Annotated in this window: 47 protein-coding genes (1 of these 47 only partly in view); 28 read left to right on the forward strand and 19 right to left on the reverse strand. The window is 69.2% G+C overall.

What is annotated here, in order from left to right; all coding sequences use genetic code 11:
- The 4 genes from asnB to ACWCO2_RS16470 form a co-directional block, all read left to right on the forward strand.
- Positions 1-1,557, forward strand: the 3' portion of a protein-coding gene (gene asnB / locus ACWCO2_RS16455; RefSeq protein WP_450128573.1) for an asparagine synthase (glutamine-hydrolyzing). Its footprint begins 372 nt before the window's first position; the window shows 1,557 of its 1,929 coding nt (coding positions 373-1,929); its start codon lies off the left edge, out of view; its stop codon occupies positions 1,555-1,557.
- 136 nt (positions 1,558-1,693) lie between these two features.
- Positions 1,694-2,269, forward strand: coding sequence for an SDR family oxidoreductase (locus ACWCO2_RS16460; protein WP_450128574.1), 576 nt, complete (start codon positions 1,694-1,696; stop codon positions 2,267-2,269).
- On the forward strand, positions 2,269-2,439 hold the full coding sequence (locus ACWCO2_RS16465; RefSeq protein WP_450128575.1) for a hypothetical protein: 171 nt from the start codon (positions 2,269-2,271) through the stop codon (positions 2,437-2,439). The genes ACWCO2_RS16460 and ACWCO2_RS16465 overlap by 1 nt, the downstream gene beginning before the upstream one ends.
- Before the next feature lie 117 nt (positions 2,440-2,556).
- Entirely contained in the window at positions 2,557-2,853 is a 297-nt protein-coding gene (locus ACWCO2_RS16470) for a helix-turn-helix domain-containing protein (RefSeq protein WP_450128576.1), read from the forward strand.
- Between the two features lie 54 nt (positions 2,854-2,907).
- Here the strand turns inward: ACWCO2_RS16470 and ACWCO2_RS16475 are convergent, their stop codons facing one another.
- From ACWCO2_RS16475 to ACWCO2_RS16485, 3 genes are all read right to left on the reverse strand, one after another.
- Positions 2,908-3,753 carry a M23 family metallopeptidase gene (locus ACWCO2_RS16475; protein ID WP_450128577.1) on the reverse strand — a complete coding sequence of 282 codons (846 nt, stop codon included), beginning with the start codon at positions 3,751-3,753 and terminating at the stop codon, positions 2,908-2,910.
- Positions 3,754-3,812: 59 nt separating this feature from the next.
- The gene (locus tag ACWCO2_RS16480) at positions 3,813-5,393 is read right to left on the reverse strand and encodes a glycoside hydrolase family 13 protein (RefSeq protein ID WP_450128578.1); all 1,581 of its coding nucleotides are present in this window, start codon (positions 5,391-5,393) and stop codon (positions 3,813-3,815) included.
- A 65-nt stretch (positions 5,394-5,458) separates the two neighbouring features.
- The gene (locus ACWCO2_RS16485) at positions 5,459-6,481 is read right to left on the reverse strand and encodes a LacI family DNA-binding transcriptional regulator (protein ID WP_450128579.1); all 1,023 of its coding nucleotides are present in this window, start codon (positions 6,479-6,481) and stop codon (positions 5,459-5,461) included.
- Between the two features lie 193 nt (positions 6,482-6,674).
- Between ACWCO2_RS16485 and ACWCO2_RS16490 the strand changes: the two genes are divergently transcribed.
- The 5 genes from ACWCO2_RS16490 (at position 6,675) to ACWCO2_RS16510 (ending at position 11,771) form a co-directional block, all read left to right on the forward strand.
- Positions 6,675-7,907: an extracellular solute-binding protein gene (locus ACWCO2_RS16490; RefSeq protein ID WP_450128580.1), complete on the forward strand. Its 1,233-nt coding sequence runs from the start codon at positions 6,675-6,677 to the stop codon at positions 7,905-7,907.
- Between the two features lie 7 nt (positions 7,908-7,914).
- Positions 7,915-8,838 carry a carbohydrate ABC transporter permease gene (locus tag ACWCO2_RS16495; RefSeq protein WP_450128581.1) on the forward strand — a complete coding sequence of 308 codons (924 nt, stop codon included), beginning with the start codon at positions 7,915-7,917 and terminating at the stop codon, positions 8,836-8,838.
- A 1-nt stretch (position 8,839) separates the two neighbouring features.
- Positions 8,840-9,736 carry a sugar ABC transporter permease gene (locus ACWCO2_RS16500; protein WP_450128582.1) on the forward strand — a complete coding sequence of 299 codons (897 nt, stop codon included), beginning with the start codon at positions 8,840-8,842 and terminating at the stop codon, positions 9,734-9,736.
- Positions 9,737-10,081: 345 nt separating this feature from the next.
- A complete protein-coding gene (mmuM, locus tag ACWCO2_RS16505; protein WP_450128583.1) occupies positions 10,082-10,978 on the forward strand; it encodes a homocysteine S-methyltransferase in 897 nt (298 codons plus the stop codon).
- Positions 10,979-11,036: 58 nt separating this feature from the next.
- Complete coding sequence (locus tag ACWCO2_RS16510; RefSeq protein WP_450128584.1) at positions 11,037-11,771, forward strand: SAM-dependent methyltransferase; 735 nt, start codon at positions 11,037-11,039, stop codon at positions 11,769-11,771.
- Here the strand turns inward: ACWCO2_RS16510 and ACWCO2_RS16515 are convergent.
- The 3 genes from ACWCO2_RS16515 to ACWCO2_RS16525 all read right to left on the reverse strand — a co-directional run bounded on the left by ACWCO2_RS16515 (position 11,768) and on the right by ACWCO2_RS16525 (position 15,599).
- Positions 11,768-12,961, reverse strand: coding sequence for a YncE family protein (locus ACWCO2_RS16515; protein ID WP_450128585.1), 1,194 nt, complete (start codon positions 12,959-12,961; stop codon positions 11,768-11,770). The genes ACWCO2_RS16510 and ACWCO2_RS16515 overlap by 4 nt on opposite strands.
- 162 nt (positions 12,962-13,123) lie before the next feature.
- Complete coding sequence (locus ACWCO2_RS16520) at positions 13,124-14,554, reverse strand: alpha-amylase (RefSeq protein WP_450128586.1); 1,431 nt, start codon at positions 14,552-14,554, stop codon at positions 13,124-13,126.
- Positions 14,555-14,669: 115 nt separating this feature from the next.
- Complete coding sequence (locus tag ACWCO2_RS16525; protein ID WP_450128621.1) at positions 14,670-15,599, reverse strand: carbohydrate kinase family protein; 930 nt, start codon at positions 15,597-15,599, stop codon at positions 14,670-14,672.
- A gap of 141 nt (positions 15,600-15,740) precedes the next feature.
- Between ACWCO2_RS16525 and ACWCO2_RS16530 the strand changes: the two genes are divergently transcribed.
- Both ACWCO2_RS16530 and ACWCO2_RS16535 read left to right on the forward strand, forming a co-directional pair.
- The gene (locus tag ACWCO2_RS16530; RefSeq protein ID WP_450128587.1) at positions 15,741-15,956 is read left to right on the forward strand and encodes an RNA-binding S4 domain-containing protein; all 216 of its coding nucleotides are present in this window, start codon (positions 15,741-15,743) and stop codon (positions 15,954-15,956) included.
- A 230-nt stretch (positions 15,957-16,186) separates the two neighbouring features.
- Positions 16,187-16,816 carry a TetR/AcrR family transcriptional regulator gene (locus ACWCO2_RS16535; protein ID WP_450128588.1) on the forward strand — a complete coding sequence of 210 codons (630 nt, stop codon included), beginning with the start codon at positions 16,187-16,189 and terminating at the stop codon, positions 16,814-16,816.
- A 178-nt stretch (positions 16,817-16,994) separates the two neighbouring features.
- Here the strand turns inward: ACWCO2_RS16535 and ACWCO2_RS16540 are convergent, their stop codons facing one another.
- Positions 16,995-17,360 carry a HesB/IscA family protein gene (locus ACWCO2_RS16540; RefSeq protein WP_270949466.1) on the reverse strand — a complete coding sequence of 122 codons (366 nt, stop codon included), beginning with the start codon at positions 17,358-17,360 and terminating at the stop codon, positions 16,995-16,997.
- Positions 17,361-17,609: 249 nt separating this feature from the next.
- On the opposite strand from ACWCO2_RS16540, the gene ACWCO2_RS16545 reads away from it, so the two are divergent.
- Genes ACWCO2_RS16545 through cobS form a run of 4 tightly spaced genes read left to right on the forward strand, consistent with a single transcriptional unit; the run spans position 17,610 to position 20,635 of the window.
- A complete protein-coding gene (locus ACWCO2_RS16545; RefSeq protein WP_450128589.1) occupies positions 17,610-18,248 on the forward strand; it encodes a DUF3043 domain-containing protein in 639 nt (212 codons plus the stop codon).
- 12 nt (positions 18,249-18,260) lie between these two features.
- Complete coding sequence (gene cobU, locus ACWCO2_RS16550) at positions 18,261-18,800, forward strand: bifunctional adenosylcobinamide kinase/adenosylcobinamide-phosphate guanylyltransferase (protein ID WP_450128590.1); 540 nt, start codon at positions 18,261-18,263, stop codon at positions 18,798-18,800.
- Positions 18,801-18,818: 18 nt separating this feature from the next.
- Positions 18,819-19,904 (forward strand): nicotinate-nucleotide--dimethylbenzimidazole phosphoribosyltransferase, encoded by a 1,086-nt coding sequence (gene cobT, locus ACWCO2_RS16555; protein WP_450128591.1) that lies wholly within the window; start codon positions 18,819-18,821, stop codon positions 19,902-19,904.
- Positions 19,905-19,906: 2 nt separating this feature from the next.
- The gene (cobS, locus tag ACWCO2_RS16560; protein ID WP_450128622.1) at positions 19,907-20,635 is read left to right on the forward strand and encodes an adenosylcobinamide-GDP ribazoletransferase; all 729 of its coding nucleotides are present in this window, start codon (positions 19,907-19,909) and stop codon (positions 20,633-20,635) included.
- 154 nt (positions 20,636-20,789) lie between these two features.
- Here the strand turns inward: cobS and ACWCO2_RS16565 are convergent, their stop codons facing one another.
- The gene (locus ACWCO2_RS16565) at positions 20,790-21,893 is read right to left on the reverse strand and encodes a branched-chain amino acid aminotransferase (protein WP_450128592.1); all 1,104 of its coding nucleotides are present in this window, start codon (positions 21,891-21,893) and stop codon (positions 20,790-20,792) included.
- Between the two features lie 158 nt (positions 21,894-22,051).
- On the opposite strand from ACWCO2_RS16565, the gene ACWCO2_RS16570 reads away from it, so the two are divergent.
- Entirely contained in the window at positions 22,052-22,351 is a 300-nt protein-coding gene (locus ACWCO2_RS16570; RefSeq protein ID WP_450128593.1) for a hypothetical protein, read from the forward strand.
- Positions 22,352-22,354: 3 nt separating this feature from the next.
- Here the strand turns inward: ACWCO2_RS16570 and ACWCO2_RS16575 are convergent, their stop codons facing one another.
- Both ACWCO2_RS16575 and ACWCO2_RS16580 read right to left on the reverse strand, forming a co-directional pair.
- Positions 22,355-23,026, reverse strand: a complete 672-nt coding sequence (locus tag ACWCO2_RS16575) for a DUF402 domain-containing protein (protein WP_450128594.1) — start codon at positions 23,024-23,026, stop codon at positions 22,355-22,357.
- Positions 23,027-23,034: 8 nt separating this feature from the next.
- Positions 23,035-24,282 carry an amino acid permease gene (locus ACWCO2_RS16580; protein ID WP_450128595.1) on the reverse strand — a complete coding sequence of 416 codons (1,248 nt, stop codon included), beginning with the start codon at positions 24,280-24,282 and terminating at the stop codon, positions 23,035-23,037.
- Positions 24,283-24,577: 295 nt separating this feature from the next.
- Between ACWCO2_RS16580 and ACWCO2_RS16585 the strand changes: the two genes are divergently transcribed.
- Positions 24,578-26,068 (forward strand): leucyl aminopeptidase, encoded by a 1,491-nt coding sequence (locus ACWCO2_RS16585; RefSeq protein ID WP_450128596.1) that lies wholly within the window; start codon positions 24,578-24,580, stop codon positions 26,066-26,068.
- Between the two features lie 144 nt (positions 26,069-26,212).
- Complete coding sequence (locus ACWCO2_RS16590; protein ID WP_450128597.1) at positions 26,213-26,713, forward strand: OsmC family protein; 501 nt, start codon at positions 26,213-26,215, stop codon at positions 26,711-26,713.
- Positions 26,714-26,742: 29 nt separating this feature from the next.
- Here ACWCO2_RS16590 and ACWCO2_RS16595 read toward each other — a convergent pair whose 3' ends face one another.
- Positions 26,743-27,090: an oxidoreductase gene (locus tag ACWCO2_RS16595; RefSeq protein ID WP_450128598.1), complete on the reverse strand. Its 348-nt coding sequence runs from the start codon at positions 27,088-27,090 to the stop codon at positions 26,743-26,745.
- A gap of 240 nt (positions 27,091-27,330) precedes the next feature.
- On the opposite strand from ACWCO2_RS16595, the gene lpdA reads away from it, so the two are divergent.
- The 6 genes from lpdA (at position 27,331) to ACWCO2_RS16625 (ending at position 34,099) form a co-directional block, all read left to right on the forward strand.
- Entirely contained in the window at positions 27,331-28,701 is a 1,371-nt protein-coding gene (gene lpdA / locus ACWCO2_RS16600) for a dihydrolipoyl dehydrogenase (RefSeq protein WP_450128599.1), read from the forward strand.
- A gap of 54 nt (positions 28,702-28,755) precedes the next feature.
- Complete coding sequence (sucB, locus tag ACWCO2_RS16605; protein ID WP_450128600.1) at positions 28,756-30,426, forward strand: 2-oxoglutarate dehydrogenase, E2 component, dihydrolipoamide succinyltransferase; 1,671 nt, start codon at positions 28,756-28,758, stop codon at positions 30,424-30,426.
- Positions 30,427-30,756: 330 nt separating this feature from the next.
- Positions 30,757-31,641: a TIGR01777 family oxidoreductase gene (locus ACWCO2_RS16610; RefSeq protein WP_450128601.1), complete on the forward strand. Its 885-nt coding sequence runs from the start codon at positions 30,757-30,759 to the stop codon at positions 31,639-31,641.
- Positions 31,642-31,710: 69 nt separating this feature from the next.
- Complete coding sequence (gene lipB / locus ACWCO2_RS16615) at positions 31,711-32,457, forward strand: lipoyl(octanoyl) transferase LipB (RefSeq protein WP_450128602.1); 747 nt, start codon at positions 31,711-31,713, stop codon at positions 32,455-32,457.
- A gap of 59 nt (positions 32,458-32,516) precedes the next feature.
- Positions 32,517-33,617 carry a serine hydrolase gene (locus tag ACWCO2_RS16620; protein WP_450128603.1) on the forward strand — a complete coding sequence of 367 codons (1,101 nt, stop codon included), beginning with the start codon at positions 32,517-32,519 and terminating at the stop codon, positions 33,615-33,617.
- 14 nt (positions 33,618-33,631) lie between these two features.
- Entirely contained in the window at positions 33,632-34,099 is a 468-nt protein-coding gene (locus ACWCO2_RS16625; protein WP_450128604.1) for an ArsR/SmtB family transcription factor, read from the forward strand.
- A gap of 146 nt (positions 34,100-34,245) precedes the next feature.
- On the opposite strand, the gene ACWCO2_RS16630 is transcribed toward ACWCO2_RS16625, so the two are convergent.
- The 3 genes from ACWCO2_RS16630 to ACWCO2_RS16640 all read right to left on the reverse strand — a co-directional run bounded on the left by ACWCO2_RS16630 (position 34,246) and on the right by ACWCO2_RS16640 (position 36,308).
- On the reverse strand, positions 34,246-35,193 hold the full coding sequence (locus ACWCO2_RS16630) for an LLM class F420-dependent oxidoreductase (protein WP_450128605.1): 948 nt from the start codon (positions 35,191-35,193) through the stop codon (positions 34,246-34,248).
- Between the two features lie 37 nt (positions 35,194-35,230).
- Positions 35,231-35,353 (reverse strand): hypothetical protein, encoded by a 123-nt coding sequence (locus ACWCO2_RS16635; RefSeq protein ID WP_450128606.1) that lies wholly within the window; start codon positions 35,351-35,353, stop codon positions 35,231-35,233.
- Positions 35,354-35,486: 133 nt separating this feature from the next.
- A complete protein-coding gene (locus ACWCO2_RS16640) occupies positions 35,487-36,308 on the reverse strand; it encodes a hypothetical protein (protein ID WP_450128607.1) in 822 nt (273 codons plus the stop codon).
- A 95-nt stretch (positions 36,309-36,403) separates the two neighbouring features.
- Here ACWCO2_RS16640 and ACWCO2_RS16645 point away from each other — a divergent pair, with 95 nt between their 5' ends.
- From ACWCO2_RS16645 to ACWCO2_RS16655, 3 genes are all read left to right on the forward strand, one after another.
- Positions 36,404-37,327, forward strand: coding sequence for an oxidoreductase (locus ACWCO2_RS16645; protein ID WP_450128608.1), 924 nt, complete (start codon positions 36,404-36,406; stop codon positions 37,325-37,327).
- 84 nt (positions 37,328-37,411) lie between these two features.
- Positions 37,412-38,413 carry a lipoyl synthase gene (lipA, locus tag ACWCO2_RS16650; protein WP_450128609.1) on the forward strand — a complete coding sequence of 334 codons (1,002 nt, stop codon included), beginning with the start codon at positions 37,412-37,414 and terminating at the stop codon, positions 38,411-38,413.
- Positions 38,414-38,625: 212 nt separating this feature from the next.
- On the forward strand, positions 38,626-39,354 hold the full coding sequence (locus tag ACWCO2_RS16655; protein ID WP_450128610.1) for a DUF4191 domain-containing protein: 729 nt from the start codon (positions 38,626-38,628) through the stop codon (positions 39,352-39,354).
- Positions 39,355-39,631: 277 nt separating this feature from the next.
- On the opposite strand, the gene ACWCO2_RS16660 is transcribed toward ACWCO2_RS16655, so the two are convergent.
- A complete protein-coding gene (locus ACWCO2_RS16660) occupies positions 39,632-40,099 on the reverse strand; it encodes an RDD family protein (RefSeq protein ID WP_450128611.1) in 468 nt (155 codons plus the stop codon).
- 220 nt (positions 40,100-40,319) lie between these two features.
- Between ACWCO2_RS16660 and glnA the strand changes: the two genes are divergently transcribed.
- Positions 40,320-41,744, forward strand: coding sequence for a type I glutamate--ammonia ligase (gene glnA / locus ACWCO2_RS16665; protein WP_450128612.1), 1,425 nt, complete (start codon positions 40,320-40,322; stop codon positions 41,742-41,744).
- A gap of 160 nt (positions 41,745-41,904) precedes the next feature.
- On the opposite strand, the gene ACWCO2_RS16670 is transcribed toward glnA, so the two are convergent.
- From ACWCO2_RS16670 to ACWCO2_RS16685, 4 genes are all read right to left on the reverse strand, one after another.
- Positions 41,905-42,765: an SMP-30/gluconolactonase/LRE family protein gene (locus tag ACWCO2_RS16670; RefSeq protein ID WP_450128613.1), complete on the reverse strand. Its 861-nt coding sequence runs from the start codon at positions 42,763-42,765 to the stop codon at positions 41,905-41,907.
- A gap of 212 nt (positions 42,766-42,977) precedes the next feature.
- Positions 42,978-43,499: an N-acetyltransferase family protein gene (locus ACWCO2_RS16675; RefSeq protein ID WP_450128614.1), complete on the reverse strand. Its 522-nt coding sequence runs from the start codon at positions 43,497-43,499 to the stop codon at positions 42,978-42,980.
- Positions 43,500-43,509: 10 nt separating this feature from the next.
- Positions 43,510-46,548, reverse strand: coding sequence for a bifunctional [glutamine synthetase] adenylyltransferase/[glutamine synthetase]-adenylyl-L-tyrosine phosphorylase (locus ACWCO2_RS16680; protein WP_450128615.1), 3,039 nt, complete (start codon positions 46,546-46,548; stop codon positions 43,510-43,512).
- Positions 46,549-46,600: 52 nt separating this feature from the next.
- Positions 46,601-47,353: a type 1 glutamine amidotransferase gene (locus tag ACWCO2_RS16685; protein WP_450128616.1), complete on the reverse strand. Its 753-nt coding sequence runs from the start codon at positions 47,351-47,353 to the stop codon at positions 46,601-46,603.
- Positions 47,354-47,515 lie beyond the last annotated feature (162 nt).

Genomic DNA, 47,515 nt, shown 5'->3' on the forward strand with positions numbered 1-47,515 from the left:
CTGCGCGGCATGTTCGCGTTCCTGATCTGGGACAACGAGCGCAAGGTGGTCTTCGGCGCGCGCGACCCGTTCGGCATCAAGCCGCTGTTCTACGCCGTCGGCCCGGGCGGCACGGCCTTCGCCAGCGAGAAGAAGAGCCTGCTGAGCCTGGCCAACACGCTGCGCATCGCCGAAGAGCTGGACCACAAGGCGATGCAGCACTACCTGCAGCTGCAGTACGTGCCGGAGCCGGAGACGCTGCACCGCCAGATCCGCCGCATCGAGTCGGGCACCTCGTTCACCGTGTCCCCCGGCGGCCAGCTGGTCACCGAGCGGTACTTCCAGCCGAACTTCAACTCCCGGCCGGTCAACACCGACGCCGACGCGCGGCGGCTGCACAACGAGATCGTCGACGTGATGCGCGACTCGGTGGCCAAGCACATGCGCGCCGACGTCACGGTCGGTGCGTTCCTGTCCGGCGGCATCGACTCCACCGCGATCGCGGCGCTGGCCAAGGAGCACAACCCGAACCTGATCACCTTCACCACCGGTTTCGAGCGGCAGGGCTACTCGGAGGTGGACGTGGCCGCCGAGTCGGCCGCGGCGATCGGGGTCAAGCACGTGGTGCGCACCGTCTCCGCCGAGGAGATGATGGAGGCGCTGCCGCTGATCGTCTGGTACCTGGACGACCCGGTGGCCGACCCGGCGCTGGTGCCGCTGTGGTTCATCGCCCGCGAGGCGCGTCAGCACGTCAAGGTGGTGCTCTCCGGCGAGGGCGCCGACGAGCTGTTCGGCGGCTACACCATCTACCGCGAGCCGCTGTCGCTGGCGCCGTTCGAGAAGGTGCCGGGCGCGCTGCGCAAGGCGATGGGCAAGGTCTCCAGCGCGATCCCGGAGGGCGTGCGGGGCAAGGACCTGCTGCGCCGCGGCGCGCTGAGCCTGGAGGACCGCTACTACGGCAACGCGCGGATCTTCCGGGACGACCAGCTGCGCAACGTGATGCGCAGCTTCGACCCGGGTGTGTCGCACCGCGACGTCACCGCCGGCCCGTACCGCCAGTCGGCGGGCTGGGACCCGGTGACCCGCATGCAGCACGTGGACCTGTTCACCTGGCTGCGCGGCGACATCCTGGTCAAGGCCGACAAGGTCACCATGGCCAACTCGCTGGAGCTGCGGGTGCCGTTCCTGGACACCGAGGTGTTCCGGGTGGCCAGCTCGGTCCCGCTGGAGCAGAAGATCACCAGCGAGACCACGAAGTACGCGCTGCGGCAGGCGATGTACCAGGTCGTCCCGGCGCACGTGATCAACCGGCGCAAGCTGGGCTTCCCGGTGCCGATCAAGCACTGGCTGCGCGACGAGATGCACGACTGGGCGCGCAACATCATCCAGCAGTCGCAGACCGACCACCTGCTCGACCGCACGGCGGTCCTGCAGCTGCTGGAGGCGCACCGCTCCGGTGTGCTGGACCACAGCCGCCGCCTGTGGGCTCTGCTGGTGTTCATGCTCTGGCACGCCATCTTCATCGAAGGCCGCCTGTCCCCCGAGGTCCCGGAACCCCACTACCCGGTCCGCCTCTGACACCTGTCGAACCGAACGGCCCGTTCCCCTCACCAACCGAGGCGAACGGGCCGTTCGCTTTGCAGCGGGTGATCACGAGCCCCTGTCACGTCACGCGGCACCGTCCCGTCATCCAGGTGACTAACAGGAGGACGTGATGCGGATTCTCGTCACCGGGGCGACCGGGACGTTGGGACAGCAGGTGGTTCCCGCTCTGCTGGAGGCGGGGCACGACGTCGTGCGGATGAGCAGGCGCGCGGCCCGGGACGACGGTTGGCGCCAGGCGGACCTGGCCACCGGGGAGGGCTTGGACCGCGCGGTGCGGGGCGCGGACGCGATCGCGCACCTGGCGTCGAGCCCGTACAAGGGGAAGTACACCCAGCAGACCGATGTGGACGGCACGCGGCGGCTGTGCGGGGCAGCGCAGCAGGCCGGGGTCGAGCACCTGCTGTTCGTGTCCATCGCGGGCATCGATGACATCCCGTGGAAGTACTTCGAGCAGAAGCTCGCCGCAGAAGAGCTGGTCCGCGGCGGTGTGCCGTGGTCGATCGTGCGCGCCGCGCAGTTCTACCCGGCGATCGACGCGGTGCTCTCGGCGGCGGCTCGGCTCCCGGTTATGCCGGTGCCCGCGAGGGTCCTCGGCCAGCCGGTCGACATCGGTGTGGTGGCCCGAGCCGTCGCGGAGAACCTGACCCGACGGAGGAGATCACCAACATCTGCGGTCCCGAGGTGATGACCTTCCGAGAACTCGCCAACGCCTGGCTGTCCGCCCGGGGCCGCAGCCGACCCCAGCTCCCCCTCCACGTCCCGGGCGCCCTGGGCAAGGCCTTCCGCGCCGGGGCCCTCACCCTCCCGGATTCCCCCACTCCCGGCCCGACCTGGCAGGAGTGGCTGAGCACGTGATCGCCCATTGGTGAAATCGGGCATCTCTATACCATCGATGGTATGTCCACTCCTGCCAGGTCGGGCCGGTTTGAGCGAAAGGCACACAGTGGACGAGGGCATTGGGGAGTGACGGACGTGGCCGAGTCGGATTGGGAGTCGCTGCGCGATCGCCGGATGGCGGAACCAGGCGCCAGTGAAACGTACGAAGCTACCCGGATCGCCTACGAGCTGGGCCGAACCACCCGCGAGCTGCGCGAACAGCGGGCGTGGACGCAGTCCCAGCTGGCCGAAGCCGCAGGGATGTCGCAGCCCGCTGTGGCGCGATTCGAGGCCGGGGGCACCATCCCGACCATCCCGCTCCTCGAGCAGCTGGCGCGAGCTCTCGGCGTGGAATTGGTCGTGCGGTTCGATTCCCGGAGCTCGGCGGCCTGAAGGTACTGAGCGCGGGAGCCGGTTGGAGCCGGTTTTCGCACTCACGACCGTTTGTCAGCCGCAGTGTTCGAAGGGGCTTTCGTAGGAGTTGGAGCCGACTGAGCCGCCCCACTTCACGCAGGTTGCGCCGGCGGCTTGGCGGACCGGGCCCGCGTAGTAGGTGAAGTTGCCGGAGTCGGTCGCCCGGGTTTTGCCCTGGACCTCCAGGAAGGCCGCCGTCGGGGACGCCGTGCCCAGCGAGGTCGACTTGAGCGTCACCACGCAGTTGTTCTTGTTCGAGGCGTTGTAGAGCAGGTAGACCGTGCCCGAACCCGACAACGCCTTCGAGTTGATCACGCTGTAGCCCGCGCCGCACACCTCGGTCGGCGTGTACGGGTTGCCGCCGCAGTTGTTCTTGCTGGTGAACGACGTCTTGCCGTAGTAGGGCACCGCGACGCCGTTGAGCACCGCCTTGACCGCGGTTCCGCTCTGGATCTGTTCGTAGTGCAGATGAGGGCCAGTCACACCGCCGGTGGCGCCCGCGGTGCCGATCTTCGCGCCGAGAGACACCTTCTGCCCCACCGAAACAGCCTGCGTGGACAGGTGGGCGTAGCGGGTGCGCCAGCCGCTGCCGTGGTCCAGCTCGATCCAGCGGCCGTAGCTGGTGCTTCCCTCGTCGGCGACTCGGGTGACCGTGCCCGCCGCCGAGGCGAGCACCGGCATGCCGGTGATGCCGGACTTCTGGAAGTCCACCGAGTTCGCCGGGTTGTGGCCGCTGAACGTCGCGGCCGTCACGGTGACGCCGCATTCGAAGGGGACCTGGAAGTTCGGCGCGGCGGACGCGGGCGCCTGCCCGAGCCCGACCACGCCCAACGCCGCGAGCGCGAGTGCCGCCACACCCGTGCCTAATCGTCGGAACATGAACCACCTCCAGTGGGAAGGGGATCCATGCGACCACGCCAGAAACGGGAAGAACAGACCTATTGGGCGGATTCTTCGTGAATCCTTCCCAGCCACACCGTGGTCGCGCCCGGCAGCACGCCGTCCCAGGTCGTGCCCGCATCGCTTCGGCAGAGGACGCGGCCGGGCAGGTCCAGGGAAACCGGTGTTGTGCCGAAGTTGGTGGCGCACGAGAAATCCGAGCCGCGACGGAAGATCAGCACGTCTTCGGGGGCATCCACCCACTCCAACTCACCGTCGCCGAGCGCTGGATTCTCTCGCCGCAGCGCCAAAGCATCGCGGTACGTGCGTAGCACCGAACCTTCGCTGCGCGCCTGTACTTCAGCAGTCAACGCCGCCCACTCCTCCGGCACGGGCAACCAGCTTTCCCCCGTGCTGAAGCCGAAGGGCGTCTGGTCGCCGGACCACGGGATCGGCACCCGGCATCCGTCGCGGCCCGGATCCGTGCCACCGGAGCGCTTCCAGATCGGGTCCTGGCGCACTTCGTCGGGCAGCTCCCGCACCTCGGGCAGCCCGAGCTCCTCGCCCTGGTAGACGTAAACCGAGCCGGGCAGCGCGAAGCTGAGCAGCGCTGCCGCGCGGGCTCGCCGAGAGCCGAGTTCTCCGCCGCCATAACGAGTCACCGGGCGTTGGACGTCGTGGTTGCCCAGCACCCAGGTCGTGGTCGCGCCGACTTCCGCCGTGGTGGCCAGGGAATCCGCCACCACCTTCCGGAAATCCCCCGCCGACCAGGGCGCTTCCAGCAGCGCGAAGTTGAACGCCTGGTGCAGCTCGTCGGGGCGCACGTAGCGGGCCAGCCGCTCGCTGGTCGACGCCCACGCCTCGGCCACCCCGATGCGCGTGCCCTGGTAGGAGTCGAAGAGCTGCCGCCAGTCGCGGTAGATCTCGTGCACCTCGTCTTGGTCGAAGTACGGCAGTTCACCGCGCCCCAGCAGGGAGATCTGCCCGTCGCGGCCGGTGTCGGGCAGGTCCGGGTGCTTGATCATGCCGTGCGCCACGTCGATCCGGAACCCGTCCACACCGCGGTCCAGCCAGAACTTCAGCGCCTTGCGGAAGTCCGCGCGCACCTGCGGGTTCCGCCAGTTCAGGTCGGGTTGCCGCGGGTCGAACAGGTGCAGGTACCACTGGCCGTCGTCGATCCTGGTCCAGGCCGGGCCGCCGAAGATCGACTCCCAGTCGTTCGGCGGCAGTTCGCCGTGCTCGCCCCGGCCGTCGCGGAACAGGTAGCGGTCGCGGGCCGGGCCGCCGGGCTCGGCGGCTAGTGCCTCGGCGAACCACGGGTGCTCGTCGGAGGTGTGGTTGGGCACGACGTCGACCAGGACCCGCAGGCCGAGCCCGTGCGCGCGGGTGAGCAGCGCGTCGAAATCGGTGAGCGTGCCGAACATCGGGTCCACACCGCAGTAATCGGCGACGTCGTAGCCGCCATCGGCCATCGGCGAGGGGAAGAACGGGGTCAGCCAGACAGCGTCGACACCGAGATCCACCAAGTGCGGCAGTCGTTCCCGGATCCCGGTCAAGTCGCCGATGCCGTCGCCGTTGCTGTCGGCGAAGCTGCGCACGTAGACCTGGTAAACGACGGCGTCACGCCACCAACTCGACATTCGCTGCTCCTCCTGCGTGGGTGTTCGGGTGGGCAGTTTTGGGCAAAACTGACGCCCGGCGCCGGTCAGAGCGACCGGGTGGACTCGCGGACGATCAGGTGGGGCCGGAACATGCGGCTGAAGTTGGTCGAAGCGCCCACCGGCTCGTCCGGGTCGAGCTGGCGGGTCAGCTCGTCGACCGCCGCGGCGGCCATGTCGTGGATCGGCTGGGCCAGCGTGGTCAGGGCGGGCTGGCAGTAGGCGGCCAGCGGGATGTCGTCGAAGCCGACCACCGAAACGTCCTCCGGCGTGGCCAATCCACGACGCTTCGCCTCCCGCATCGCACCGAGCGCCATGACGTCCGACGAGCACAGCACGGCCGTCGGCCGCGGGCCGTCGAGCAGTTCGCCCATCGCCTGCGCGCCGCCTTCAGCGCCGAACGGCGCGTGCGCGACCAGGTCCGCGCGCGGCTCCACGCCGGCTTCTTCCAGCGCCGCCGCCCATCCGGCCCGCTTCATCCGGGACGGCAACGCGCGGGCCGGTCCGCTGACGAAACCGATGTGGCGGTGACCGAGTTCCAGCAGGTGCCGCGCGGCGGTGTAGCCGGCCAGGTGCTCGTCGACGGTGATGTCCGGGACATCGAGACTCGGCGCGCTGCCGTTGACGAACACCATCCGGATGCCCTCGGCGCTCAACTTCTCGTAGTAGCCCCGGGTTCGGCGCTCGTCGTTGTCCGGGTTGGCGATCTCCGGCGACACGAAGATCATGCCCTCGACCCCGCGCGCGACCAGCATCCGGACGTAATCCTTCTCGGTCATCGCTGCCCGCGTGTTGCACAGCAGCGACGAGTAACCCGCCAGCGAGGCACGGCTTTCCAGCGCTTCGGCGAACGCCGGGAACACCGGGTTGGACAGCTCCGGAACCAGCAGGCCGATGACACCGGTGCGGCGCAGCGCGCCGGTGCCGCGGGCGGTGTGCGGCATCTGGTTGAGCACTTCGAGGACGCGCTGGCGGGTCTCCTCCTTGATGCCCGCCTTGCGGTTGAGCACCCGGCTCACGGTGGAGACGCTCACCCCCGCCGCCTGGGCGATATCGGCCAGACCCGCCACTGCTCGACTCCCGTCGCGCCGGAACCACCTGCTGCCGCAATCCTGCACACGATCGAAATTTTTTGCAAACATCTCGCAGCAACGATCGCGACCAGATTCCGCCAGTTCGCTGAACATCTTGACTTGCATCACATCACGGGTATGCAATTTGACGCCGAGTGTTCGCAAATTTTTGCAAACAGGAGGTGTGGGCATGAGATCGAAGGCCACGATCGGCGTCGCTCTGGGCCTGGTCGGTGCGATCGCAGCCGGGTGCGGCGGCAGCAGCGGCAACCCCGACGAGGTCGTCTTCTGGGACACCAGCGGCTCATCGGAGAGCGGCGTGTTCCGCGAGATCGCGGCCGACTGCGCCCGCACCGGCGGCTACCAGGTGCGCGTCGAGACGGTCTCCTTCGACCAGACCTTGAACAACTACAAGACCGCAGCGCAGGGCGGGCAGGGTCCGGACGTGCTGCGCGCCGACGTCGGCTGGGTCGCCCAGCTCGCGAAGGCCGGGCTGATCCGGGACCTGTCGGAGACTCCGCTGGCCGGCGACACCGCCGATTTCTTACCCGCGCCGCTGGAATCCACCAAGTTCGAGGGCAAGACCTACGCCGTTCCGCAGGTCACCGACACCCTCGCGCTCTTCTACAACAAGGCGCAGCTGGCGCAGGCCGGCGTCGAACCGCCGAAGACCTGGGACGAGCTCCACCAAGTCGCGCCCAAGCTCGGTGGAGACCGGGCGCTGTTCATCAACAACGACGAGTACTACGCGCTGCCGTTCCTCTACACCTACGGCGGCGACCTGGTGGACGCGGAATCCCAGACCATCACGGTGAATTCCCCCGAATCCGCACGCGGCGTGCAGGTCGCCAAGGACCTGATCGACGCCGGCGCCGCGCGCACCGCGCTCGACCAGCCGAACTCCTACACCACCATGAAGGCCGCCTTCACCTCCGGTGACGTGGCGATGGTGATCGACGGGCCGTGGGCGGTCTCGGAGTTCACCCAGTCCGAGCAGTTCGCCAACCCCGACAACCTCGGCATCGCTCCCGTGCCCGGTTCGGCCACGCCGTCGCCGGTGGGCGGCCACGACTACGTGATCCGGCAGGGCAGCGACGCCACCGAGAACTCGGTCGAGTTCATCCAGTGCATGAGCAGCGCCGAGAACCAGGCGAAGATCGCCGCGAAGCTCGGGCTGCTGCCGACCCGCCAGTCCGCCTACGACGACCCCGCGGTGGCGCAGAACCCGGTGGTCTCGGCGTTCCGACCGCTGGCGGCCAGCGCGCACGACCGGCCGTGGATCCCGGAGAACAGCGAGCTGCTCGAGCCGCTGCAGACCGCCTACGGCGACATCCTGTCCGGGCGCAAGGAGACCGGCGCCGCGCTCGACGAACTCGCGGGGACCTACAAGGCCTCCGTCGTCCCCGGCTACGCGCAGCGCTGAGGTCGCCATGCGGTTGCCGAAAATGCTTGCGCGGCACTGGTTCGCCTACGCGATGGTCCTGCCCGTCGTGGCGGTGCTCGCGCTGGTCGTGGTGCTCCCGCTGATCCAGGGGTTGTTCTTCGGGTTCACCGACATCAACGACACCAACATCGCCAACCCGGTGCTGGACCGGGACGCCAGCTACGAGTTCACCGGGCTCGCCAACTTCCTCAACGTGCTGTCCGGGGATCCGGCCTACGGCTCGTTCTGGACGACGCTGGTGCGGACGGTCATCTGGACCGCGACGTGCGTGTTCTGCCACTACTCGATCGGCTTGGCGCTGGCGATGCTGCTCAACCGGCAGCTGCGGTTCCGCGGGCTGTACCGGGTGCTGCTGATCCTGCCGTGGGCGGTTCCGGTGTTCATCAGCGCGTTCGCCTGGCGGTACCTGTTCAACTCCGAGTACGGGCTGATCAACTGGGCCCTGGAGTCGGTGGGGCTGCCGCCGCAGGTGTGGCTGGGGCAGTCCGACCTGGCGCTGGTGTCGGTGATCATCGTCAACGTCTGGCTGGGCGTCCCGTTCATGATGGTGGCGCTGCTGGGCGGCCTGCAATCCATCCCGTCGGACCTGCACGAGGCGGCCGAGATCGACGGGGCCACGCCGTGGCAGCGGTTCGTGCACGTGACGCTGCCGGGGCTGCGGCCGGTGTCGAGCTCGGTGGTGCTGCTCGGGGTGATCTGGACGTTCAACATGTTCCCGGTGATCTACCTGATCACCGAGAACAACCCGCACACCCGGATCCTGGTCACCTACGCCTTCGAGCGGTTCTTCTCCGGCGCGACCCGGGATTACGCGCTCGCCTCGACCTACGGCGTGCTGATCCTGTCGCTCCTGCTGGTGTTCGCCGCCATCTACCGCCGCGCGATGCGCCGGCAGGGGGAGGTGCTCTGAGATGTCCATCGACGCGGCCTCGCTGCGCGCCACGACCACGGCAACCCGGACTGCGATGCGGCGCAAGCGATCCACCGCGGCCAGCATCGGGCTGCACGCGGCTCTGGTGGTGGCGTCGCTGATCGCGGTGTTCCCGGTGCTCTGGGTGCTGGTGGTGTCGTTCAAACCGGACGCCAAGGCCATCGAGCCGACCCCAACGCTGTTCGTAGATTCCACAGTGGACAACTACTGGAACGTGCTCTCCGGCGCCAAGGGGTCGTTCCTGAGCTGGTTCGGCAACTCGGTGCTGATCGCGGCGCTGACCACGGTGCTCGGGGTGCTGCTGGCGGCCACCACCGCCTACGCGGCCAGCCGCTTCCGCTTCCCCGGTCGCGGCTGGCTGCTGCTGTCGTTCCTGGTCGTGCAGATGTTCCCGTTCGCGGTGCTGATCGTGCCGCTGTACAACATCCTGCTGACGCTGGGGCTGCAGGGCAGTGCGCTCGGCCTGGTGCTGGTGTACTGCAGCACCGCGATCCCGTTCTGCACCTACATGCTCAAGGGCTACTTCGACGGGATCCCCAGCGAGATCGACGAGGCGGGCCGGGTGGACGGGCTCTCTCCGTTCGGCGTGTTCTGGCGGCTCGTGCTGCCGTTGGCCAAGCCGGGGCTGGCGGTGACGGCGTTCTACTCGTTCATCGTCGCGTGGAGCGAAGTCGCCTTCGCCTCGGCGTTCCTGTCCGCCGAGGACCGCTCGAAGACCCTGGCGGTCGGCCTGCAGGTCTTCGTCCAGCAGAACCAGGCGGAGTGGGGCCACCTCGCCGCGGCATCGGTCCTGGTGGCGATCCCCGCCGTGGTCGTCTTCTACCTGGTCCAACGCTTCCTCGTCGGAGGCCTCACCGCAGGCAGCGTCAAGTCCTGACCCCGGAGTTCCGCGATTTCAATGGAAATTGGACGTCCGATTTCCATTGAGATTGCGAACCACCGGAGTGTCGGACCCCAACACACCGACACACGTCGGCCGATCCCCCGAACCGTTCCCCCGCTCCGCCGCAGCCGGTCCGGCACGTCGGTATCCAGTGGAACCACAGTTTCAATTGAAACTGTGATCCGCCGTGGGTGGGTTTTACAGTTTCAATTGAAACTGTGGTTCGACGGCGGAACGCCGGGGACCTTCCGGTGGGACCTGGCCGGCGGTGGGATCGGGCGGGCGAAAGGTGAATTGTGTGGTCGTGCGGGTGTTGGGGGTCGCACTACGCTGGGCGGTATGAACGCGTTCACGCTGGGTGGGGCGACCACGATCCTGGACGGCGGTCTGGCCACCGAGCTGGAGGCGCTCGGGCACAACCTCTCCGATTCTCTGTGGTCGGCCCGGCTGCTGGCCGATTCACCGGAGGAGATCGTCGCCGCGCACGCCGCATTCTTCCGCGCTGGGGCCGAGATCGCGACGACTGCCAGCTACCAGGCGAGCTTCGAGGGCTTCGCCGCGCACGGCATCGAGCGCGACGAGGCTGCGAAGCTGATGCGCCGCAGCGTGGAGCTGGCCCGGCTGGCCGGTGACGTCGAGCCGGGGCGGCACCGCTGGGTCGCGGCGTCGATCGGCCCGTACGGCGCGATGCTCGCCGACGGCTCGGAGTACCGCGGCCGCTACGGCCGCACCAAGCGCGAGCTGCGCGACTTCCACCGCCCTCGGATGGAGGTGCTGGCCGAGTCCGTCCCGGACGTCTTCGCCCTGGAGACGGTCCCGGACGTCGACGAAGCCGAAGCGCTCGTCGACGCCCTCGACGGGCTCGACGTCCCGGCCTGGCTGTCGTTCACCACCAGCGGCGACCGCACGCGCGCCGGACAGCCTCTCGCGGAAGCCTTCGCGGTGGCCGAGAGCGCGGGGATCATCGCGGTCGGCGTCAACTGCTCGGCTCCCGAGGATGTGCTGACTGCGATCGAAATCGCTTGCCAGACAACGACGAAGCCGATCGTGGTCTACCCGAACAGCGGCGAAAGCTGGGACGCGCAGCAACGCTCTTGGACAGGCCGATCCCAGCTGTCCCCCGATCTGGCCCGCACCTGGCGCGATGCCGGTGCCCGCGTGATCGGCGGTTGCTGCCGGGTCAGCCCCGACGACATCTCCGCGATCGCCGAAGCCCTGATCGACCCGGCGCACTGAAAATCGGTTGCCGTCGAACGGCCGGACGCTCCAAGCTGGGATCGGCGAAGGAGCGCATATGGAAACGGAATTCGACGCTGAAGGCCTGTTCGACGACGACTACCTGTACTTCTACCGAGACCTGATCGATCCGCGCAGCGATGCCGAAGCGGGCCTGATCTGGGACCTGCTCGACCTCGAACCGGGGTCGGAGCTGCTGGACCTGGCCTGCGGGCACGGCCGACTGGCCAACCCGCTGGCAGAACGGGGCTGCCAGGTGACCGGCCTGGACAGCGCCGAGCCGTTCCTGGAGCACGCCCGCGCCGACGCCGCTGCCCGGGGTGTCGAGGTCGACTACCGGCTGGGCGACATGCGCGAGCTGCCCTGGACCGACCGGTTCGACGCGGTCATCAACTGGTTCACCGCCTTCGGCTACTTCTCCGACGAGGGCAACCGCGAGGTCTTGGCCCAGGTCCACCGAGCGCTGCGACCAGGTGGGAGGTTCGCGATGGAGCTCAACAACGTCGCGAACCTCCTCCCCCGCTACCAACGCGATGTCGTCCGCAACATCGGCGAGGACATGGCGATCGACCAGCACCACCTGGACCCGCTCACCCTCCGGTCCCACGTGCAGCGAACGCTGCTCCGAGGCGGCGAGAAGCGGACCGTCCGCTACTCGGTCCGCCTGTTCACCGTCCCGGAGCTGCGAACCTGGCTCGCTGGAACGGGTTTCGACGACATCGAGTTCCGCGGCGAGGACGGCGAACCGCTGACCAACGACCACCGCCGGATGATCGTCACCGCCCGCGCCTAGCCGGCCAGGACGTCGGTGGGGACGGCGTAGCCGCGGACTCGTTGCGGGTGGTCGCCGACCGGGATGCGGGCCACCTCGGTGGATCCGTTGAAGTCGACCACGGTGATGTCGTCGCTGTCGCTGTTGGACAGCACGCAGTACTGGCCGTTCGGGGTGGCCGCCGCCCAGTAGGGCTTCTTACCGGTGGGGATCAGGGCGTCGGTGGTCAGGCTCGGCACCGAGACGATGGCGGCGTAGTCCGACACCGTGCCCGCGTCGCAGAGCTTCGTGCCGTCGCCGTTGATCGCCAGCCCGTGGTGCGCGGAGTCGAGCGGATATTCGTCGCGCCGGAGCTTCTTCGCGTCCTCGGACAGCGGCAGGTGCACGGTCCGGGTGATGCGCTTCTCCACCAGGTCGTACTCGACGAACCCGTGGTGGAAGGACAGCTGCGCGTACATGGTCCGCCCGTCGGGCATCACCAGGAACGGGCGGATCCCGACCCCGAAGTCGATCACGTCGGTGACCTGGTTGGTCGCGGTGTCCACAATGGTCAGCCACCGGTTGCCCTTGAGCGGGTCCAGCGCGGGTTCGTCGGGCATGATCACCCGGCCGATGGTGGCGTTGTAGAGCGTCCGGCCATCGGTGGAGTACCGGTTCTCGTGCGGGAAGTCGCCGGTCGGGAAGTTGCCGACGACGGCACCGGTGGCCGGGTCGAGCAGCTCCACCAGGTTCGCGGTGGTGGCCGAGACCGCCAGCTGGGAGCCGTCCGGCGACAGCGCCATGTGGTCGGAGCGGTAGCCGCTGACGTCGGTGCGCCACACCTGCTGACCCGAGTCGATCTCGTAGGCCGCGACGTCGCCGAGGCTGGGCCGCGAGACGTACATGGTGCGGCCGTCCGGGGACGCCGCGATGTCGTCGACCAGCTGGTCGTGGCCTTCGCCCGCGGTGTTGCGGATGACGGCCATCGCGACGTGCTCGTCGGGCGTCATCTCAGCGAGCCGTTGCTGGAGGTCGGGGACGACGTCGATGCGCTGGTACTTGCCGAAGTGCTCGGCGTCGACCAGGTCGACGGTGCCGTCCCAGTTGTTGCCGACGAACATGACGTCCCGCTGCGAATCGGCGGCCGCCGACGGAACGGGAGCGAGCGCGACCAGCGCCGCAACGCCGATCGCGCTCAGTCTGGAAATCCTGCTACCAAGCGGAGTCCGCATCCGAACCGCCCTTCTACCGCCAAGTGGGACAACACACCCAACGAACATGAGACCGATTCAGATATGGCTCGACACGGATTCGTCCAGCCAGAGCTGTGATCACTTCGTGGCGCGATAGCCCCACGAAGTGATCACAGCCTTGCTGACCTGGCCGAACAGTGCTCAGAGCTTCGCGTCGACGTGCAGCGCGATGCCGGATTTCGGCGCGACCGCGGCGTCGAACCGGCCGCCCTCCCCGACCTCGACGGTCGCGCCGGTGCACGACCCGTCCACCAGGTCCCCGCTCATCACGTCGCAGTAGGTCCCGGCGGGCAGCGAGCTCTGGAAGGTCTGCGACAGCTCGCCGCCCTCCCGGTTGAGCGCCACGAATCCCTTGTCACCGCGCCCGAAAGCGACCTGCCCGCCGCCGTTGTCCCACCAATTCGTCAGGTCGGTGCCCTGCACCGCACCGTGGAACCCGGCCATCCCGGCGATGATCGGCCGCCGGTGCTCGCACACCCACGCCGAGTCGTCGCAACCGGCCACCTTCGTGGTCCCGTCCGCCTCGGCGGGCGGCCCCGCCTCAGCATCGTCGAAGGCGAAGCTGGAGATCAGCTGCGGAGTCCCGTACGGGTAGGCGAGCTCGAACGCGACCGACAGGTCGTAGGTGACGCCGTCCTTGTAGGTCAGGATCGGTGAGCTGCGCTGCGTATCGTGGTTGTCGATGAACACCACGGCCTGATCGCTGGGCAGCGACATCCGCTCCGGCAGGTTCGACAGCTGCGCCAGCGCCCCGTCCCGGAAGGCGTTGGCGACGGCGCCGTAGTAGCCGAACTCGGTGACGTCACCGTTGCCGGTGTACTCCCCCGCCGTCGTCGTGCTGTCCCCGATCACCTCCTGGAAGACGTACGGCCGCGCGCCCGTGCCGGGAACGTTCTGCAGCGCGCCGAAGACCGCGCCGACGTCCTCCGGCGACATGTGCTTGACCCCGTCCACCCGGAAGCCCGAAACCCCCAGGCTCACCAGGTCGTTGAGGTAGGCGATCTGGGTGTTGCGCACGTACTCGGACTCGGTGGCCAGGTCCGCCAGACCGACCAGCTCGCAGTTGCGCACCTCCCACTTGTCCTCGTAGTTGCTGATGTCGCGGCGACAACCGTGGAAGTCGGCATCGGAGTACACGCCGGGGTAGTCGTACTTGTCGTACGTCGAGCCACCGCTGCCCGGCCCGCTGCCGTCCGAACTGCCAGCGCTCATGTGGTTGACCACCGCGTCGACGTAGATCTCCACGGCCGCGTCGTTGCAGGTCCGCACCATCGAGGAGAACTGCTCGCGGTCACCGCGACGGCTCTTCAGCTGGTAGCTCACCGGCTGATAGTCCTGGTACCAGGGGTAGCCCTTGTCGCCGAGCACCACGTGCTCCTGCGGCGGCGACACCTGGACGGCGCCGAAACCCTTGGGGCCCAAGAAGTCCGTGCACTCCCGCGCGATGGATTCCCACGGCCACTGGAACATCTGGACGATCGGTCCGCGCACCGGAGCGGACTCCGCGGTCGCGGCGGGCACCATCGACGCTCCGCCGACCGCCGCGGCGAGCGCGACCAACGCCAATCGCATGACAACCTCCTCAGCGTGGAGCGGTCGTCATCGATCACATTTTCTTGCACGAGTTAAGTCAACACGCCAGCAGAACATGGCATGAACTGCCCAGATCCCTGCAAGAGTTTGCAAGCTATGCCAGCAGTGGCGCCACTTCCACCGCCGCGGCAGCCCCGTAGGCGTCGGTGAAGCGCCGCAGCGATCGCCCGTGGTCCAGGGTCCACTCCTGCGTCCCGGTCACCTCCAGGACGTGCACCGCGATCAACGATCCCAACTGCGCGGAACGCTCCCACGACAGTCCAGTTTGGACACCAGCGAGAAAGCCCGCCCGGAACCCGTCGCCCACCCCGGTCGGATCGACCCGGCCGCGGTCCGGAACCGCCGGCACCAGCGACCGTTCGCCGTCGCGGCCCACGACCTCCGCACCCGACGCGCCGAGCGTGGTGATCCGGACGCCGACCCGGTCTCGCACGTCGGACTCGGTCCACCCGGTCTTCTGCAGCAGCAGACCCCACTCGTACTTGTTGGTGAACAGGTACTCCGCCCCGTCGACCACCCGCCGCACCTGCTCGCCGTCGAGCCGGGCCAGCTGCTGCGACGGGTCGCTGGCGAACGGGTAGCCGCGTTGACGGCACTCGTCGGCGTGCCGCAGCATCGCCAGCGGATCGTTCGGGCTGATCAGCACCAGGTCGACGGCGGTGCGCGCGAGCACCGGCGCCAGCTCGACGTTACGGGCCTCGGCCATCGCCCCGGCGTAGAAGGAGGCGATCTGGTTGAACTCCTCGTCGGTGGTGCACACGAACCGCGCGGTGTGCGCGACCTCCGAGACGCGCACGCCCGAGCAGTCCACGCCGTTGCGCTCCAACCAGGAGCGGTAGTCGGCGAAGTCGTCACCAACCGCGCCGATCAGCACCGGCCGCTGCCCCAGCAAGCCCAGCGCGAAGGCGATGTTGGCCGCGGCCCCGCCCCGCCGCACCACGAGGTCGTCGACCAGGAAGCTCAGCGAGACCTGCGCCAGGTTGTCGGCGACGAGCTGGTCGGTGAACCGGCCGGGGAAGTGCATCAGGTGATCGGTGGCGATGCTGCCGGTGACGGCGACGGGCACGACAACCTCCCAGGTGTCGCAGCAGGTGAGCGCACGCGCACCGAGGGTACCGCCGCCGGGGGCGCCCGGCTGCCGCGCGCGACGGCGGACAATGGGCGCATGCGCGATGTGGAGATCCGGGACGACATGATCCGGCTCGGACAGCTGCTGAAGCTGGCGGGCCTGGTCGAGGACGGCGCGGAGGCGAAGGAGGTCCTCGAAGAGGGCCTGGTCAAGGTCAACGGCGCGGTGGAAACCCGCCGCGGCAAGCAGATCACCGAAGGCGACGAGGTCATCCTCGGCCCCGAAATCATCCGGGTCGTCACCGCTGGCTGAAGCCTCTGAGCGGCGATGGTTGCGCTCACGACCATCGCCGCTCACGAACCAGGGTGCTTCGTGGACGATCCGCCCGTCGACGATCGTGCAGGCCACCGGCGGTTCCGGCAGGTCCTCCGGGGCGCAGGTCAGCGGGTCGCCGTCGAACACCGCGAGGTCTGCCCACCTTGATCGCGCCGGTGCGTCACATCCGCCCGGGCCGGTTCCGCAGGTCCTGGACGATCTCCAGGGTGTCGTCGACCGTCCCCGGCAGGCACCACGGCGCCACCACGGTCCGAAGTTCAGGACGGTGCCGAGCCGTCCCAGCTGGACGTGCCCGCCCGGGCCACCCACGTCCCGCGCAGTCGCGCCACCAGAGCGGCGCGGCCAAGCTCGGCATCCAGGCGCCGTCGCTGTACTCGCACGTCGACGGCAAGGACGACATCCTCGAGCTGATCACCGAGATCATCACCGCCGACATCCCGGCCCTGGAACTGCACGCCGCGGACTGGCGTGGCGGCCTGCTGGAGTGGGCCCGCACGTACCACGAGGCGTTCGCCAAGCACCCCAACGCGGTGGGGATCATCGCCCGCCGCGCGGTGACCATCGCCGAATCTCGCCAGGCCTACGAGGACGTCGTCACGATGCTCGTAGAGGCGGGTTTCGCACCGGCGGCGGCGCTGCGCGTGGCGCTCGGCATCGACTACGTGGTCCTGGGCTCGATTTTCGCCCCGTTTTCCCCGACCTTCGACCAACCCCTGGGCGAGGACTACCCAGCCCTGCGCAACGCGATCGACGCCACCGAACCGTCCGAGGTCGACCGCACCGCCTTCCTCGAGTCGGTCCAGGCCTACCTCACCGGCCTTCCGGACCCCACCTGACCGCCCTCCGACCACACCGGGCCCAGCGGCACCCAAACCACAGTTTCAATTGAAACTGTGATCCGTCGTGGGCGGGATTTACAGTTTCAATTGAAACTGTAAATCCCACGGGACCCGGAACGGCGAAGAGGCCGGCACCCCGCGGGGTACCGGCCTCGTGCCAGATCGGCTCGCTCGGTCAGTGGAACGAGTCGCCGCAGGCGCACGACCCGCCCGCGTTCGGGTTGTCGATCGTGAAGCCCTGCTTCTCGATGGAGTCGACGAAGTCGATCGTCGCGCCCTGCAGGTACGGGGCGCTCATCCGGTCGACGACGACGCCCAGGCCCTCGAAGTCCCGGCGCGCGTCACCGTCGAGGGTGCGCTCGTCGAAGAAGAGCTGGTAGCGCAACCCCGCGCAGCCACCGGGCTGGACGGCTATGCGCAGGTGCATGTCGTCGCGGCCCTCCTGGTCCAGCAGGGCCTTGGCCTTCTGGGCCGCCGCGTCGGTCAGCGTGACACCGTGGGCGGGCGCCTCGCTCTCGGTCGTGCTGTTCGGGGCGGTCATGGACTCTCCCTTGAGGTCTCGCTCTGTCCGATTCCGGCGTGTGGTGCAACCGCCAGCCGGACCGGCCTATTCCCGCGGGCTGCCCCGGGGACGTGTTCACCGTCCATGGTGGCACAGCCGCACGCCGAGCTGGTATGACGTGGCTTCGGACTGGCAGGTGGCGGTCTTCACTCCGGAGGGCCCCCGAAAAGTGGACCTTTCGCACGGTCTGCTGCAACAACGCTGAGTGGCGTCGAATACCCTGTTGGAGTGAGGTTCCTTCGTCGCAACAGCGCTGAGCAGGCCGCCAACCCGGAGTCCGAGAACGAGACTGCCCAGTCCGCGGCGGAGCATGCCCCCAACCACACGCCCAAGAAGGGCCGCCCCACGCCGAAGCGCCGGGAAGCCGAGGGCAAGCGGCGCGGCCCGGTCCCGCCGCCGCCGAAGACGCAGCGCGAGGCCATCAAGCGCGCCCGCGGCAACAAGGAGGAACGCCGCCAGGCGACCCGTGAACGCCGCGAGCGGATGATGCAGGGCGACGACCGCTACCTGATGCCCCGCGACAAGGGCCCGGTGCGCGCCTACGTCCGCGACCTGGTGGACACCCGCCGCCACCTGATGGGCCTGTTCATGCCGCTGGTGCTGATCGTGTTCGTCAGCACCCTGTCGCAGAACCTGCTGATCCAGCAGTACGCGACCCTGTTCTGCATGGCCCTGCTGGTGATGATGGTCGTCGAGGGCACCCTGCTCGGCCGCTACATCAACAAGCGGGTCCGCGCGAAGTTCCCGGACTCGCAGGACAAGTCCTTCTCCCTGGGCTGGTACGCCTTCACCCGCGCGATGCAGATCCGCAAGCTCCGCGTCCCGCGCCCCCGCTACACTCCCAAGGACATCGCCAAGCTCGGCTGACCGGAGACCGCAGTGCGCGCGTTGGTGCTTGGTGGGGCTCGTTCTGGGAAGTCCGCTCATGCCGAGGGTTTGGTCCGCGCCGATGAGGTGGTCACCTACGTGGCCACCGCTCGGCGGGTTGCCGGTGACCGCGAGTGGGACGAGCGGATCGCCGCCCACGTCGCTCGGCGGCCCGCTGGCTGGCGGACCGTCGAAGCTCCGGACACCGGCTCGTTGTGCCGGGTTCTGACCGGTGTTCCCGCTGGTGCGTCCGTGCTCGTGGACGACCTGGCCACCTGGTTGACCGGTGTGCTCGACGACGCCGGGGCTTGGGAGCGGGATCCCGCTGCGCTGGAGGTCGTGGCCGCGCGGTGCGATGAGTTCGTCGACGCCGTCACCGGTTGTGCTGGGCGACTGGTGCTCGTTTCCGCCGAGGTCGGGCTGGGCATCGTTCCGGCCACCCGGTCTGGGAGGCTGTTCCGCGACGAGCTCGGCGCGCTCAACGCCCGGCTGGCCGAGGTGTGCGACGAGGTCGTCCTGCTCGTCGCCGGTCTTCCGCTCCGGCTGCGCTGAATCGACACGGAGGTTCGCTTGTCCACCGACCAGAATGAGATCAGCTTCCCGACGGTGCCGGCCCCCGACGAGCAGGCACAGCGGCAGGCAGTCGCCCGGCACGAGCAGCTGACCAAGCCGATCGGCTCGCTGGGTCGGCTGGAGGAGCTCGGTGTCTGGGTCGCCGCTCGGCAGGGGCTCTGCCCGCCCCGGCCGTTCACCCGGCCGCGAGTGGTCGTCTTCGCCGGTGATCACGGCATCGCCGGGCACGGCGTGTCCGCCTACCCCAGCGAGGTGACCGGCCAGATGGTCGCGAACTTCCTGGCCGGCGGCGCCGCGGTGAACGTGCTCGCCAACAGCGCCGGGGCGACCGTGCGGGTCGTGGACATGGCCGTCAACACCGACACCCCGCCGGTGGTCAGCGCGCGCAAGGTGCGCCGCGGATCCGGTGCGATCGACCGCGAGGACGCCCTGACCGACGCCGAGGTGCGCTCCGCGCTCGAAGCCGGACGCGCCATCGCCGACGAGGAGATCGACTCCGGGGCCGACCTGCTCATCGCCGGGGACATGGGGATCGGCAACACCACGCCGGCCGCGGTGCTGATCTCGGTGCTCACCGGGACCGAGCCGGTGGCGGTCGTCGGCCGCGGCACCGGCATCGACGACAACGCCTGGATGCGCAAGACCGCGGCGATCCGCGACGCGCTGCGCAGGGCCCGCAAGGTGCTCAACGACCCGGTCGCACTGCTGCGCACGTCGGCCGGTGCCGACATCGCCGCGCTGACCGGATTCCTCGCCCAGGCCGCGGTCCGCCGCACTCCCGTGCTGCTGGACGGGGTCGTGGTGGGCGCGGCGGCACTGGTCGCCGAGGAACTCGCGCCGGGCGCGCGCCAGTGGTGGCTGGCCGGGCACCGCTCCGCCGAACCGGGTGGGCCGCTGGTGCTCGACCACCTCGACCTGACCCCGGTGATCGACATGCAGATGCGGCTCGGCGAGGGCTCCGGGGCAGTGACCGCGCTGCCGATCCTGATCGCCGCGACACGGGTGCTCGGCGAGATGGCGACCTTCGCCGAAGCCGGTGTCGGCGGCCCGACCGAAGCCGAGGCCACCGGCCCGAAGCCGTGACCCTGGACGGCCTCCGCCTGGCGGTCTCGTGGCTGAGCGTGCTGCCGCTCCCGGCGCGCCGCGTCGACGACGCCACCTGCCGTCAGGCGATCGCGTTCGCACCGCTGGTCGGTGCGCTGGTGGGAGGTTTCGGCGCCCTCGCGCTCTGGGGCCTGACCGAGCTCGGCGCTCCCCCGCTCCTGTCCGGACTGCTGGCCGTGGCGGTGTTGGTGCTGGTCACCAGAGGCATGCACGTGGACGGCCTGGCCGACACGGTGGACGGTCTCGGCTGCTACGGACCGCCGGAGCGCGCGCTGAACGTGATGCGCGACGGCGGTGCCGGACCGTTCGCGGTGGTGGCGCTGATCCTGGTCCTGGGCATCCAGGCGGTCAGCCTGGCCGAACTGGCGTACAACCCGCTGGTGCTCGTCCTGGCGTGCGCGGTCGGCCGAGCGGGTTTCGTCCTGTGCTGCCGCCGCGGGGTCCCCTCAGCCCGTCCGGAGGGCATGGGTGCCCTGGTCGCGGGCAGCCAACCGACCTGGCTGGTCGCAACCTGGTGGCTGCTCCTCGTCGCCGTCGCCGCCGTCGCCTTCAACTGGCACGCAGCGATCGCAGTCGTGGCGGCAGCGGCCCTGCTCGTCGCCTTCAACCACCACGTCCAACGCCGCTTCGGCGGAATCACCGGAGACGTCCTCGGCGCATCCTCCGAACTGGCCACCACGATCGTCCTCATCGGCGCCACCCTCGCCTAGCCCGCCGAGCAGCCGTCCGGGGTCGGAAGTTCTCCCCAGGCCGGGCCAGTTGTCCCCATTCGTCGGCGTGTCGGGCGCCGGACACACCGAGGGGGCACAGTTTCAATTGAAACTGTGCCCCCTCGTGGCCCAACAGGACCGAGTCCGGAACGGATCAGCCCAGCTTGGTCATCCAGCCGTGAGTGTCCTCGACGGTGCCGTGCTGGATGCCGGTGAGACGCTCGCGGAGACGCATCGTGAACTCGCCCGGCTGGCCATCGGCGATGGTGAACTCGCCATCGCGGTGCTTGACGTGGCCGACCGGGGTGATCACCGCTGCAGTGCCGCACGCGAAGACCTCGGTGAGCTCACCGGTCGCGGCCTTCTTCTCCCACTCCTCGACCGTCACCTTGCGCTCCTCGACCTGCATGCCGAGCTCGCGGCCCAGTTCCAGCAGCGACGAGCGGGTCACGCCGGGCAGCAGGCTGCCGCTGAGCTCGGGGGTCACCAGGCGGGCGTCGGAGCCGGAGCCGAGCACGAAGAACAGGTTCATGCCGCCCATCTCCTCAACCACGTGCCGCTCGCACGCGTCGAGCCACACAACCTGGTCGCAGCCCTGCTTCACGGCTTCGGCCTGCGCGGCGAAGGACGCGGCGTAGTTGCCCGCGAACTTGGCCGCACCGGTGCCGCCGGGAGCCGCGCGCACGTACTCGTGGCTCAGCCACACGGTGACCGGCTTGATGCCGCCGGAGAAGTACGAGCCGGACGGCGAGGCGATCAGGACGTAGAGGTAGGCGTTGGCCGGGTTGTTGACGCCCAGGCCGACCTCGGTGGAGATCATGAACGGCCGCAGGTAGAGCGAGCTCTCCTCGGCGCTGGGCACCCACGCCCCGTCCACCGCGATCAGCTCGCGCAGCGACTCGACGAACAGCTCCTCGGGCAGCTGGGCCATCGCGATCCGCTTCGCGGAGTCCTGGAACCGCCGAGCGTTGGCGTCCGGCCGGAACGCGGCGATCGAGCCGTCGGGCTGGCGGTAGGCCTTGAGGCCTTCGAAGATCGCCTGCGCGTAGTGCAGCACGGAGGTCGCCGGGTCGAGTTCGAGCGAGTGGTAGGGCTCGACTCGGGCGTCGTGCCAACCGCGGTCATCAGTCCAGCGGATGGTCACCATGTGGTCGGTGAAGTGCCGTCCGAAACCCGGATTCGCCATTACCTCTGCGCGGCGCTCGTCGCTGACCGGTTGCGGGTTGTTGGTCCGGGAGAAAGACAGCGCTTCAGTCATGCGCGTACCGTATCGCGCCGCCTCGAACAGTGAAAACCCGATCGCCTAAAGTTGGTCGTCCAAGTAATCGAGGCTTGATCACGCACCGCTGAGCGGATGCCACCGAGCGTCATCCGGAGGCTTCTGAAAACCGGCGTTCCGGGCTCTATGATGTGTTCATGAACCAGCAGGCCTCCGCTCCGGTCCCCACCACCGCGTCGCAGGACGCGCTAGCCGCCACCCTGGCGGCTTTGATGCCACTGGGCGGCGGCGTGCTCGTGGCGCTCTGCTACGCCTGGATGAGCGCTTTCGGGGTCGTCCTGGGTCTGGGTCTCGCCGCCGGTTGGGCGTTCTGGTGGCGCAAAAAGCACCAGAGCTTCTTCCCGAAGGACCTGCGCGGCGGTTCGGTCATCGGGATCGGCGCCCTGGTCGCCCTGGTCACCGTGCTGCTGTTCGTCGCGGCTGCCTCCCCGTCCTGACGGTCAGTCCTCGAGCAGTCCATCCGGCAAGGACGGTGGCGACCACTTCGGATCGGGCTGGGCGTCGCAATAGGTGCCGTCGAACGGGAACAGCTGCGCCTCGGCGAGCTCGATCATGCGCTCCCCCTCGGTCCGCAGCTGCTTGAGGTGCCAGCGGTCGAACCGGCCGGCCGCCATCGCGGCCGCGAGTTCGCCCTCGTCCTTCCAGGACCACTTCCCGCCCGGGAACACCTCGACGTCCAGCACTCCGTCCACCCGCCGCACGCCGAACTCGTCGCGCCCCAAGGGCACCTCGAGGTTGACGTACCAGTTCCGGAAGGTCCCGTCGGGTTCGAAGAACCACCACACCGACACCCAGCGGTGGTCGTAGACCAGGCGCAGGGTGTTGGTGCCGTGCCAGGTGGACGGAGCCGGAACCCGCGGCCCGTTGAAGCGTTCGAACAGCGGCATCTCGCGCGGCGAACGGCCGTCCGGCGAGGTCGTGGTCCGGATCGGGGTGCCGTCCACGACCCAGCACAGCAGCTGGTCGCCGTCGTCCTCGACCACCCGTGCCGGGTGGACGGTGCCGAGGGAGCCGTCCAGGCGCCAGAAGCTGTAGAGCGCTTCCTCGCCGGGCAGCCAGATCGGCGGTTCGATTGGTTTCAGGGAAAGGTTGCCTGCACTCGCGTTGAGCATGACCCGCCTCATCTCCAGCGACGGGACACGCCTCCCGTCACCAACGGACCGATAAAACCGACAACAAGCGTCGCAAGCATCGCAGAAATCGGCATGCTCATCGCCAGGACGACGGACAACCCCATGCCAAGGCAGGCCGCGCGCATCGGCCAGCCACCCACGTCGACCAGCAGCAATCGCGCCCCGGCGTTGGCGAAGGCGTAGTGCACGAGCAGGCTGCACGCGGCGAAGGCCATCGCCGTCACCGGCTCGACCAGCAGTGCGACCGCGACGGCGGCAACACCCACACCCACGTCCAGCAGGTACGGCGTGCCGAAGCCGCTCCGACGTCCCAGCCCGCGGGGCAGATCCCCGTCCTGCACCAGGGCCAACGAGGTCGACCGGACGGACTCCAGCGCGGCCAACAGCACCGGCAGCAGCGCCACCGCAGCCCCGACGCTGACCAGCGGCGCGATTTCGGATGCGGCCGATGCGGTCAGGACATCGCGGATCGGGGTCGGCGACAGCGCCAGCCGCGACCAGCCGAGCTGGTGCACCAGCGCCGCCGTCACCACCGCGAGCACTGCGGTCAGCGCGACGAACGAGATCACGACACCGCGCTTCAGGGCCGCCCACGAAACCCGGTCGCGCTCCTCCGCCGGAGAGGTCAGCCGCTCGAAACCGAGGAAGGCGAAGAACAGCACCCCGGCAGCACCGGTGATGCCCACCGCGCTATCCGCAGGCCTGGCCCCGGTCGGCAGCGGCGGAACAGGTTCGATCGCGAAGCACGTGACGACCACCAGGGCCAGCACCGCGGCGGTCAGCGCGAGCCAGATCCAGGCCGCAGCACCGCGAATCCGCAACCCAGCCGTCGCCGAGAGCACCACGAGCAGGATCGCCACCGACGCCACCAGCGGCGCCGAGGCGGGCAGGAAGAAATCACCCAGCACTCGCGCGATCGCGGCAATCGCAGCGATGTGCCCGGCCACGTACGCGCTGGCGCCGACGCGCGCGGCCAGCAAGCCCACCTGCCCGCGGACGCACGCGTAAGCCGCTCCAGGCCCGCGGTACGCGGCCGACTGGTACGCGGTCGCCGATGCCGAACAGGTCGCGGCCAGCAGCGCGATCAGCAGGCCGAGGGGAAACCACGCCCCGGCAGCGGCCGCCGCAGGAGCCGGGCCCACGAACGCACCGATGCCGAGCATCCCGCCGAGCGTCAGCGGAACCGCCCCCGAACCGGACGCGAGCCGACCGCTCGATTCAACCTGTTGGGCCACCCGACCACCCTTGCAGACGAACGACTACTGGTGCAGCCGCCTGTCGGTTGACACCACAGCCGACCTGTGTTCCAAGGTAGACGCCGGCGGCGAGCGCGGGATCGATCTTCACCGCCGAACCGGCACCGCTCGGTGTTCGCCCGGCGAGAACAGCCCCGGAGACCGCACCAGGAGGGGATTTCTGGTGCCAGGCTCGGGTGACGGACGCACGCCTGGTCGGATTCACCCTCGCGTTGCGTTCTAGAGTGCGAATGGACCCAACGCTGACACGGCAGCTTCAACGGAGGATTGACACGTGACGACCCCGAAACTCTCCCTCACCGACACTGCGGTGACCAAGCTGGCCGTGGACGCACTCATCGTCGGCACCGTGCAGGGCGCCGACGGCCTGCAGCTCGCGCCCGGCTCCGACCAGGTCGCGGCGGCTTTCGACGGCGACCTGCGGCAGGTGCTGACCACGCTGGGGGCGACCGGGAAGGCCGATGAGGTCGTCAAGCTGCCCGCCGGCGGCAAGCTGCGTGCCCCGGTCCTGATCGCGACCGGCCTGGGCAAGGTCGCCGACGGCGGCCCGACCGGTGAGCAGCTGCGCCGCGCTTCCGGCGCCGCCGCCCGCTCGCTGACCGGCGTCGAGCGCGCCGCCACCACGCTGTCCGATGTGGACCTCTCCGCCGCGGTGCAGGGCACCGTGCTCGGCGCGTACGCCTTCACCGGTTACAAGTCCAACTCCGGCGACGCCCCGGTGTCCGAAGTGGAGTTCGTGGTCGCCGATGCGAAGGCGGACGGTCACGCGCACGCTCTGAAGGGCGCCACCGCGATCGGCGAGGCGGTCAACACCGCTCGCGATCTGATCAACACCCCGCCCAACGACCTGTTCCCGGCCTCCTTCGCCGAGCGCGCCACCGAGCTCGGCCGCGCCGTCGGCCTGGAGGTCGAGGTGCTCGACGACAACGCGCTGCGCAAGCAGGGCTTCGGCGGCATCCTCGGCGTCGGCTCGGGCTCGTCCCGGCCGCCGCGGCTGGTGCGCCTGCGGCACAAGGGCCCGAAGGACGCCAAGAAGGTCGCGCTGGTCGGCAAGGGCATCACCTTCGACACCGGCGGCATCTCGATCAAGCCGGCCGCCGGCATGGACGAGATGACCTCGGACATGTCCGGTGCCGCGTCGGTGGTGGCCACCATGGTGCTGGCGGCCCGGTTGAACTACCCGCTGGACATCACCGCGACCGTGCCGATGGCCGAGAACATGCCGTCGGGCACCGCCTACCGCCCCGGTGACGTGCTGACCATGTACGGCGGCAAGACCGTCGAGGTGCTCAACACCGACGCCGAGGGCCGGTTGATCCTGGTCGACGCGATCACCCGCGCCTGCGAGGACGAGCCGGACTACCTGATCGAGACCTCCACCCTGACCGGTGCGCAGGTGGTGGCACTGGGCAAGCGCACGCCGGGCGTGATGGGCAGCGAGCAGTTCCGCGACCGGGTGGCGCGGCTGTCGCAGGCCGCCGGCGAGGGCGGCTGGCCGATGCCGCTGCCCGAGGAGCTGCGCGGCGACCTGGACTCCAAGCTCGCCGACCTCGCCAACATCACCGGGCACCGCTGGGGCGGGATGCTGGCGGCGGGCATCTTCATCGAGGAGTTCGTCGCCGACGGCGTGGAGTGGGCGCACATCGACATCGCAGGCCCGTCCTACAACTCCTCCGGCCCGTGGGGCTACACCCCCAAGGGCGGCACCGGTGTCCCGGTCCGCACCCTGGCCGCCGTGCTGGCGGACATCGCCGACCAGGGCTAAGTTCGAGCAACCGCGCGGGCGGTCCGCAGCCTCCATTCGGAGCTGCGGGCCGCCCGTTCGGCGTTACTCCAGTCGGTGGCGTATTTGTGACGTGAGCCGCAAAAGGATCACCACTGCACCCCACGGCGGTGCAACGATGGGTTGATGACCGAATCGAAACCGGCCCCGCCGACGACGGCCCGGCACGGCTACCAGGTCGAAGTGGTCTGGACCGGCAACACCGGCCAGGGCACCAGCTCCTACCGCAGCTACGAGCGCACCCACGAGGTGCGCGCGGACGGAAAGGACGCCATCGACGCTTCCGCGGACCCGGTGTTCCTGGGCGACGCCGACCGCTACAACCCCGAGGAACTGCTGGTCGCCTCGCTGTCGCAGTGCCACATGCTGTGGTTCCTGCACCTGGCGGCCGACAGCGGCGTGGTGGTCACCGGATACCACGACCAGGCCCGCGGCATCCTCACCGAGAACCAGGACGGCACCGGCCAGTTCGAGTCCGTCGAGCTGACTCCGCTGGTGACCGTCTCCGACCGGGCCAGCGTCGACGTCGCCGAAGCACTGCACGAACGAGCCCACGAGCTCTGCTACATCGCCAAAGCCGTGAACTTCCCGGTCAACTGCACTCCCACGACCCGCATCGCGAACTGATGAGCTCGTTCGCGCAGTGGAACTGATCTTCAGCCGCCATCAGCGGCGCGGCGGTTCCGGTCGCGGATTATTCGCTGTCTGGCCTGGTAGTCGCGCATTCGCTGGGGGTAGCCGATCTTGGCGACTTCGTACAGCGGGATGCCCAGCTTGCGGGTCAGCCGGTGCGCCGCGGCCGGGCCGCCCACCCGGCGCCGGGTCCACTCGCCGTCGTGGGCGATGAGCATCAGGGTCGTCTCGGTGACCGTGGTGCGGGGCTCGAGGTAGCCCTCCACTCCCCGGTGCTGCTCGGTCCAGCTGATCAGGTGCTCCGCATCGGCCGAGTTCGCCCCGCGCACCACTCCGGCGCGCCGCCTGCGGAACCGGTCGAAGAGACCCACCACACCTCGCTTCCAGTCGGGGACGGGACTGCAGCCTGTAACCGATGGTGCCACCACGAAGTGGAGCAGGCGTGAAAATCCCCCATCATCCACTGTGATCTCCGGCGCTGCAGCCCATATCACCCGGCCCACGTCGCGTAGGCGTGTCGTGTGGTGACAAGATGGTTTGCAGGTGCTCGTGACCATCCGGTCCGGTGAAGTGCTGTCAGCGAGTCAACGAAGCCTGTCGAGGAGAGCGAAGTGACCGACACGTCCGCCGATCTAGTCATTCTCGGTGGCGGTTCGGGCGGCTACGCCTGCGCCTTCCGCGCAGCCGAGCTAGGCCTGTCCGTCATCCTGGTCGAAAAGGACAAGCTCGGTGGGACCTGCCTGCACCGAGGCTGCATCCCGACCAAGGCGCTGCTCCACGCGGCGGAGGTCGCCGATTCGGCCCGCGATGCCGACCAGTTCGGGGTGAAGACCGCCTTCGAGGGCATCGACATCGACGGCGTCAACAAGTACAAGGACGGCATCGTCGCCGGCCTGTACAAGGGCCTGCAGGGGCTGGCCAAGGCGCACAAGGTGACGATGGTCGAGGGCGCTGGCACGCTGGTCGACGCCAAGACCGTCGAGGTGAACGGCACCCGCTACACCGGCAAGAACGTGGTGCTGGCCACCGGTTCCTACTCCAAGACGCTGCCCGGCCTGGAGCTCGGCGGGCGGGTCATCGCCAGCGAGCAGGCGCTGAACCTGGACCACATCCCGAACAAGGTCGTGGTGCTGGGCGGCGGCGTGATCGGCGTGGAGTTCGCCAGCGTCTGGCGTTCGTTCGGCGCCGAGGTGACCGTCGTCGAGGCCCTGCCGCACCTGGTGCCCAACGAGGACGAGTTCATCTCCAAGCGCCTGGAGCGCGCCTTCCGCAAGCGCGGCATCAAGTTCAAGACCGGCGTGAAGTTCACCGGCGCCACCCAGACCGACTCCGGCGTCTCGGTCAGCCTGGAGAACGGCGAGACCCACGACGCCGACCTGCTGCTGGTCGCCGTCGGCCGCGGCCCGAACACCGCCGGTCACGGTTTCGAGGCCGCTGGCGTGCACATGGAGCGCGGCTTCGTCCCCACCGACGAGCGCCTGCGCACCAACCTGCCGGGCGTCTACGCGGTCGGCGACATCGTGCCCGGCCTGCAGCTGGCGCACCGTGGTTTCCAGCAGGGCATCTTCATCGCCGAGGACATCGCGGGCCTCAACCCGCAGCCGATCGACGAGTCCGGCATCCCGCGCGTGACCTACTGCCACCCCGAGGTCGCCTCGGTGGGTCTGAGCGAGGCCGCCGCCAAGGACCAGTACGGCTCGGTGGAGACCTTCACCTACGACCTGGCCGGCAACGGCAAGAGCCAGATCCTCAAGACCCAAGGCGCGGTCAAGCTGGTCCGCGCGACCGACGGCCCCGTCGTCGGCCTGCACCTGGTCGGCGACCGAGTCGGTGAGCTCATCGGCGAGGCGCAGCTGATCTACAACTGGGAAGCGCTGCCGGAGGACGTCGCTCCGCTGGTGCACGCCCACCCGTCCCAGACCGAAGCCCTGGGCGAGGCGCACCTCGCCCTGGCCGGCAAGCCGCTGCACGTGCACGGCTGACGTCGGTCCACAGTCAGCCAAGCACCCCGCCACACAACGAGGAGTCAGCAACAGATGGCCTTCTCCGTTCAGATGCCGGCACTCGGCGAGAGCGTCAGCGAAGGAACGATCACCCGGTGGCTCAAGCAGGAGGGCGAGACCGTCGAGGTCGACGAACCCCTGCTCGAGGTCTCCACCGACAAGGTCGACACCGAGATCCCGTCCCCCGCCGCCGGCGTGCTGCAGCGCATCGTCGCCCAGGAGGACGACACCGTTGAGATCGGCGCCGAGCTCGCCGTGATCGGTGCCGCCGGCGAGGCCCCGGCCGCCGCCCCGGCGCCTGCCGCCCCAGCCGCCGAGCAGCCCGCTCCGGCTGCCCCGGCCCCCGCCGCTCCGGCTGCCCCCGCTGCCCCGGCCGGTGGTGCGCAGGGCACCGACGTGAACATGCCCGCGCTCGGCGAGAGCGTCGCTGAGGGCACCGTGACCCGGTGGCTCAAGCAGGTCGGCGAGAGCGTCGACGTCGACGAGCCGCTGCTCGAGGTCTCCACCGACAAGGTCGACACCGAGATCCCGTCCCCGGTGGCCGGCACCCTGCTGGAGATCACCGCGAACGAGGACGACACCATCGAGGTCGGCGCCAAGCTCGCCGTCATCGGCTCCGCGGCCGCGGCTCCCGCCGCTCCCGCTCCCGCGGCCCCGGCCCCGGCTCCGGTCGCCCCGCCCGCGCCTCCGGCGCCCGCTCCGGCTGCTCCGGCTCCGGCTGCCCCGGTTCCGGCTGCTCCGGCTCCCGCCGAGGCAGCGCCGTCCGGCGCCGCGCCGTACGTGACGCCGCTGGTGCGCAAGCTGGCCAACGAGCACGGCATCGACCTGTCCGCGATCAAGGGCAGCGGTGTCGGCGGACGGATTCGCAAGCAGGACGTCCAGGCCGCCATCGATGCCAAGACGTCCGCCCCGGCCCACGCGGCTGCTCCGGCCGCCGCGCCGAGCGCTTCGCTGGTGGAGCCGTCTGAGGAAGCCCTGGCGCTGCGCGGCACCACGCAGAAGATGTCGCGCCTGCGGCAGCTGCTGGCCCGCCGCATGGTGGAGTCGCTGCAGACCGCTGCGCAGCTGACCACGGTGATCGAGGTCGACGTGACCCGCATCGCCCGGCTGCGTGAGCGCGCCAAGGCCAACTTCGAGGCCGCCGAGGGCGTCAAGCTGTCGTTCCTGCCGTTCTTCGCGAAGGCGGCGGCCGAGGCTCTGAAGCTGCACCCGAAGCTGAACGCCGCGATCAACGACGACACCAAGGAAGTCACCTACCACGGCGCCGAGCACCTCTCGGTCGCGGTGGACACCGAGCGCGGCCTGGTCTCGCCGGTGATCCACGACGCCGGTGACCTCAACCTCGGTGGGCTGGCCCGCAAGATCGCCGACCTGGCGGCGCGGACCCGCAACAACAAGATCAAGCCCGACGAGCTGTCCGGTGGCACCTTCACCATCACCAACACGGGTAGCCGCGGCGCGCTGTTCGACACGCCGATCCTGAACCCGCCGCAGGTGGGCATGCTCGGCACCGGTTCGGTCGTCAAGCGCCCGGTCGTGGTCGCCGACGAGAACGGCGGCGACACCATCGCGATCCGCTCGATGGCCTACCTGGCGCTGTCCTACGACCACCGCCTGGTGGACGGTGCGGACGCCGCCCGCTTCCTGACCACGCTGAAGCAGCGTCTGGAAGAGGGCGCCTTCGAGGCCGACCTCGGCCTCTGAGCCACCTAGAACGAACGGCCGCTCACCACACGGTGGGCGGCCGTTCGTCGTTCTGATCTGTATTAACCCGTTTTGCATATCGGTGCGAGTGGCGGAACCTCAGCGTCCACCTGGACTCCGGGTGCCCAACTTGATGCAGGGCCAATGCACGGCAGTTGGGCCGTCCTCGCCAGGACGAACGCTGAGACCCCGCGGCGGTGCAAGCTGCGAGGGTGGGCTGAACGCCTCCGGCGTTTCAAAACAACGACCAAAACCAGGTTTGAAAACACGCTGAGTGGACCTGTCCCGAACCGCTCGCTTCGGGCTTGGGAGTGCGGGACGATTCGCGGTATGCGGGTGGTTGTTGCCGGTTCGTCCGGCTTGATCGGCACTTCCCTGGTCGCCGGGTTGCGGGCAGCGGATCACGAGGTGGTCCGGTTGGTGCGGCGCCTGCCCACCGCTCCGGACGAGCGGGGCTGGGATCCCGAGACCGGGAAGCTGGACGCCGATGCGCTGGAAGGCGCGGACGCGGTGGTGAACTTGTGCGGCGCGGGCGTCGGTGACAAGCGGTGGACGCCGGAGCGCAAGCGGCTGCTGGTGCGTTCCCGCCTCCGCCCGACCGAGGTGCTCGCCGAAGAGGTGGCCGAGGCCGGGGTTCCGGTACTGGTCAACGGCTCGGCGGTGGGCTATTACGGCGACGCGGGCCCGAAGCCGGTGACCGAGACGACCCCGCCGGGCGACGACTTCCTCGCCAAGATGTGCCAGCGTTGGGAGGCGGCAACCGAACCGGCCTCGAACGCTGGGGTCAGGGTGGTGCTGCTGCGCACCGGTCTGGTGCTTTCACCGTCCGGAGGGCTGCTCGGACCGCTGCGGTCGGTGTTCTCGCTGATGCTCGGCGGTCGGTTGGGCCCCGGCACCCAGTACATGCCGTGGATCTCGCTGGACGACGAGGTCGCCGCGATCAAGTTCGTGCTGGAGAACCCCGAGATCTCCGGTCCGGTCAACCTCACCGGACCAGCACCGGTGACCAACGCGGAGTTCACCAAGGCATTCGCCGAAGCACTCGGCCGCCCCGCGCCGTGGGTCGTGCCGTCCTTCGCGTTGCGCATCGTGCTCGGCGAATTCGCCGATGAGGCGCTGAAGGGGCAACGAGCCGTGCCGACCGTGCTGGAGTCGCACGGTTTCACCTTCCAGCACCCGTCGATCAACTCGGCCCTGGCCGCTGTTGTCGGGTAGCACCAGGCGGTTCCGGCTCACCGGAACCTTCGGGTGAAGTCCGGTTCCGGCAGGCGTAGCCTGTCGCGCGTGAGTCGTGCGAATTCTTCGTGCCGCGCCTCTTCGGACCCCGTTGAAGTGCGCCATCTGGGAACCATCGATTACCTCTCCGCCTGGGACCTGCAGCGCGAGCTGGCGACGGGCCGGGACGAGGGGCGGAACCCGGACGCCATGCTGCTGCTGGAGCACCCGTCGGTCTACACCGCGGGCAAGCGCACCTCGCCGGAGGACCGCCCGACCGATGGCACCCCGGTGATCGACGTCGACCGCGGCGGCAAGATCACCTGGCATGGTCCGGGGCAGATCGTCGGCTACCCGATCCTGAAGCTGACCGACCCGATCGACGTGGTCGACTACGTGCGGCGGATCGAGCAGGGCCTGATCTGGGTGTGCGACCAGTTCGGTCTGCACGCGGGCCGGGTCGAGGGTCGCAGCGGGGTGTGGCTGCCCGCCGGCGACGGCCGACCGGAGCGCAAGATCGCGGCGATCGGCATCCGGGTGCAGCGCGGCATCACGATGCACGGCCTGGAGCTGAACTGCAACGCCGATCTGAGCTCGTTCGACCGGATCGTGCCGTGCGGGATCAGCGACGCGGGCACCACCTCGCTGTCGGCCGAGCTCGGCCGGGACGTGCCGACCTCCGAGGCGTTCGACCTGGTCCAGCAGGGCGTGCTGGACGCGCTGGACGGTCGGCTGCCGATCGCCGAGCGGGACATCCCGCGCCCGGAAGCCGCCGCGGCCGGTGTGACGCTCTCGCTGGACCCGAGCCTGCGCTGATCTACTAACACTCCACTCCTCTAGTATTCCGGAATTACGGACTACTAGAGGAGTGGACCATGTTGCTGTCCCGCCGCCGCTTGCTCGCCACCACCGCAGCGGCGACACCGTTGCTGTTCGTCGCGCCCAGCGCGCTGGCCGAACCCGCGCCGGACCTGGCGACTCCGGAGGGCTGGCTGACCTGGATCAGCGCGCACCGCGACCAGCTCGGCCTGGTCCTCGACGACGGCCGCGGAAACCAGCTGCTGCACCGCCCGGACGCTGCGCAGCCGCTCGCCTCGGCGATCAAGGTCGTCCACCTCGCCGCCTACGCCACCGCCGTCGCCGAAGGCCGCCTGAATCCTGCGGAGCAGATCCGCGTCGGCGACTGGGAGCGCTTCTACCTGCCGACCGACGGTCTCGCGCACGCGAACGCCCTCAAACACCTGAACATCCCCACCGACTCGACCGGCTTGTACGCGGCGGATCCCGAACACCGGGTGGCGCTCGACGACATGGCCTCGGCGATGATCAGGTTCAGCGACTCCGCGGCCCCGGACTTCATCCGCTCCCGCCTCGGCGAGGCCGCTCTGCACGAGGTTGCGGCAGCGGGCGGCTGGCAGCGACCCGACATCCGCTCGATGTGCGCGGAGTACCTGTTCCTGCTGCCGGAGTTCGCCCCACCCGCCCAGCTACCCGTCCCGGCCCGCCGAGCCTGGGGCTACCAGCTGGAGCGCCGCTTCAGCACTGACGCCGACCTGCGCAAACATGTGCTGGACAAGCTCATGCAGGACGGCCTGCCCCCGTACCAGCAGCAGACCGCCTGGGCCGACCGGACGATGTCGGCGACCGCAACACGACTCGCCTCGCTGCACCGCGCCATCGCCACCTCCCCGAGCGAGGCCGCAGCGATGGCGCGCACCCATCTCGAAGCACCGCTCAGCGCTCACCTGCCGCCGGGAGTCGTCGGGATCGGCATGAAGGGCGGCAACCTGCCCGGCGTTCTGACCTGCGGGCTCACCGTCCGCCGCGCGGACGGCACCACCGCTTCCGGCGCCCTGCTCGCGCACGGCGCCATCTCGCTGGACCAGGTCGGCAGCGGCGATCCCGGCCTGCCGCTGCTGCTGGCGATGCAGCAATCGGAATGGCGGGACCGGCTTGCGCGGGCGCTGGAGGGCTGAGGGAAGCTCATCCGGTGGCGGAGGACTTGCAGCAGCGGCTTGAAGCGCTCGAACAACGCGTCGCGGCCCTGGAAGGCGTGCAGCGCACCGAACCTGTCGAGCCCAGCGGTTCGATCGTGCAGTACCAGGGCAGCCTGGTCGAACCGGCCGAACTGGAGTGGCGCATCAGCGCCGACCCGGCCTGGGTCCTCGACATGGCCGACGGCCCGCGCACCGAGGTGCTCGCCGCCCTCGGCCACCCGGCCCGCGCCGCGATCGTGCGGCTGCTCGCCCAGTCAGGCGCCCAGCAAACCGCTGCCCTGCAAGAAGCGGCAGACCTGAGCTCGACCGGCCAGCTCTACCACCACCTCAAGAGCCTGACCGGCTGCGGCCTGGTCGAGCAGGACAAGCGAGGCACCTACCGCCTCCGCCCCCGAGCGACGATCCCAGCCCTGATCCTGCTCACCGCAGCCTCCGACATCGCAGGCCAACTCCACACCTGACGGAGGGTGAACGGCCTGCCGCAAAAGCCGACAGGCCGTTCACCCACTCCTCGCTGCGTCGTGCCGAGTGGCAGTTTTGCCTAAAACCGACCGGACGTTCCGCGCCCGGAACCCGCGACAGTTTTAGGCAAAACTGACCCCGACGCTCAGAGCTGGGGTGCGATCTCGCTGGCGACCAGGTCGAGGTGGTCCAGGTCGGAGAGGTCCAGCACCTGCAGGTACAGGCGGGTGATTCCGGTGCGCTCGCGCCAGGCGCCGATCTTGTCGACCGCCTCCGCCGGGGTACCGGCCAGGCCGTTGAGCCGCAGCTCCTCGACATCGCGGCCGATGGCCTCGGCCCGGCGGGCGATCTCCGCCTCATCCTTGCCCACGCACATCACCAACGCGGCCGACCGCACGATCTCACCGGCGTCGCGGCCGATCTCCTCGCACGCCTTGCCGACCCGCTCGAACTGCGCGGCAGCCGTGTCGACGTCGGCGAACGGCAGGTTGAACTCGTCGGCGAAGCGCGCGGCAAGCGCCGGAGTGCGCTTCTTGCCCATCCCGCCGATCAGCACCGGCGGCCGCGGCTGCTGCACCGGCTTGGGCAGCGCGGGCGATTCGGCCAGCTGGTAGTGCTTGCCGTCGAAGTGGAAGTGCTCACCGGCCGGGGTGCCCCACAGCCCGGTGATGATCTCCAGCTGCTCGGCGTAGCGGTCGAAGCGCTCCTTGAGCGAGGGGAACGGGATGCCGTAGGCGGCGTGCTCCTCCTCGTACCAGCCGCTGCCGAGGCCGAGCTCGATGCGCCCGCCGGACATCTGGTCCACCTGCGCCACGGCGATCGCCAGCGGGCCGGGCAGCCGGAAGGTGCCGGCGGTCATCAGCGTGCCCAGCCGCAGCCGGCTGGTCTCGCGGGCCAGGCCGGCCAGCGTCACCCAGGCGTCGGTCGGGCCGGGCTCGCCGGTCACCGAACCCATCTTCAGGTAGTGGTCGGAGCGGAAGAACGCGTCGTAGCCGGTCGCTTCCGCATGCTTGGCGACCCGCAGCAGGTCGTCGTAGGTCGCGCCCTGCTGGGGCTCGGTGAAGATCCGCAACTTGAAGTTCTCAGCAGTCACGATCTCGAGGCTAGTGCGACCGCCGGCCACCACCCCGTCAGCGGGTGCGCAGGCCCTGCAGGACTCGCTCCACGCAGGCTCCGATGTCCGCGCGGGCCTGCTTCGGCGTGCTGGAGGCCGCTATGGCGGTCGCGCCCGCCGACAGCGAGCCGAACACCACGCGGGCCAGCGCATCGATCGGCAGCGGGGCGATCTCCCCCCGACTCGATCAGCCCGGACACCTGGTCCGAGCCACGCCGACCGAGTCGCGCAAGTCCTGCTTGCCATCCCTGCGCTGACCGGCTGACCCGGCGTCACATCCGCTGGAACGCCGGGACGGTCACCTCCTGCCGAAGACTCGGCACCGGCATGCGGAGCGCATGGGCGACGGTCAAGGCCTGCCGCTTGTGCACCGATGCGACCATGCCGCGGATCAGCGCCGGGGGCTCGACCGCGTTCGGCCGGACCAGCTCCACCGACCACGGCAGCACGTGGCACAGCCGGAGCAGGACGACCATCGGCAGCAGCACGATCTGCACCGCGAGCTCCGCCGCTGCAGCGCAGAACAGGACCGCGAACAAGAGCAGGAACGGGATCGCGATGATCACCGAGATCGGATCATCGCCGAGTCCGCTGGGCAGGCTGTCCACCGCGTACTGGAACGACATCTTGCGCCGCCACAAGAACCAGCGCCGCCGCCCATAAGGACTCAGCTGCTTCTCGACCAGCCGCCAACGGCGCGCGCTGATCGCGACCGGCGTGAACTCCGCGCGATCCCCCGCCAGCAGCACCTCCGCGCCGTCGAGCCCGCTGTTGCGCCCGAGGTGCTCGCGCAACGCGCGGCGCATCCGCCGGGCAGCGGCGAGGTTTCCCACGCGGACCTCCCCGGCTCGACACCCGCGGGTGCTGATCTCCAACCGCCATCCTCGACCGGCGGTCCGCGCGACCAGGACCAGTGGCATCAGCGCGAGGACGACCAGCAGTTCCAGCCAGCAGCCGAGCAGCACTAGTGCGAACGGCAGGAGCCAGACCAACCGCAGCGCCACCGAGATGGGCCCTTCGCTCAGCCTCGGCCAACGATCACCCGCCAGGCGAAGGCGCACCACGCGGGACCACTGCGCCCATCGGATGCGCACCGTCCAGGATGTTGCAGACACAACCGGGCAGTATTCCCGCACCTGATCATCGACACCCCCTGGTACCCCGAACCTACCAAGAGTAGGTTTCGGGCATGACGAGGTGGACCGCAGCCGACATCCCCGACCAGACCGGCCGAACCGTGCTGATCACTGGCGCGAACTCCGGCCTGGGCCGCCGCAGCGCACAAGTGCTGGCCGAGCGCGGCGCCCGCGTCCTCATCGCCTGCCGCAACACCGAGAAGGGACGTGCGGCGCAGGAGGAGATCGCCCGGACCGCCACCACAGCGCCCGAACTCGTCGAGCTGAACCTCGCCGACCTCTCCTCGGTCCGCGAAGCCGCCGCCGAAATCCGCGAGCGCACCGATGGTCTGGACGTCCTCATGAACAACGCCGGGGTGATGGCCACCCCGCACCGCACCACCGAGGACGGCTTCGAGCTGCAGATCGGCACCAACCACCTCGGGCACGCCGCGCTGACCTGGCTGCTCGTCCCGGCCCTGCGCCCGGGCGCGCGCGTGGTGACGGTCTCCAGCCTCGCCCACCACGGCGGCGGCCTGGACGTCGACGACCTGAACTTCACCCGCCGCCGCTACCACCCGGTGCGCGCCTACAGCCAGTCCAAGCTCGCCAACCTGCTGTTCGCGCTGGAACTCGCCCGCGCCGCCAAGCTCGCGCAGCACGACCTGATCAGCGTCGCCGCGCACCCGGGCATGGCGATGACCGAGCTGACCCACAACTCGTCCCGCTTGCACTCGCTGCCCACGCCGGTGCACAACGTCGTCCACCTGGGAACCCGCCTGGTCACCCAGCCCGCCGAGCAAGGCGCGCTGCCGCAGCTCTTCGCCGCCACCGCGCCGGGCGTCCGCGGCGGCGACTACTTCGGCCCCAGCGGCATCGGCGAGGTCCGCGGCCACCCGACCCGCGCACGCGTCAGCAAGGCCGCGCGGGACGTCCGCACCGCCCAGCGACTGTGGGAGGTCACCGCCGAGCACACCGGCGTCCCACCGAGTTGGTGACCCAGCTCACCTGCGGTTTCTTTCGCCTGGCGGAACGAGATGCGAGATGACCAGGGCGTTCCCCGAGGGCGTAGCCTGGGGCGCGTGACTGTGGCGCCGGAGGGTCGCAAGCTGCTGCGGTTGGAGGCCCGCAACAGCCAGACCCCGATCGAGAAGAAGCCGTCGTGGATCAAGACCCGCGCACGGATGGGACCCGAGTACCAGGAGCTCAAGGGTCTGGTCCGCCGCGAAGGACTGCACACCGTCTGCGAGGAGGCGGGCTGCCCCAACATCTTCGAGTGCTGGGAGGACCGCGAGGCGACGTTCCTCATCGGTGGGGACCAGTGCACCCGCCGCTGCGACTTCTGCCAGATCGACACCGGGAAGCCGGCCGAGCTGGACGTCGAGGAACCCCGCAAGGTCGCCGAATCGGTGCAGGCGATGGGCCTGCGCTACTCGACGGTCACCGGTGTAGCCCGCGATGACCTGCCCGACGGCGGTGCGTGGCTGTACGCGGAGACGGTCCGCCAGATCCACGCGCTCAACCCGGGCACCGGCGTGGAGCTGCTGATCCCGGACTTCAACGCCAAGCCCGACCAGCTGGCCGAGGTCTTCGGCTCCCGGCCGGAGGTGCTGGCGCACAACCTGGAGACCGTGCCCAGCGTGTTCCGCCGGATCCGCCCCGGCTTCCGCTACGAGCGATCGCTGCAGGTGATCTCCGAGGCGCGCGAGGCGGGCCTGGTCACCAAGTCCAACTTGATCCTGGGCATGGGCGAAACCCCGGACGAGGTGCGCCCGGCGCTGCAGGACCTGCACGACGCTGGCTGCGACATCATCACCATCACCCAGTACCTGCGGCCCAGCCCGCGCCACCACCCGGTGGACCGGTGGGTCAAGCCGGAGGAGTTCGTCGAGCACACCAAGGCGGCCGAGGAGATCGGCTTCCCCGGTGTGATGGCCGGACCGCTGGTGCGCTCCAGCTACCGCGCGGGCCGCCTGTTCGCCAAGGCAACCGTGCACCGCGGCATGCCGCTCCCGGAGAACATGGCCCACCTGGCCAAGGAGGGAACGGCCGCGCAGGAAGCCACCAGCCTCCTGTCCCGCTGAGCAGTTCCCACAACAGCAAATCCATCGACCTGGGGATCGTTTCCGCTGGTCATGACACGTGAGCGCTTCGGGGCGCGAGAGCACCTCGAAGCGCTCACGTGCGTCTAGCAGGCAAAACGATCTGGACACAGCGGCGGACCGGAACTCACGGGTCGGTCACGCATGGGGACCGCACCTGCACCTGGTCCAGCTCGCGCCGTATCCTGAAATGCATGGCCACGGAGGACAAGGCTGCCAAGAAAGCGGCGGCCAAAGAACGGCGCAAGGCAACTCGAGGACGCTTCAAGCAGATCCTCGAGGTGTTCAAGATGCAGCGCCGGGAGGACAAGCTCCTCCTCCCGCTGATGCTCGGGGTGTTCCTCGGCGTGACCGCAGTGGTCTTCCTGCTGGGCATGATCTGGGGCCTGCACTGGGCGTTCCTCCCGGTGGGCTTGGCCTTCGGTCTGCTCGGCGCGGTGATCCTCTTCGGCCGCCGCGTGCAGTCGAGCGTGTACCGCAAAGCTGACGGCCAGCCCGGCGCTGCCGGGTGGGCGCTTGACAACCTGCGCGGCCGGTGGGTGCTGACCCAGGCCGTGTCGGGCACCGCCCAGCTCGACGCCGTGCACCGGCTGATCGGTCGGCCCGGCATCGTGCTCGTGGGCGAAGGCGCCCCGCACCGGGTGAAGTCGCTGCTGGCGCAGGAGAAGAAGCGGGTCGCCCGGCTCGTCGGCGAGACCCCGATCTACGAGATCATGGTCGGCAACGAGGAGAACCAGGTTCCGCTGTCGAAGTTGCAGCAGCGGATCACCAAGCTGCCCCGCAACATCGGCCCGGCGCAGATCGACTCGATCGAGAACCGGCTCGCGGCGCTGGCCAACCGCGGCAACGCGCTGCCGAAGGGCCCGGTGCCGCAGGGCGCCAAGATGCGCAACATGCAGCGCGCGATGCGCCGCGCGCGGTAATTCCGCCAGGAACGCGAAGCGGGCTCGGGGAAAGCACCCCGAGCCCGCTTTTTCTATCCGCCTGTCTTTGATCCTTGGTCGTTGTCTTGAAACGCCGGAGGCGTTCAGCCCGCCTCCGCGCTTGCGCCGCCGCGGGTTCTCAGCGTTTCGTCCTGGCGAGGACGGCCCCACTGCCGCGTATTGGCGCATACATAAAGTCGGGCACCCGCAGTCCAGGCGGGCGCTGAGGTTCCGCCACCCGCACCGCCACGCAAACCAGCCAGAAGACAGGCTTTCGTCACCGGCGCAGAACGATGGTTCCGCTGAGCCGGTCGTGCCAGGAGCGGCCGTCGAAGTTCCAGACCACGGCCGGGATGATCAGGCCGGTCAGGACGCAACGCAGCGCCGCCCGCCACGGCCCCACCATGACCGTGCCGTCGACCCGCGCGACCCAGATCCGCAGCAAGGCCATGCCCGGCGTGGCGCCGAAGAACGACACCGGGACGACGGTGATGACCGCCCACGCCACCAGGCTCCAGTTCTCCGGGTAGTTCGGCATGGTGAACAGCGCGGCGACCATTGCGGCCAACACGATGTCGACGAGGAACGCCCCCAGCCGCCGGCCCACCGGCGCCGCCGAGCCCGGCCCGCTCTCGGGCAGCCCCATCTTCTCGCCGCGCCACTTCGGCCGGGATTCGTTCGCCTGCTCGCGCACGTGGTTCAACGCACCCTTGGGGCGGTCCAGCCAGGATCCGACTCTTCGCACGTCATCCAGGGTACGTGCCGCAGCCGCTGCTACCGTCGGAGCACCGCGCTGCACCCCTGCACGCAACCCTCATCACCCGATCGGGGCTCAGTTAACGCCTGCGAAACATTCGGGTGACGACGGAGCAACACCCAGGACATACGGTGAATACCGAGCCGGCGGCGGAAACATTCGACGTGGCGTCGGTGAGCTGTATCGAATGCTGAAGGAGCCACCGAGCTTGTTCAAGAATCCAGACGAGGTCCTGCGCTTCATCGCCGACGAGGACGTGAAGTTCATCGATGTCCGGTTCTGCGACCTGCCGGGCGTAATGCAGCACTTCACCGTGCCCGCCGCTGCTTTCGACGAGGAAGCGTTCACCGAGGGGCTGGGCTTCGACGGCTCCTCCATGCGCGGCTTCCAGTCGATCCACGAGTCGGACATGCTGCTGCTGCCCGACCCCTACACCGCGCGCATCGACCCGTTCCGGGCCGAGAAGACGCTGATCCTGAACTTCTTCGTGCACGACCCGCTCACGTTGGAGCCCTACACCCGCGACCCGCGCAACATCGCGCGCAAGGCCGAGCAGTACCTGGCCGAGTCCGGCATCGCCGACACCGCGTTCTTCGGTGCCGAGGCCGAGTTCTACATCTTCGACTCGGTCAAGTTCGAAGAAGGCCCGAACAAGACGTACGCCGAGGTCGACTCGATCGCGGGCTGGTGGAACACCGGTCGCGACGAGGAAGGCGGCAACCGCGGCTACAAGACGCGGATAAAGGGCGGCTACTTCCCGGTCTCGCCCTACGACCACTTCGCCGACCTGCGCGACAAGATGTGCACCCAGCTGACCGACTCCGGTTTCACCATCGAGCGGGCGCACCACGAGGTCGGCACCGGCGGCCAGACCGAGATCAACTACAAGTTCAACACGCTGCTGCACGCGGCCGACGACTTGCAGCTGTTCAAGTACGTCATCAAGAACACCGCCTGGGACAGCGGCAAGACCGTGACCTTCATGCCCAAGCCGCTGTTCGGCGACAACGGCTCCGGCATGCACTGCCACATGTCGCTGTGGAAGGACCGCAGCCCGCTGTTCTACGACGAGTCCGGTTACGCCGGCCTGTCGGACATGGCGCGCTACTACATCGGCGGCATCCTGCACCACGCGCCGAGCCTGCTGGCCTTCACCAACCCGACGGTGAACTCCTACCACCGCCTGGTGCCGGGCTACGAGGCCCCGGTGAACCTGGTGTACTCGCAGCGCAACCGCTCGGCGTGCATGCGCATCCCGATCACCGGTGCGAACCCGAAGGCCAAGCGCGTCGAGTTCCGCTGCCCGGACCCGTCCGGCAACCCGTACCTGGCGTTCGCCGCGATGATGATGGCCGGCCTGGACGGCATCAAGAACAAGATCGAGCCGGCCGAGCCGATCGACAAGGACCTCTACGAGCTGCCGCCGGAAGAGGCCAGGAACGTGCCGATCGTGCCGGACAGCTTGTCCAAGGCCATCGACAACCTGGAAGCCGACCACGACTTCCTGCTCGAGGGTGGCGTGTTCACCCCCGACCTGATCGAGACCTGGATCAACATCAAGCGCGGCGACGAGATCGACCCGATCCGCCTCCGCCCGCACCCGCACGAGTTCTCGCTGTACTTCGACGTGTGATCGTCTGATCCGAACGAACGGGGCGGGGACTTCGGTCCTCGCCCCGCTCGTTTTGCGCGTCAGCGGACGTTGATGTCCAATCCGTTCGTCCCTGGCGCCTCGACATCCGACAGCAGATCCTGGACGGGTTGACTTCCAATATCGACTATTAGCAGTCAGGTCAAATCCCCTGCCAGGGCGGCAGAGCAGCGCCGAGCACGCCGGGTTTGAAGCGCATCAGCGCACCGGCGTAGGGGTCGTCGAGGAGCGCGAGCTCGTCGTAGCCGTAGCACGCCGAGGTCAGGTACATCTCCTCCAACCGCGAACCGCCGAAGGCCAGGCTGGTGATCCGCCGCGTCGGTGCCCACAGAACCGTCTCGAGGTCTCCGCTGGGCGCATAGCGGTGAATCCGCCCGCTCCAGTGCATAGCGACCCACACACAGCCCTCGGCGTCGACCGCGATCCCCTCCGGCTCGCCCTCCGGCTCACCGCACACCACCCACTGCCGCCCGGAAACCGCCATTGCGCGCTCCGGGTCGTAGTCGTAAACCCAGATGCTGCGCATATCGACCAAGTACATCCGGTGACCGCTCGGACTCCAGGCCACCGCACCGGCCGCGGTCACCCCGGCGACCAGCAGCCGCGCCCGGTCCCCGTCGAGCACGTACAGCCCGCTGGCCTGCAGCTCCCGGGAGTGCGTCTGGGTTCCCGCCACGAACCGCCCGGCCGGATCGCAGGCGCCGACCCCCATGCGATCGCCGTTGCGCACCTGGACGACCGGTTCCAACGCCGAACGCCCGAGATGCACCCGCGCGAACCCGGTTCCCGCGGCAGCGATCAGCTGACCGTGCCGGGTGGCGCCCAACGCCGTCACCGGCCCCGGCAGCACCCGGACGTCGTCCCCACCGGAATCCCGGTGATACGTGTGCAATTCCCGGCGCAGCAGATCCACCCAGTGCACGCAATTGAGCGCGGGCATCCACAGCGGGCTCGCCCCGCACAACGCCTGCCTGTCGACGAGCACCTCGAAGTCCTCGGACATCGGCAGTCCCCTTGTTCGCCGCCCACGCCTTCTACTCGCGCAGGGTACTGGCGAATCCGGCGAGTTCGGGACCGCCGACCGGGTTCGCGAAAACCCGCTTCGACCAGCTCAGCAGCCGTGAAACCGCAATGCGGACCGAACGCTGAACGGCATTGCGTCGTCCGGGCTACGCCACCACCTGCGCCCAGCCGAATTGCCGACCGCTGGACGACTCAGCGGAATTCATCCGGATCGATGTCCCGCGCGAAGCAAACCCGGTCGTGGCCGGGTCCGTCGTAATCGCGGTGCACCGGAATTCCGTCGATTTCGGCGTCACCGGCGATCAGCTCGAAACCCATGCTCCGGTGGAAGGCGATCGAACCGGTGTTGGCAGGCGAGGTGATGCAGTGCACCCGGGCCCGCCCGGCCCGCGCCGCGGCAGCGAAGAACTCGCCGTACAACCGGCGCGCGAGCCCGGACCGGCGCAACTCCGGATCGACGCCGACGAAGTGGACGTAGGCCTCGGCCGCGCGATCAGCGGAGCGAAAACCGATCAGGAAACCCGCCATTCGGCCATCCCGCTCCGCGACGAAGCTGGTGCCGGAGAAGTGCTGCAGGAACAACCGGGGCACCAGCAACGACAGTTCGCGGGCGGCTTCCGGGCTGCGCGAATCGGTCCACCACCGCTGGATGGCAGCCACGATTCGCGGATGATCCTCTTCCGCCGCCGTGCGCAGATCGATCACGATCGCCACCCCAGGACGCTCACGATTCGTAGAAAACCCGTTCCACGACGGCCCGCGCGTGCCGGGTGACGCGGAGGTAGTCGTCGACGACTTCCCCGGTGTCCACGTCCGCCGGATACCCCAGCGCGGCGGCCACCGCGTTCAACTCCCGCGTCTGCTTGGGCAACTGGTCCCCCGGCTTACCGCGCACCAGCATCACCGCATTGCGCATGCGCATCGCCAGCGTCCACGCCTCCGCCAACTCATTGGCGTCGCTGGCCTCCAGCAAACCGGCGTTGGTCGCGGCCCGCAGACCCTCCAACGTCGAAGTCGTGCGCAGCGCCGGGTGCTCGTGCGCGTGCTGCAACTGCAGCAGCTGCAACGTCCACTCCACGTCGGCCAGACCACCGCGGCCGAGCTTGGTGTGGGTGGCCGGGTCCGCGCCCCGGGGCAGCCGCTCGGAATCCACCCGTGCCTTGATCCGGCGGATCTCCCGAGTCCGTGCCTCGTCCAACCCTCCCTCCGGATACCGGATCGGATCGATGGCCCGGCAGAACCGCTCACCCAGGTCCTGGTCACCGGCGACGTGCTGCGCCCGCAGCAACGCCTGCGCTTCCCACGCCTCGCCCCAGCGCCGGTAGTAGGAGAGGTAGGAATCCAGCGTGCGCACCAGAGCGCCCTGGCGCCCTTCCGGCCGCAGGTCGATGTCGACCTCCAGCGGCGGATCCTGGCTCGGCGCGCCCAACAACCGGCGCACCTGCTCGACCACGGTGGTCGCGAACCGCACCGCCGTCGCCTCGTCCGCCCCTTCCACCGGCTCGCACACGAACATCACGTCGGCGTCGGAGCCGTAACCGAGTTCGGCGCCGCCCAGGCGACCCATCCCGATCACCGCGATCCGCGCCGGGGCATCACCGGTCGCCTTGGCGGTGTCCCGGATCGACACGTCCAGCGCCGACTCCAGCACCGCCGCCCAGATGTTCGACAACGCCCGGAACACCGTGGCCGGCTCCACCAATCCGAGCAGGTCACCGCAGGCGATGCGCAGAAGTTCGTGCCGCCGCAGCGAACGCGCCGCAGCCGCAGCCCGCGCCGGCTCCGAGTAGCGCGCCACGGTGCTGCGCAGCGAAACCGACGCCTCCATCGGATCCCGTCCGGACAACGCCGGGGTGTCGGACAACAACCGCAGCACTTCCGGCGCCCGCACCAATAGCTCCGGAACCAGCTTCGAGGTGCCGAGCAGCTGCGCCAGCCGCTCGGCCACCACCCCTTCGTCCCGCAACAACCGCAGGTACCAAGGGGTTTCGGCCAACGCCTCGGACACCTTGCGGTAGGCCAGCAACCCGCCGTCCGGGTCCGGGGTGTTCGCCAGCAGGTCCAACAACATCGGCAGCAACGTGCCCTGGATGCTGGCCCGCCTGGACACCCCCGAGGTCAACGCTCCTATGTGGCGCAACGCCCCCTCGGGCGAGGTGTAACCGAGCGCGGCCAACCGCTCCACCGCTGCCGAAGTGGTCAGCCGCAGCGCCGCCATGGGCACCTTCGCGACCGCCTCCAGCAGCGGGCGGTAGAACAACTTCTCGTGCAGCCGTCGAACCCTGTTGCTGTGCCGCCGAAACTCCGCCACCAACGCTTGCGCCGCCGTGTTCCGACCGCTGGAACGCAACCCGACCGCCCGGGCCAACACGCCCAACGCTTCGGCATCGTCGAACTCGGGGAACAGGTGCGTCCGGCGCAACTGCCGCAGCTGCAACCGGTGCTCGACCGCGCGCAGGAACCGGTAGGAATCCACCAGATCCGCCGCATCGGTGCGGGCCACGTAGCCGCCCTCTCCCAAGGCACGCAGAGCGTCCATAGTGGACGTCATGCGGAGCGAGTCGTCACTGCGGCCGTGCACCATCTGCAGCAACTGCACGGCGAACTCCACGTCGCGCAGCCCACCGCGACCGAGCTTCAACTCCCGCTCGGACAGCTCGGACGGAACGTGGTTCTCGACCCGGCGCCGCATCGAGCGCACGTCCGCCACGAATCCCTCGCGCTCCGCAGCGGTCCACACCAACGGCTGCACCGCAGCGAGATAACTCGCGCCGAGCTCCGCGTCGCCGGCCACCGGACGGGCCTTGAGCAGCGCCTGGAACTCCCACGTCCGCGCCCAGCGACGGTAGTAGCTCAGATGCCCGTCGAGCGTCCGCACCAGCGCCCCGGCCTTGCCCTCCGGGCGCAACGCCGCATCGACTTCGAAGAACGCGGGACCGGCCACCCGCATCATCAGACTCGCCAACCGGATCGCGGTCGGAATCTCGTCCTCGCGGTCCGCGACGAACACAACGTCCACGTCGCTGACGTAGTTCAGCTCACGTCCGCCGCACTTGCCCATCGCGATCACCGCGAGCCGCGGCACCTCGTCCGCACCGGACTGCCGCAACTCAGCCACCGCAACCGACAACGCCGCACGCAGAGCCGAGACCGCGAGTTCGGACAACGTCGCTGCCACGTCCTCGTACGGCATGCTCGGCAACGCCGGATCGACGACGTGGGCCATGTCCTGCCCCGCAACGTCCATCAGCAGCCCCCGGTAAGCCCGGCGCAGCGCCATGACCGCTTCAGGACCGTGCACCGCCGCAACGGGACCACCCGGTGTCCCGGGATCACCGCTCCCCTCCGCGCCCACTGCCTCCAGGAGCACCGCGGTCCGCTCCTCGAGCGTGCTCGCCGAAGCAGCGCCAGTGCGCAGCCGACGCCAGTCCTCCGGATCAGCAACGAGGTGATCCGCAAGAGCAGTGGAGGCACCTAGCACACCGAACAACCGAGCGCGCAAACCCGCATCGTCGGCCAACTCGCGCGCAAGCTCAGCCCAGTTCGCGTCCGCAGCGTCCCGGAAGCGGTCCAGCGAATGCAGCGCCAGATCGGGGTCCGGGGTCCGCGACAGCGCCGTCAGAATCGGCTCGGCCTCACCCGGACCGCGATCCGACCACCAGCCGGCACGTCTCAGCTGGGCCTCAGCACGTGACGCGTCGGTGAACCCGTAACGAGCGGGAGACGGCACCGAACCCGAGCGCGACGAGTTGCTGTTGGCCATTACCCGACCGTAGTCCGCGCACCGCCCCGGTGTGGACCCGACCTGATGACGATCACGCCAACGGCAGGAATCTGCTGGCCTTCCGATCCTCCGGCGGGGTCCCCACGAACCGCACGAACCGCTCCGCCACCGGCTGCCAGGTCTCGGCCATGTCCGCGTGGAACTCGTCGAGATGCGCCCGCTCCAACTGCCCCGGCCGAATCGCGGCAGCGATCTCCGGCGACAACTCGGCCCACTCCAGCACCAGGTCCGTCGTCGTCTCGATGTGGAACTGCATCCCGTAAGCGCACTCCCCGACCCGGAACAACTGGTTGTCGCACTTCGGCGAGGAAGCCAACAACTGCGCCGACGGCGGCAACACCGCCACCTCATCGGAATGGGACTGCAGAACATCAGGGGTCAGCGGAACCGGCCCGAACAACGGATCCTCCGCCGCAACATCCCGCTTCGCGATCAGCAACGTCCCGGCCTCCGGCCCGTTGCGAGCCGCCCGCACCTGTCCTCCGGTAGCCGCAGCCAGCAACTGAGCCCCGAGGCACAACGCCAGAGTCGGTACACGCTCGCTCACAGCCTTGCTGAGCAATGCCCGAACCTCGGCCAGCCACGGGTGCCCCGCGTCGTCGTAAACGCCCATCTCGCCACCGAGCACCACCAACCCCTGATGCTCGCTGAAGTCCGCTGGCAACGGCTGCTCAGCGGGCAGGACAACGTCCACCTCAGCGCCAGCCGCCACCAACCACTCGCCCAACGGCCCCGGAGGATCCGACTTCGACGGCTGAACGATGAGAATCCGCACACCACCCATGCCGCCAGAGTACGACCCCGAACCCCGAAGACCCACCACTCACCGGCTGATCCTCGATCCGTCTGGAAAAAGTTCTGGAAATGCGGGAAGGGGCTCCTTCCACCCGGTAGTCCGGATGGAAGGAGCCCCTTCCCGTGAATAGTGTGTCGGCGGTGTCTTACT

This window comes from Saccharopolyspora sp. NPDC002376 (genome assembly GCF_053593195.1).

Coding starts and splice junctions, on each gene's coding strand:
- ACWCO2_RS16460 (WP_450128574.1), top strand. CDS start 1,694: ATGCGGATTCTCGTCACCGGGGCGACCGGGACGTTGGGACAGCAGGTG.
- ACWCO2_RS16465 (WP_450128575.1), top strand. CDS start 2,269: ATGACCTTCCGAGAACTCGCCAACGCCTGGCTGTCCGCCCGGGGCCGC.
- ACWCO2_RS16475 (WP_450128577.1), bottom strand. CDS start 3,753: ATGTTCCGACGATTAGGCACGGGTGTGGCGGCACTCGCGCTCGCGGCG.
- ACWCO2_RS16480 (WP_450128578.1), bottom strand. CDS start 5,393: ATGTCGAGTTGGTGGCGTGACGCCGTCGTTTACCAGGTCTACGTGCGC.
- ACWCO2_RS16490 (WP_450128580.1), top strand. CDS start 6,675: ATGAGATCGAAGGCCACGATCGGCGTCGCTCTGGGCCTGGTCGGTGCG.
- ACWCO2_RS16495 (WP_450128581.1), top strand. CDS start 7,915: ATGCGGTTGCCGAAAATGCTTGCGCGGCACTGGTTCGCCTACGCGATG.
- ACWCO2_RS16500 (WP_450128582.1), top strand. CDS start 8,840: ATGTCCATCGACGCGGCCTCGCTGCGCGCCACGACCACGGCAACCCGG.
- mmuM (WP_450128583.1), top strand. CDS start 10,082: ATGAACGCGTTCACGCTGGGTGGGGCGACCACGATCCTGGACGGCGGT.
- ACWCO2_RS16510 (WP_450128584.1), top strand. CDS start 11,037: ATGGAAACGGAATTCGACGCTGAAGGCCTGTTCGACGACGACTACCTG.
- ACWCO2_RS16515 (WP_450128585.1), bottom strand. CDS start 12,961: ATGCGGACTCCGCTTGGTAGCAGGATTTCCAGACTGAGCGCGATCGGC.
- ACWCO2_RS16520 (WP_450128586.1), bottom strand. CDS start 14,554: ATGCGATTGGCGTTGGTCGCGCTCGCCGCGGCGGTCGGCGGAGCGTCG.
- ACWCO2_RS16525 (WP_450128621.1), bottom strand. CDS start 15,599: ATGCACTTCCCCGGCCGGTTCACCGACCAGCTCGTCGCCGACAACCTG.
- ACWCO2_RS16530 (WP_450128587.1), top strand. CDS start 15,741: ATGCGCGATGTGGAGATCCGGGACGACATGATCCGGCTCGGACAGCTG.
- ACWCO2_RS16540 (WP_270949466.1), bottom strand. CDS start 17,360: ATGACCGCCCCGAACAGCACGACCGAGAGCGAGGCGCCCGCCCACGGT.
- ACWCO2_RS16565 (WP_450128592.1), bottom strand. CDS start 21,893: ATGACTGAAGCGCTGTCTTTCTCCCGGACCAACAACCCGCAACCGGTC.
- ACWCO2_RS16570 (WP_450128593.1), top strand. CDS start 22,052: ATGAACCAGCAGGCCTCCGCTCCGGTCCCCACCACCGCGTCGCAGGAC.
- ACWCO2_RS16575 (WP_450128594.1), bottom strand. CDS start 23,026: ATGCTCAACGCGAGTGCAGGCAACCTTTCCCTGAAACCAATCGAACCG.
- ACWCO2_RS16590 (WP_450128597.1), top strand. CDS start 26,213: ATGACCGAATCGAAACCGGCCCCGCCGACGACGGCCCGGCACGGCTAC.
- sucB (WP_450128600.1), top strand. CDS start 28,756: ATGGCCTTCTCCGTTCAGATGCCGGCACTCGGCGAGAGCGTCAGCGAA.
- ACWCO2_RS16610 (WP_450128601.1), top strand. CDS start 30,757: ATGCGGGTGGTTGTTGCCGGTTCGTCCGGCTTGATCGGCACTTCCCTG.
- ACWCO2_RS16620 (WP_450128603.1), top strand. CDS start 32,517: ATGTTGCTGTCCCGCCGCCGCTTGCTCGCCACCACCGCAGCGGCGACA.
- ACWCO2_RS16645 (WP_450128608.1), top strand. CDS start 36,404: ATGACGAGGTGGACCGCAGCCGACATCCCCGACCAGACCGGCCGAACC.
- ACWCO2_RS16655 (WP_450128610.1), top strand. CDS start 38,626: ATGGCCACGGAGGACAAGGCTGCCAAGAAAGCGGCGGCCAAAGAACGG.
- ACWCO2_RS16670 (WP_450128613.1), bottom strand. CDS start 42,765: ATGTCCGAGGACTTCGAGGTGCTCGTCGACAGGCAGGCGTTGTGCGGG.
- ACWCO2_RS16680 (WP_450128615.1), bottom strand. CDS start 46,548: ATGGCCAACAGCAACTCGTCGCGCTCGGGTTCGGTGCCGTCTCCCGCT.
- ACWCO2_RS16685 (WP_450128616.1), bottom strand. CDS start 47,353: ATGGGTGGTGTGCGGATTCTCATCGTTCAGCCGTCGAAGTCGGATCCT.